General features: G+C 41.5%; 50 protein-coding genes (1 of these 50 running past the window's edge). 39 read left to right on the plus strand and 11 right to left on the minus strand.

All coding sequences use genetic code 11. The features are described 5' to 3' along the window. Positions 1-75: 75 nt before the first annotated feature. The gene (locus EKM93_RS07935) at positions 76-1,374 is read right to left on the minus strand and encodes an N-acetylmuramoyl-L-alanine amidase (protein ID WP_125714735.1); all 1,299 of its coding nucleotides are present in this window, start codon (positions 1,372-1,374) and stop codon (positions 76-78) included. A gap of 461 nt (positions 1,375-1,835) precedes the next feature. Here EKM93_RS07935 and hisS point away from each other — a divergent pair, with 461 nt between their 5' ends. The 6 genes from hisS (at position 1,836) to EKM93_RS07965 (ending at position 8,000) form a co-directional block, all read left to right on the plus strand. Beyond that, positions 1,836-3,134: a histidine--tRNA ligase gene (hisS, locus tag EKM93_RS07940; protein WP_125714737.1), complete on the plus strand. Its 1,299-nt coding sequence runs from the start codon at positions 1,836-1,838 to the stop codon at positions 3,132-3,134. A 2-nt stretch (positions 3,135-3,136) separates the two neighbouring features. Further along, positions 3,137-4,912 carry an aspartate--tRNA ligase gene (gene aspS, locus EKM93_RS07945; protein WP_125714739.1) on the plus strand — a complete coding sequence of 592 codons (1,776 nt, stop codon included), beginning with the start codon at positions 3,137-3,139 and terminating at the stop codon, positions 4,910-4,912. An 80-nt stretch (positions 4,913-4,992) separates the two neighbouring features. After that, positions 4,993-5,433 (plus strand): peptide-methionine (R)-S-oxide reductase MsrB, encoded by a 441-nt coding sequence (gene msrB / locus EKM93_RS07950; RefSeq protein WP_125714740.1) that lies wholly within the window; start codon positions 4,993-4,995, stop codon positions 5,431-5,433. 12 nt (positions 5,434-5,445) lie between these two features. Beyond that, positions 5,446-5,973: a peptide-methionine (S)-S-oxide reductase MsrA gene (msrA, locus tag EKM93_RS07955; RefSeq protein WP_125714742.1), complete on the plus strand. Its 528-nt coding sequence runs from the start codon at positions 5,446-5,448 to the stop codon at positions 5,971-5,973. Between the two features lie 248 nt (positions 5,974-6,221). Then, positions 6,222-7,094, plus strand: coding sequence for a YitT family protein (locus EKM93_RS07960; RefSeq protein WP_125714744.1), 873 nt, complete (start codon positions 6,222-6,224; stop codon positions 7,092-7,094). Positions 7,095-7,103: 9 nt separating this feature from the next. After that, positions 7,104-8,000: a deoxyribonuclease IV gene (locus EKM93_RS07965; protein ID WP_191988492.1), complete on the plus strand. Its 897-nt coding sequence runs from the start codon at positions 7,104-7,106 to the stop codon at positions 7,998-8,000. Positions 8,001-8,003: 3 nt separating this feature from the next. Here EKM93_RS07965 and EKM93_RS07970 read toward each other — a convergent pair whose 3' ends face one another. Then, the gene (locus tag EKM93_RS07970) at positions 8,004-8,840 is read right to left on the minus strand and encodes a pyruvate, water dikinase regulatory protein (RefSeq protein ID WP_125714748.1); all 837 of its coding nucleotides are present in this window, start codon (positions 8,838-8,840) and stop codon (positions 8,004-8,006) included. Between the two features lie 446 nt (positions 8,841-9,286). On the opposite strand from EKM93_RS07970, the gene rpsU reads away from it, so the two are divergent. From rpsU to EKM93_RS08050, 16 genes are all read left to right on the plus strand, one after another. Further along, on the plus strand, positions 9,287-9,463 hold the full coding sequence (rpsU, locus tag EKM93_RS07975; RefSeq protein WP_125714750.1) for a 30S ribosomal protein S21: 177 nt from the start codon (positions 9,287-9,289) through the stop codon (positions 9,461-9,463). Between the two features lie 21 nt (positions 9,464-9,484). After that, positions 9,485-9,934 (plus strand): GatB/YqeY domain-containing protein, encoded by a 450-nt coding sequence (locus tag EKM93_RS07980; RefSeq protein WP_125714752.1) that lies wholly within the window; start codon positions 9,485-9,487, stop codon positions 9,932-9,934. Positions 9,935-10,095: 161 nt separating this feature from the next. Beyond that, positions 10,096-11,067 (plus strand): PhoH family protein, encoded by a 972-nt coding sequence (locus EKM93_RS07985; RefSeq protein ID WP_376923099.1) that lies wholly within the window; start codon positions 10,096-10,098, stop codon positions 11,065-11,067. Positions 11,068-11,082: 15 nt separating this feature from the next. Continuing rightward, positions 11,083-11,550: an rRNA maturation RNase YbeY gene (gene ybeY / locus EKM93_RS07990; RefSeq protein ID WP_125714754.1), complete on the plus strand. Its 468-nt coding sequence runs from the start codon at positions 11,083-11,085 to the stop codon at positions 11,548-11,550. Beyond that, complete coding sequence (locus EKM93_RS07995; RefSeq protein ID WP_125714756.1) at positions 11,534-11,944, plus strand: diacylglycerol kinase family protein; 411 nt, start codon at positions 11,534-11,536, stop codon at positions 11,942-11,944. Before ybeY ends, EKM93_RS07995 begins: the two co-directional genes overlap by 17 nt. A gap of 12 nt (positions 11,945-11,956) precedes the next feature. Further along, positions 11,957-12,871 carry a GTPase Era gene (gene era / locus EKM93_RS08000; protein ID WP_125714758.1) on the plus strand — a complete coding sequence of 305 codons (915 nt, stop codon included), beginning with the start codon at positions 11,957-11,959 and terminating at the stop codon, positions 12,869-12,871. 4 nt (positions 12,872-12,875) lie between these two features. Further along, on the plus strand, positions 12,876-13,658 hold the full coding sequence (gene recO / locus EKM93_RS08005) for a DNA repair protein RecO (RefSeq protein WP_125714760.1): 783 nt from the start codon (positions 12,876-12,878) through the stop codon (positions 13,656-13,658). 282 nt (positions 13,659-13,940) lie between these two features. Continuing rightward, complete coding sequence (gene glyQ, locus EKM93_RS08010; protein ID WP_125714762.1) at positions 13,941-14,852, plus strand: glycine--tRNA ligase subunit alpha; 912 nt, start codon at positions 13,941-13,943, stop codon at positions 14,850-14,852. After that, a complete protein-coding gene (gene glyS / locus EKM93_RS08015) occupies positions 14,848-16,929 on the plus strand; it encodes a glycine--tRNA ligase subunit beta (RefSeq protein ID WP_449224256.1) in 2,082 nt (693 codons plus the stop codon). The genes glyQ and glyS overlap by 5 nt, the downstream gene beginning before the upstream one ends. 126 nt (positions 16,930-17,055) lie before the next feature. Continuing rightward, positions 17,056-18,894 (plus strand): DNA primase, encoded by a 1,839-nt coding sequence (gene dnaG, locus EKM93_RS08020; RefSeq protein WP_225423667.1) that lies wholly within the window; start codon positions 17,056-17,058, stop codon positions 18,892-18,894. A gap of 67 nt (positions 18,895-18,961) precedes the next feature. Next, a complete protein-coding gene (gene rpoD / locus EKM93_RS08025) occupies positions 18,962-20,074 on the plus strand; it encodes an RNA polymerase sigma factor RpoD (protein WP_125714766.1) in 1,113 nt (370 codons plus the stop codon). A gap of 255 nt (positions 20,075-20,329) precedes the next feature. Beyond that, positions 20,330-21,019, plus strand: a complete 690-nt coding sequence (locus EKM93_RS08030) for a tRNA (adenine(22)-N(1))-methyltransferase (protein ID WP_125714768.1) — start codon at positions 20,330-20,332, stop codon at positions 21,017-21,019. Further along, a complete protein-coding gene (locus EKM93_RS08035; RefSeq protein WP_125714770.1) occupies positions 21,016-22,131 on the plus strand; it encodes a Nif3-like dinuclear metal center hexameric protein in 1,116 nt (371 codons plus the stop codon). Before EKM93_RS08030 ends, EKM93_RS08035 begins: the two co-directional genes overlap by 4 nt. Before the next feature lie 22 nt (positions 22,132-22,153). Continuing rightward, on the plus strand, positions 22,154-23,389 hold the full coding sequence (pepT, locus tag EKM93_RS08040) for a peptidase T (protein WP_125714772.1): 1,236 nt from the start codon (positions 22,154-22,156) through the stop codon (positions 23,387-23,389). 28 nt (positions 23,390-23,417) lie between these two features. Further along, entirely contained in the window at positions 23,418-24,419 is a 1,002-nt protein-coding gene (locus tag EKM93_RS08045; protein WP_125714774.1) for a 3-deoxy-7-phosphoheptulonate synthase, read from the plus strand. Positions 24,420-24,447: 28 nt separating this feature from the next. Continuing rightward, entirely contained in the window at positions 24,448-25,029 is a 582-nt protein-coding gene (locus EKM93_RS08050; protein WP_125714776.1) for a tyrosine-type recombinase/integrase, read from the plus strand. On the opposite strand, the gene EKM93_RS08055 is transcribed toward EKM93_RS08050, so the two are convergent. Continuing rightward, positions 25,026-26,444: a C69 family dipeptidase gene (locus tag EKM93_RS08055; protein ID WP_376923102.1), complete on the minus strand. Its 1,419-nt coding sequence runs from the start codon at positions 26,442-26,444 to the stop codon at positions 25,026-25,028. The two genes, EKM93_RS08050 and EKM93_RS08055, sit on opposite strands and share 4 nt — an antisense overlap. Before the next feature lie 93 nt (positions 26,445-26,537). Between EKM93_RS08055 and EKM93_RS08060 the strand changes: the two genes are divergently transcribed. Then, positions 26,538-26,726, plus strand: a complete 189-nt coding sequence (locus tag EKM93_RS08060; protein WP_125714779.1) for a 2-hydroxymuconate tautomerase — start codon at positions 26,538-26,540, stop codon at positions 26,724-26,726. Between the two features lie 8 nt (positions 26,727-26,734). Further along, entirely contained in the window at positions 26,735-28,036 is a 1,302-nt protein-coding gene (lysA, locus tag EKM93_RS08065) for a diaminopimelate decarboxylase (RefSeq protein WP_125714781.1), read from the plus strand. A gap of 231 nt (positions 28,037-28,267) precedes the next feature. Here lysA and EKM93_RS08070 read toward each other — a convergent pair whose 3' ends face one another. Beyond that, the gene (locus EKM93_RS08070; RefSeq protein ID WP_125714783.1) at positions 28,268-28,798 is read right to left on the minus strand and encodes an SLAP domain-containing protein; all 531 of its coding nucleotides are present in this window, start codon (positions 28,796-28,798) and stop codon (positions 28,268-28,270) included. Between the two features lie 222 nt (positions 28,799-29,020). Here EKM93_RS08070 and EKM93_RS08075 point away from each other — a divergent pair, with 222 nt between their 5' ends. Together EKM93_RS08075 and EKM93_RS08080 are read left to right on the plus strand one after the other, a co-directional pair. After that, the gene (locus tag EKM93_RS08075) at positions 29,021-29,392 is read left to right on the plus strand and encodes a metal-sulfur cluster assembly factor (protein WP_125714785.1); all 372 of its coding nucleotides are present in this window, start codon (positions 29,021-29,023) and stop codon (positions 29,390-29,392) included. A 264-nt stretch (positions 29,393-29,656) separates the two neighbouring features. Next, positions 29,657-31,081, plus strand: coding sequence for a C69 family dipeptidase (locus tag EKM93_RS08080; RefSeq protein WP_125714787.1), 1,425 nt, complete (start codon positions 29,657-29,659; stop codon positions 31,079-31,081). Positions 31,082-31,131: 50 nt separating this feature from the next. Here the strand turns inward: EKM93_RS08080 and EKM93_RS08085 are convergent, their stop codons facing one another. Next, complete coding sequence (locus EKM93_RS08085; protein WP_125714789.1) at positions 31,132-31,317, minus strand: LBP_cg2779 family protein; 186 nt, start codon at positions 31,315-31,317, stop codon at positions 31,132-31,134. 103 nt (positions 31,318-31,420) lie between these two features. On the opposite strand from EKM93_RS08085, the gene EKM93_RS08090 reads away from it, so the two are divergent. Then, positions 31,421-31,723, plus strand: coding sequence for a hypothetical protein (locus tag EKM93_RS08090; RefSeq protein WP_125714791.1), 303 nt, complete (start codon positions 31,421-31,423; stop codon positions 31,721-31,723). A gap of 68 nt (positions 31,724-31,791) precedes the next feature. Here the strand turns inward: EKM93_RS08090 and lepB are convergent, their stop codons facing one another. Then, complete coding sequence (gene lepB, locus EKM93_RS08095) at positions 31,792-32,376, minus strand: signal peptidase I (RefSeq protein WP_125714793.1); 585 nt, start codon at positions 32,374-32,376, stop codon at positions 31,792-31,794. 20 nt (positions 32,377-32,396) lie between these two features. Beyond that, entirely contained in the window at positions 32,397-33,881 is a 1,485-nt protein-coding gene (thrC, locus tag EKM93_RS08100) for a threonine synthase (RefSeq protein ID WP_125714795.1), read from the minus strand. Between the two features lie 146 nt (positions 33,882-34,027). Here thrC and rpiA point away from each other — a divergent pair, with 146 nt between their 5' ends. The 4 genes from rpiA to EKM93_RS08120 are packed head-to-tail and all read left to right on the plus strand — an operon-like array spanning position 34,028 to position 37,949. Continuing rightward, on the plus strand, positions 34,028-34,729 hold the full coding sequence (rpiA, locus tag EKM93_RS08105; RefSeq protein WP_125714797.1) for a ribose-5-phosphate isomerase RpiA: 702 nt from the start codon (positions 34,028-34,030) through the stop codon (positions 34,727-34,729). A 6-nt stretch (positions 34,730-34,735) separates the two neighbouring features. Continuing rightward, positions 34,736-35,521, plus strand: a complete 786-nt coding sequence (locus EKM93_RS08110) for an SAM-dependent methyltransferase (RefSeq protein WP_125714799.1) — start codon at positions 34,736-34,738, stop codon at positions 35,519-35,521. A 46-nt stretch (positions 35,522-35,567) separates the two neighbouring features. Then, positions 35,568-36,560, plus strand: a complete 993-nt coding sequence (locus EKM93_RS08115; RefSeq protein ID WP_125714801.1) for a hypothetical protein — start codon at positions 35,568-35,570, stop codon at positions 36,558-36,560. Between the two features lie 3 nt (positions 36,561-36,563). Next, a complete protein-coding gene (locus EKM93_RS08120; protein WP_125714803.1) occupies positions 36,564-37,949 on the plus strand; it encodes an RsmB/NOP family class I SAM-dependent RNA methyltransferase in 1,386 nt (461 codons plus the stop codon). 103 nt (positions 37,950-38,052) lie between these two features. On the opposite strand, the gene fni is transcribed toward EKM93_RS08120, so the two are convergent. From fni to mvk, 3 genes are read right to left on the minus strand one after another with little or no spacing between them, the layout of a single operon-like run. Continuing rightward, positions 38,053-39,102, minus strand: coding sequence for a type 2 isopentenyl-diphosphate Delta-isomerase (gene fni, locus EKM93_RS08125; RefSeq protein WP_125714805.1), 1,050 nt, complete (start codon positions 39,100-39,102; stop codon positions 38,053-38,055). Between the two features lie 26 nt (positions 39,103-39,128). Beyond that, the gene (mvaD, locus tag EKM93_RS08130) at positions 39,129-40,097 is read right to left on the minus strand and encodes a diphosphomevalonate decarboxylase (RefSeq protein WP_125714807.1); all 969 of its coding nucleotides are present in this window, start codon (positions 40,095-40,097) and stop codon (positions 39,129-39,131) included. A 10-nt stretch (positions 40,098-40,107) separates the two neighbouring features. After that, entirely contained in the window at positions 40,108-41,052 is a 945-nt protein-coding gene (gene mvk / locus EKM93_RS08135) for a mevalonate kinase (RefSeq protein WP_125714809.1), read from the minus strand. Positions 41,053-41,150: 98 nt separating this feature from the next. Here mvk and EKM93_RS08140 point away from each other — a divergent pair, with 98 nt between their 5' ends. The 8 genes from EKM93_RS08140 (at position 41,151) to nth (ending at position 55,682) form a co-directional block, all read left to right on the plus strand. Continuing rightward, complete coding sequence (locus tag EKM93_RS08140; protein ID WP_164507033.1) at positions 41,151-44,663, plus strand: PD-(D/E)XK nuclease family protein; 3,513 nt, start codon at positions 41,151-41,153, stop codon at positions 44,661-44,663. A 15-nt stretch (positions 44,664-44,678) separates the two neighbouring features. Then, positions 44,679-48,395, plus strand: coding sequence for a helicase-exonuclease AddAB subunit AddA (addA, locus tag EKM93_RS08145; protein WP_125714813.1), 3,717 nt, complete (start codon positions 44,679-44,681; stop codon positions 48,393-48,395). Between the two features lie 48 nt (positions 48,396-48,443). Further along, positions 48,444-51,212 (plus strand): helicase C-terminal domain-containing protein, encoded by a 2,769-nt coding sequence (locus tag EKM93_RS08150; RefSeq protein ID WP_125714815.1) that lies wholly within the window; start codon positions 48,444-48,446, stop codon positions 51,210-51,212. A 51-nt stretch (positions 51,213-51,263) separates the two neighbouring features. Next, positions 51,264-51,743 carry a cell wall elongation regulator TseB-like domain-containing protein gene (locus tag EKM93_RS08155; RefSeq protein WP_125714817.1) on the plus strand — a complete coding sequence of 160 codons (480 nt, stop codon included), beginning with the start codon at positions 51,264-51,266 and terminating at the stop codon, positions 51,741-51,743. 24 nt (positions 51,744-51,767) lie between these two features. Continuing rightward, positions 51,768-52,958 carry a pyridoxal phosphate-dependent aminotransferase gene (locus tag EKM93_RS08160; RefSeq protein ID WP_125714819.1) on the plus strand — a complete coding sequence of 397 codons (1,191 nt, stop codon included), beginning with the start codon at positions 51,768-51,770 and terminating at the stop codon, positions 52,956-52,958. 23 nt (positions 52,959-52,981) lie between these two features. Then, positions 52,982-54,280 carry an asparagine--tRNA ligase gene (gene asnS, locus EKM93_RS08165; protein ID WP_125714917.1) on the plus strand — a complete coding sequence of 433 codons (1,299 nt, stop codon included), beginning with the start codon at positions 52,982-52,984 and terminating at the stop codon, positions 54,278-54,280. A gap of 97 nt (positions 54,281-54,377) precedes the next feature. Further along, positions 54,378-55,007, plus strand: a complete 630-nt coding sequence (locus EKM93_RS08170) for a DnaD domain protein (protein WP_125714821.1) — start codon at positions 54,378-54,380, stop codon at positions 55,005-55,007. Positions 55,008-55,028: 21 nt separating this feature from the next. Beyond that, positions 55,029-55,682, plus strand: coding sequence for an endonuclease III (nth, locus tag EKM93_RS08175; RefSeq protein ID WP_125714823.1), 654 nt, complete (start codon positions 55,029-55,031; stop codon positions 55,680-55,682). Between the two features lie 204 nt (positions 55,683-55,886). Here nth and EKM93_RS08180 read toward each other — a convergent pair whose 3' ends face one another. Continuing rightward, positions 55,887-57,671, minus strand: the 3' portion of a protein-coding gene (locus tag EKM93_RS08180; RefSeq protein WP_164507034.1) for a transglycosylase domain-containing protein. It continues 552 nt past the right edge of the window; 1,785 of the gene's 2,337 nt are visible here — the last part of the coding sequence; the start codon falls outside the window, past its right edge; it ends in the stop codon at positions 55,887-55,889.

Genomic DNA, 57,671 nt, shown 5'->3' on the forward strand with positions numbered 1-57,671 from the left:
GTGTTTGTTTTGGTTATAAACATTATCTTCCTGAATCCCCGAATTGGCAATCTAGGGGGTCATTTCATATTATCTCTAGCTAAAATACTGGTTTAAGGCTTTATAAACGGCGTCAGCGATGGCTTCTTGATAGCTTGTTGAGGAGATTTTACTGAAGTCTTTTTTAGTATTGATGTAGCCTAATTCTAGTAAAACGGATGGGCGTACGTTGTCTCTTAAGACTTGATAATCGCCGTATTGGGTGCCTTTATTGGTCAAAGGTAGGCTGCTTAACTGTTGTGATAGGTCTTTAGCTAGGGGACTGTCTTTGGATTTACTGTAATAATAAGTGGTAATACCGGAGGCGTCATTAGAAGATTCGGTGGAATCAAAATGGAAACTGATGAACGCATCGGCGTTAGTGTTATTTGAAATCTGCGGCCGTTTGGCTAAACTGACGCTTTGATCACTGCTGCGGGTCATAATCACATTGGCACCGGCTTCTCGCAGTCGACTGGCAACTTGCTGGGCAACGGCTAGGGTGTATTTCTTTTCGTATTGACCGCTGTTAGAAAGGGCACCGGAATCGCTGCCGCCATGACCAGGATCTAAAACAATGGTCGCTTTAGCTAGGCTAGTTGGCTTCACGATTTCAGCGACGGCAGTTTTAGTGACGACCCAGTTGGCCACATAGCCCACTTGGCCGTCGTTAGTTTTAGCCTGGTACCATTGACCAACGGATTTAATGTAAGTCAGCGGGGTATCATTGTCTAACGTTGCCACAATAGCGCCGTTCATGTTGGCAGTTTTACGTAATTTTGTATCCGCTTGTTTTGTTGTTAACCGATAACCTTGAATGGCGGTATTTTGAGTGGCATTGTCATCGGTGGCGTTAGTTGTATTTAAGGTATTACTTTGGACCCAGCCTACAATATTATTATATTTCACTTGGGTCCAGCCGTTGGTCGTGTATAAAATAGTGACGGTTTGGTTGACGGTGGCAGTATCTAAAACGGCCGCGGTCGTACTGGCCTGTTGGTAGATCGAAACGTTTGTTGTATTGATTTTACCAACTTTATTCGAACTATTTAGACCAATTTCGGTACTATTTAACAACCAGCCGGCAACCCAGCCAATTTTAGCCTTATCCAGCCGCACTTGGTACCAGCCATTTTTTTGGCTGATAACGTCTAGTTGGGTGCCGGACTTAACTTTATCCAAAATATCATAAGATAAGCCAGGACCAGTTCTAACGTTAACAACGGTGGCTTTCACTTCAATTTTATTTTGATCCGCTAAGACAACTGCTGAACCTAAAGCTAGAAATAACGCAATCGCAATCAGCAGTAAATTGAAGTATTTTTTTAAATTAATTAAAATACGTTTATTTTCCATATTTATCATTCCTGAGGTTAGATTATAACTACTATAAGCGTATCAAAAAAAACAAAGTAAAGGTATTTTTTTGTTGAAACGCATAAAAATCTTAAAAACTTTTAATAAAAAGTAATTATTTCGCTTGAAAGGGCTTCACTTAGGCGTTATCCTTTGACAAATTATTGACTTTATAGGGTGAGATGTTGTATTCTCATATAGAATTGAATATTAGATCAAGCTGTTGATGAAGCATAATATAACTATTAAAGAGAAGGTACCGACTGCTGAAAGGTAACTTAGTTGAACTGACACTTTTGAAGCTTTGAAGAAACTCCGCTGCGTGCAGCGTTATCAAAGTTAGTGACCAAAACTAGGTGGTACCGCGCGAAAGCGCCCTTGTTAAATAAACAGGGGCGCTTTTTATTGTTTTTGACGTAACTGTGAGTTAGCAGACCTGATTGTAGAAAGAAGGCATTTGTTTGAAGTATCAACGACCTAAGGGCACAGCTGATATTTTACCGGGCGAATCTGAGAAATGGCAATATGTAGAAAGTACCGTCCGTCAAATATTTAATCGTTACCGTTTTGCAGAAATTCGGACACCGATGTTTGAATCTTATGAAGTATTCTCTAGAAGTTCTGGTGAAACTTCAGATATCGTGACCAAAGAAATGTATGATTTTGAAGATAAAGGGCACCGGCATATTGCGTTGAGACCAGAAGGCACTGCCGGGGTTGTCCGGGCCTTTGTTGAAAACAAACTTTATGGCCCAGAACATAATAAACCTTATAAAGTCTATTACATGGGCCCAATGTTTCGTTATGAACGACCGCAATCTGGCCGGCAACGGCAATTCCATCAAATCGGCGTTGAAGCGTTTGGTTCAGATAGTCCGGTGGTGGATGTCGAAGTAATGGCCATGGCCATGGAGATTTTAAAGTCATTTAATATCAAAAATATGAAATTAGCCATCAATACTTTAGGTGATCCAGAGACAAGAAAAGCCTATCATCAAGCATTGGTCGACTTTTTGAAACCGCATTTTGATGAATTGAGCGAAGATTCTAAAGTCCGTTTAGAAAAAAATCCATTGCGGGTGTTAGACAGTAAAGATCCAAAGGATAAAGAAATTGTCAAAGATGCGCCTTCAATTTTGGATTATTTGACAGAGGCGGCACAACAGCATTTTACGACAGTTAAGGCGTTGTTAGATGATTTGGGCATTGCCTATGACGTGGATACGACGATGGTTCGGGGACTGGATTATTATAACCACACTATTTTTGAAGTAATGACGACTGCTGAAGCTTTTGGCAACAAGGAGATCACCGTTATTGCCGGCGGTCGCTATGATGGCCTAGTTCAAGAATTAGGCGGTCCAGAAATGTCTGGGTTTGGTTTTGGCATGGGGGTTGAACGCCTGATCTTATTGCTGGACGAACAAGTTACGAAGCAATTGCAGGATAATTTGGACGTGTACGTGGTGGGCATTGGAGACAAAGCGTCACCTGTAACCTTAAAACTAGTTCAATCTTTGAGAAAACAAGGCTTTTCGGTGGATCGTGATTATTTGGATCGTAAGCCTAAGGCACAGTTTAAGGCCGCTGATCGGAACCACGCGGCAGTTGTATTGACGGTTGGCGACGATGAAATTGCTCAAAGTGTGGCGCAAGTTAAAGATATGGCCACTGGGGTTCAAAAGAGTCTGCCATTTGCGGAAATTACAACAAACTTCAAAAAAATTTACGATGACTTTAGACAAAGTGAGGGCGAATAATTTTGGTAAAACGTACAAATTATGCTGGCTTAATCAATGAAGACTATGTGGGCCAAGAAATTGATTTAGCAGGCTGGGTCCAAAAACGGCGCGATTTAGGGAATTTAATTTTTATTGATTTGCGAGACCGTGAAGGCATTTTACAATTGGTTTTCAGTCAAGAATTCTCTGAAACGGCTTTAGCTTTAGCGGACACGTTACGGGCTGAATATGTGATTAGTGTTCATGGTAAAGTTCAAGCTAGAAGTGAATCTGCGATTAATCCGAAAATGAAGACGGGAAAAGTAGAAGTTGAAGTAACGGCGATTAAGATTTTAAACAAGGCTAAAACACCGCCATTTTATATTGAAGACAATGTTTCGGCTTCTGAAGATTTAAAATTGAAATATCGTTATTTGGATTTAAGACGGCCAGAAATGGCAGCAGGGATCCGGACAAGAGCGCAGATTATGAAATCAGTGCATCATTTCTTAGATCGGGAAGATTTTATTGAAATTGAAACGCCAGATTTGACAAAATCAACGCCAGAAGGGGCTCGGGATTACTTAGTGCCTTCTCGGGTTTATCCGGGTAGCTTCTTTGCTTTACCGCAATCACCGCAATTATTTAAACAATTATTGATGGGCGCCGGTTTTGATCGTTACTATCAATTGGCCCGTTGTTTCCGGGATGAAGATTTACGGGGCGATCGGCAGCCTGAATTTACGCAGATTGACTTGGAAACAAGCTTTTTAGATGCTGAAGAAATTCAAGCTTTAACGGAAGGGCTCATTGCAGAAGTCATGCATGATGAAAAAGGCTTAGATATTCCTAGACCATTCCCACGGATGGATTGGGATGAAGCCATGGCCAGATATGGTTCTGACAAACCGGATACGCGATTTGGCATGGAATTACAAGATTTGTCAGACTTTTTCAAAGACAGCAGTTTTAAAGTTTTCCAAAATGCGATTGCTAATGGCGGTCAAGTGAAGGCGATTGTCTTAAGCGGTGCGGCTGATAAGTATTCTCGTAAAGATATTGAAGGCCAACAAGAACATATTAAACGTTTTGGGGCGAAGGGCTTAGCTTTTGTAAAAGTAACAGAAGATGATTTAACCGGTCCAGCAGCGAAGTTCTTAAAGGAACAACGGACGCCATTACTAGAAAAATTAGGTGCTAAAGCCGGCGATTTACTGTTATTTGTAGCCGATACTAAAAAAGTTGTAGCCGACAGTTTAGGTTATTTGCGGGTTCATTTCGGCCATAAATTAGGTTTAATTGACGAATCAAAATTCAATTTCTTATGGGTCTTGAATTGGCCATTATTTGAATACGATGAAGGCATTCAACGTTGGACAGCAGCCCATCATCCGTTCACTATGCCAAATGAAGCGGACTTGCATTACTTAGATGAAGGCGAAGATCCGCATCAAGCTTATGCGCAAAGTTATGATATTGTGCTCAACGGTTATGAATTGGGCGGTGGCTCAATTCGTATTCACACAAGAGAAATTCAAGAAAAAATGCTGCGGGCATTGGGCTTTACGAAAGAAAAAGCGCAAGCGCAATTTGGCTTCTTGTTAGATGCCTTAGACTACGGTTTTCCACCCCATGGCGGTTTAGCAATTGGTTTAGACCGGTTTGCCATGCTGCTTTCAAATCGGGATAATATTCGGGATGTCATTGCATTTCCTAAGAATTCCAAAGCAACTGAACCAATGACCAATGCGCCAATGCCAGTGGCACCAACGCAATTGGATGAACTGGGGATTGAAGTTGAAAAACCATTAGATTAAAATAAATAAGCGGTCTGGTTAGAATTGATTTTTGACCGAACCGCTTTTTTTAAACGGTATTTTGATAAGGAGGCCTTTAAATGACAGATTCTAAAGCGGACGTTAAAGCAGATTTACAGAAAAAGCTAACACCGCTGCAGTATGCGGTGACTCAAAACGGGGCTACCGAACCGCCTTTTTCCGGGACTTATGATGCTTTTTATGAACCTGGGTTATATGTGGATGTCATCAGTGGTGAACCATTATTTACATCCCTGGATAAATATGATGCCGGCTGTGGTTGGCCGGCATTCACTAAGCCTGTGGCGAAATTGACACAAAAACGGGATCGCAGCTTAATGATGGAACGCACGGAAGTCCGCAGCAAAGTCGCTGATGCCCATTTAGGTCATGTTTTTACAGATGGCCCAACTGATAAAGGCGGTCTGCGCTATTGTATTAATTCCGCGGCTTTAAAGTTTATTCCTAAAGCGCAGCTCCAGGCAGCTGGTTATGGCGCTTATTTAAAATTATTTGATTGAGGTGATCAAGAAATGGCAGCAGAAAAAGCAATTTTTGCTGGGGGCTGTTTTTGGTGTATGGTACAGCCGTTTGATACTTTTCCCGGCGTTTTATCGGTAATTTCCGGGTATACGGGGGGCCACGTGCCCAATCCCACTTATGAACAAGTTTGCAGTCACACAACGGGGCATACGGAAGCGGTTGAGATTACCTTTGACAATACGGTGATGACTTATGAACAGCTGCTGGATATTTATTGGCAAGTTACAGATCCCACCGATGCCATGGGGCAATTTCAAGACCGAGGCGATAATTATCGGCCAGTGATCTTTGTGAACTCCAAAGCCCAAGAAGCCGCCGCCACAGCCTCAAAAGCAAAACTTGAAGCCAGTCAGCGCTTTGATCAGCCGATTGTAACGGCCATTGAAGCCGCACAGCCTTTTTATCCGGCGGAAGTTGAACACCAAGATTTTTATAAAAAGCAGCCCCAACGGTATGCCCTAGAAGAAGCTGGGGGCCGCGCAGCATTCATTAAGAAACATTGGTCTGAAAACAAATAGCCGTTTAATTTTTGATTTTAAGGCGTTGATTCTGTAAACTAAAGGTATCGTGTAATAACGGCGCTACGGTTTTTAAAGTGGCTTACTAAGGAAGTCCTGTTAGCAGCGGGGCTTCTTTTTACTTACCGCCTGTAATAATACAGAGACGGCCTGTAACCGGGATTTGTTTTAAAACTTGTAACATTTCCGACATATGATAAAATCAATAAAGCTTGACAAACTAATTAAGAATTGAGGCTAATGGTTCAATGGAAGAACTAGATCGAATTATTAGAAGGCATCAAAATATCTCCAAAGCAACCAGTGCGTTTTTTTATGCCGTCGCTGTCGCCTTTGCCATGAACTTTTTTTGGGAATCCGGTGGTATTTACGCTTCGGGGATTACCGGTGCCGCTCAATTAATTGCCACTATCACAAAACATACAGCGATTCCCTTATCCACACCACTGATGATCGTTGTTTTAAACGTGCCCTTATTCGTATTGGCCTGGCGTAAAATCGGCCATCATTTTACAATTTTTACAATGCTATGTGTTATTTTGTCCAGTGTGATGATCCGGTTAATGGTTACCCGACATTTAACAACGGATCCGATTATTTGTGCGATTTTTGGGGCGATTTCTAACGGTATTGGGACCGGTTTAGCGCTGCGTAATGGTATTTCCACCGGTGGGATTGATATTATCGGTATTACGTTACGTAAAAAAACAGGTAAAAGTGTGGGGACGATTAACATCGCCTTTAATGCCATGATCCTGCTGGCTGCGGGTTTTATTTACGACTGGCCCCACGCACTCTACAGTGCGCTAGGGATCTTTATTAACGGCCGGGTTATTGATATGATTTATACAAAAGACCGGCGCCTGCAAGTGATGATCGTAACCAGTCATCCTAAAGCGGTTATTACACAAATTCAAAATGAAATGCCCCGGGGTATTACCATTGTTCATGATGCAGAAGGGGCTTATAAACATCAAGAAAAAACCATTTTATTTACCGTCATTTCACAATTTGAGATTTACGATTTAGAAAATGCGATGAAGTTAGCCGATCCTGGCGCTTTTATTAGTATCACCAGTGCCGTTAAAATTATTGGTCGTTTTATTGAACCAAAACAATAGGAGGGTATTATTTTGATTATTGGCTCACACGTTTCAATGAAAGGGCAAGCCATGCTTTTAGGCTCAGCTCAAGATGCCGCTAGTTTTGGGGCAGATACGATGATGGTCTACACTGGTGCGCCGCAGAATACGCGCCGCAAGCCAATTGAGGATTTAAATATTCCTGCGGGCAAAGCGTATATGGCGGCCCATCATATCCAATCAGTCATTGTCCATGCGCCTTATATTATTAATTTAGGGAACACGAAAAAGCCCGAAAACTACGGCTTTGCGGTAGATTTTTTACGGGCGGAGGTGCAGCGGGCTGATGCGTTGGGGGCGACACAAATGACGTTGCATCCCGGTGCCCACGTTGGGGCAGGGGCATCTGCGGCCATTGCACAAATTATTAAAGGTTTAAATGAAGTTATTACCCCAGAACAAAAGGTTCATATTGCCCTAGAAACGATGGCGGGGAAAGGGACTGAAGTTGGGCGGAATTTTGAAGAAATTGCCCAGATGATTGCAGGAATTACCTATAACGAAAAAATTAGTGTGACCTTTGACACGTGTCACACTAATGATGCGGGCTATAATGTTCGAGAAGATTTTGATGGCGTTCTAGCAGAATTTGATCGGATTATCGGCTTGGATAAATTACAGCTGATCCATTTAAATGATTCTAAAAATCCCCAAGGCAGTCATAAAGATCGCCATGCCAATATCGGTTTTGGGACTATCGGCTTTGACGCCTTGAGTAAAATTGCCCATCATCCGGCATTACAAGATCGGCCGATGATTATGGAAACACCTTATGTGGGTCCAGATAAAAAGCATCAGCAGCCCCCTTATAAATATGAAATTGCCATGTTGCGGGCCAATGAATTTGACCCTGACTTACTGACAAAAATTGAAGCACAAGCTTAAGCTTTATTCATAATCTTGTAAATCTAAAGCTTCAATAATAATTGTGGCGGTTTCTTCAATTGACCGATTAGCCACATTAATGACCATGCAGCCTAGTTTTTGGTACAAGTCATTGGCGTAGTCCAATTCTTCTTTAATGCGGGTCATATCTGAATAAGTCGTATCTGGATTTAGGCCGTAAGCAATCATGCGTTCACGGCGAATATTATTCAAAATACCAGGATCATTGGTTAAGCCAATGATCTTTTTTGGATCCACTTTCCAAAGTTCATCGGGAATATGGGCTTGGGGTACCAGGGGTAAATTGGCCACTTTAATATTGCGATTGGCTAAGAATAAGGATAACGGGGTTTTAGAAGTTCTAGAAACGCCTAAAAGCACCACATCGGCCTTCAAAAAGCCATTGGGATCTTTGCCGTCATCATATAAAACGGCAAATTCCATCGCTGAAATACGGTCAAAATAGCGGGCATTTAGATGATGGACCGCCCCAGCTTCATAAGTTTGAACAAGCCCCGTTCGTTTTGAAACTTCGTTGAGCAGCGGTGAAATATAATCATAATGCACTAAACCGTTTTGCTCACAGAAATTAGCGACCATAGAGCTGAGCCCTTTTGTAGCTAGGGTATGAATGACAATGGGCTGCTTATCAGCTTTAGCCTGTTCTAAAACATGGTTTAATTTCTCTTCAGTATTGATAAATGGAAAACGGCAGTAAATAGGTTTGATTTTTGGAAATTGGGACATCACAGCTTGGGCTAAATTAAAGCCGGTTTCACCGACAGAATCGGAAATAATATAAAGCGTAATGCGCTGCAATTCAGGTGTTGTATCAGACATTATACTTCCCTCCAAACGGATATGTTACTAAAATTTTACCATAATTACCGCGAAATCCCTAAGTAAAGTGCGACAAAAGTGCCTATTTTAAAGGTTGATAAATTTGATCAAGTTGGAAAAAGAAGCGCATTTTTGGGTATAAAAGCACTTTTAGGCGGTATAAATGTATAAATTGACCTTAAAATTCCAATTATTTTTGTCACTTAACAGTCATTTTTGAATTATATTTATTACGCAAAAAAGCCTATATATCGCTTTGTAAAGGGGTTTCATGACCCGATAAATAGGACTTGATTTTTGACGAAATATTAAAAAATCAAACTTTATATAAATAATCTAATGATTTGCGTTGACCGTTTAAATGAGTTTCGATATAATAGTTAAGAACGGTTTTGCAATAACCCATTTGTAGAGCGTTACACTGATTTGGAGGGAGGGATTTTCAGATGGCAAAGACAGTCGTTCATAAAAACGAATCTTTAGATGATGCTCTTCGTCGCTTCAAGCGTTCTGTGTCTAAAAGTGGCACACTCCAAGAATACCGCAAGAGGGAATTTTACGAAAAGCCAAGTGTTAAGCGTAAGCTTAAATCAGAAGCTGCTCGTAAACGTAAAAAATTCTAAACTTGTTAAGGAAATGATCCTGTGAGTTTGTTAACGAAGCTAAATGAAGATTTAAAAACTGCCATGAAGGCACGGGACAAAGATCGCTTAACGGTTATTCGCATGTTAAAAACAGGCGTAACTAATGAGCAGATCAAATTAGGCCATGATTTATCCGATCAAGAAGAATTGGCCGTTTTGTCACGTGAATTAAAGCAACGTAAAGAATCTTTAGAAGATTTTACTAAGGCCGGGCGTACCGACTTAGTGGATCACACAAAACAAGAAATCCAAATCGTCTCTGAATACATGCCTCAGCAGATGACTGAAGCTGAAGTACAAGCTTTAGTCGAAGCAACAATTACAAAGGTCGGTGCCAAATCTACAAAGGATTTTGGTAAAGTAATGGGCGCTTTAATGCCACAAGTTAAAGGCAAGGCAGACGGCGGCGTTGTGAATGCAATCGTTAAGAAGGCATTGACAGCATTATAATCTAAAATGCAATGAAGTGTTCGATACAGTTAATCTGGTGTCGGACACTTTTTTTAAACACTTACAAATATTATCATTCTTTTATATAACTATTATGGCATACAAGTTGAGATAATCTTGTGTTATGATACTGTTATAAACTATTGAAGGAGCTTGATGTATTGACAGAAGCGGTGAATACGGAACGCACGTTTGAAGTACTAGATGCTGGTAAAACGGCGGGATTAGTTGGGGCAAATGACCAATATTTAACCTTAATCGAAGAAGGTTTATCAGTGGTTTTAAATCTTTTTGGTACAAATATCAAAATTACTGGTGAACAGCCCAAAGTGGATCAGAGCTATCAAGTACTAGACAACTTATATCAAGTATTGGAAAAAGGCATCAGCATCAGTAACGCTGACGTGATCAGTGCCATTAAAATGGCGACTAAAGGGACTTTAGAATATTTCCAAGACTTTTACGATCAAGAGATTATTAAAGATGCAAGACATCGCGTCATTCGCGTTAAAAACATGGGGCAGCGACGCTATGTGGATTCAATAGATCACAATGATATTACGTTTGGCATTGGACCAGCAGGCACGGGGAAAACTTATATTGCAGTGGCTAAGGCAGTTTTGGCTATGAAAAAAGGCCAAGTTCAGCGCTTGATTTTAACTCGGCCAGCAGTTGAAGCCGGGGAAAATCTGGGCTTTTTGCCAGGGGATTTAAAAGATAAAGTAGATCCTTATTTGCGGCCGGTTTATGATGCGTTATATAACATTATGGGCACCGATCAAACCAATCGGTTAGTAGACCGGGGGTTAATTGAAATCGCTCCGTTGGCTTATATGCGGGGTCGGACGTTAGAAGAAGCTTTTGTGATTTTGGACGAAGCGCAAAATACAACGCCTGCACAAATGAAGATGTTTTTAACACGGCTGGGCTTTGAGTCAAAAATGGTCATTAATGGGGATATCACGCAAATTGATTTACCCCACAATCAAAAAAGTGGTCTAATTGAAGCGCAACAAATTTTGAAAAATATTGATCATATTGGCTTTGTGAATTTTACAGCGAATGATGTGGTACGGCATCCCGTTGTAGCAAGTATTATTGACGCCTATGCGCGGCAGAATAAACAAGCTTAAGTCTTGGAGGCAACTATGAATTTAACGATTTATGATGAAGACAAATTATTAACACCAGATGAAATTAAATTGGTCCAGAATTTAATTGACTTTGCGGCTAAAACACTGACTGTTGCCGCAGAAACTGAAATGTCAATTACGTTTGTAACACCTAAAGGCATTCAAGAAGTGAACCAAAAATACCGCCAAGTTGATCGACCAACAGATGTCATCAGTTTTGCCATTGAAGATGACGATGACGGTATGTCTGAATTAGAAGCTGATTTGGGCATTCCTAGAAATATTGGTGATTTGATTATTGCGCCTGCTGTAGCCAAGACCCATGCTGAAGATTATGGTCATTCCTACCACCGCGAATTAGGCTATACAGTGGTCCATGGCTTTTTACATCTGAACGGCTATGATCATATCAAACCAGAAGATGAGCAAAAAATGATCGGCTTGCAAGAGGAGATTCTGGAAAGCTATGGCCTTAAACGATAAGCCTAATAAGCCGCAAACAGATAAAAACCATTCATTTTTTCAATCTTTTAAACATGCTGCCCGGGGTATCGGTTTTGCCATAAAACACGAAACCAATTTACGCCGGGATATTTTAATCGCCGTTTTAGTGTTACTAGCGGCTTATTTTTTACACTTACCGCAAACTGATTTTTTATGGCTCATTTTGGTGAGCTTTTTAGTTTTCCAAGCGGAATTATGGAATAGCGTTGCCGAATATATCGTGGATTTGACGACCCAGCATGCGTATTATCCATTGGCAAAAGTGATCAAAGATTTATCCGCTGGGATCGTTTTGCTCACGGCATTATTTGCGGTCATTGTCGGCGCTATTATTTTTATACCAGCATTATTAAAACTTTTGAATTTAAGTTAAGGGGATTTTTACGTGACGGAAACAAATAAAGCATTTCATTCAGGTTTTGTAGCGATTTTAGGCCGACCTAATGTGGGTAAATCTACATTGATGAATCGGGTCATTGGTGAAAAAATTGCCATTATGTCTGACAAAGCGCAAACGACACGGAATAAAATTAATGGGATTTACACGGATGACGCGGCACAAATTGTTTTTGTGGACACACCAGGTATTCATAAACCTAAAAATGATTTAGATGAATATATGGATGATGCGGCTATTTCAACGTTAAAAGAAGTAGACGTTGTCTTATTTATGGTGGCTGCTGACGACAAAATCGGCCCTGGTGATAAATATATTATGAATTTATTAAAACAGGCCAACACACCGATCTTACTGTTAGTGAACAAAATTGATTTAGTGCACCCGGATAAATTACCAGAAATTATTAGCGGCTATACCGATATTTTAGACTTTACCGAAGTTTATCCAATTTCGGCAACCCAAGGCAATAACGTTCCGGATTTATTAGCTAAAATTAAAGACTTTTTACCCGTAGGCCCCCAATATTATCCTGAAGATCAATTAACGGATCATCCAGAATACTTTGTTGTCTCTGAATTAATCCGGGAACAAGTTTTACACTTAACCCGTGACGAAATTCCCCATGCGGTGGCAGTTGTCTTGGAATCTATGAATCAGCGGGTGAATGATAAGTTGCAAGTGGACGCGGTGATTTTTGTAGAACGGGATAGCCAAAAAGGGATTGTTATTGGCAAAGGCGGCGCCATGCTGAAGAAAATTGGCATCAATGCCCGCCGTGAAATTGAAGGTTTATTAGGCGAAAAAATTAACTTAAAGCTTTGGGTCCGGGTTCAAAAGAACTGGCGGGATGATCCTTTATTTTTACAACGTTCAGGTTATAATTTAAAAGAATTTAAGTGATGATATGGCACATGAAATTGAAACATTCCAAGGTTTGATTTTATTTCGTCGGGACTATCGGGAACGGGATTTGTTAGTTAAGATGATTACCGATCGCTTTGGAAAAAAAATGTTTTTAGTAAAAGGTGGCAAACGGCCTAAAAATCGACTGGCCTCAGCGATTCTGCCATTTACATATGGGCAATATGTGGGCGATATCCGTGACGGGTTATCTTTTATTAATACAGCAAAAGAAACTCATCATTTTTGGCAGATCAGCCAAGATATTGTTTTAAATGCGTATGCCAGCTATATTTTAGGCTTGATCGACAAAGCTTTTGAAGATGCCGTGCCGTTGGATTATTGGTTTGGCCGAGTTTTTCAAGCCTTAAAGCTCATTGATGAAGGTTTTGATCCCCAAATAATTACCCATATTATGGAAGTACAGCTATTGCAGGTTTTTGGGGTGCAGCCGAATTTAGAAAGCTGTGTTATTTGTCAGCATACGGATCGGCCCTTTGACTATTCTGAAAGCTATGGGGGCCTGTTATGCGCACAGCATTGGCATTTGGATCCCAATCGGTTTTATGCCAGTCAGCGGGCGATTTATTTTCTGCGGCTTTTTGCGGCGGTGGATTTAACGAAGATTAATTCGATTAAGCTCAAAACGGAAACGAAAGCTGAATTAAAACAGATGATTGATCAAATCTATCAAGATACCGTGGGGGTTTATGTCAAAAGTAAACACTTTTTGGATGAAATGGCAGATTGGCCGGACAGTATTTTGAAAAAACCATCAGAAGATTAAAGCAGTGTTTGACAATTCTGATTTTTATTGTATTATTGGATAGTAAATAATCAACGATGATAAAAAGGGTAATCAAAAAGAAAAGATTTAGCGAGTGTGGGATAGTGCAAGCCGCAACTTTATTTTGATTATTGGCATTTTGGAGTTGATCACAAATCAAGTGTAGGCAAGATAATTTGCCTGAAGTAGGGTGGAACCGCGTATAAAACCGTCCCTATACTGTTGTCGCAGTATAGGGATTTTTTAATGCACGGATTTAAAACAAGCCAAAGGAGAAACGTTATGACTGAAAAACTAACCGTTCAAGAAATTGTTTTAAAATTACAGCAGTTTTGGAGCAGTAAAGGCTGTATGTTAATGCAAGCCTACGATACAGAAAAAGGTGCTGGGACGATGAGCCCCTATACATTCTTACGGGCGATTGGCCCTGAACCTTGGAATGCGGCTTATGTGGAACCTTCCCGGCGGCCGGCAGACGGGCGTTATGGGGAAAATCCCAATCGGTTGTACCAACACCATCAATTCCAAGTCGTGATGAAACCTTCTCCTGAAAACATTCAAGAATACTATTTAGACAGTTTGCGGGAATTAGGCATTGAACCATTAGAACATGATATTCGTTTCGTAGAAGATAACTGGGAAAACCCTTCCATGGGCTGCGCCGGTGTGGGTTGGGAAGTTTGGCTGGATGGCATGGAAGTCACTCAATTTACGTATTTCCAAGTCGTTGGCGGCTTAAACGTAAAGCCTGTAACTTCAGAAATCACGTATGGCTTGGAACGCTTGGCCTCTTATATTCAAAACATCAACTCTGTGTTTGATTTAGAATGGGGCGACGGCGTATTATACGGCGATATTTTCAAAGAACCGGAATATGAACACTCAAAATATTCTTTTGAAGAAAGCAATCAAGAAATGTTGTTAAACTTTTTTGACGCCTATGAAAAAGAAGCCAAACGGCTCATCAAATTAGGTTTGGTTCATCCAGCTTATGATTATGTCTTAAAATGCAGCCACACCTTTAATTTATTAGATGCCCGGGGCGCTGTATCCGTTACAGAACGGGCCGGCTATTTAGCCCGTATTCGGAATATGGCCCATTTGATTGCTAGAGCTTTTGTGGAAGAACGGGAGAAACTTGGTTTTCCATTATTGAAACACGCCCAAGACAAAGCAAAAGAGGAGGCCAATTAACGTGAAAGACTTTTTATTAGAAATTGGATTAGAAGAAATGCCCGCTCATGTTGTCACACCAAGTATTGTGCAATTAAATCAACGGGTACAGCAGTTTTTGAAGGACGAAAACTTAGATTATGACAGCATTCAGCCTTTTTCAACCCCAAGACGTTTAACGTTATTGATCAAAGGTTTAGCGGACAAACAAGCTGACAGCCATGAAACTTTAAGAGGCCCAGCCAAACAAATTGCCCAAGACGAGGCTGGTAATTGGTCAAAAGCGGCCCAAGGTTTTGCCCGGGGACAAGGGGCCACTGTCGATGAGTTAACCTTTAAAGAAGTAAAAGGCAAAACCTATGTCTTTTTAGAAAAAAATACCGTTGGTCAGCCGGCTGCTGAAATTTTACCAAAAATTGCGACGGCCATCACAGCGATGAATTTTCCCACTAGAATGCATTGGGGCAATTATGACTTTGAATACATCCGACCAATCCATTGGTTGGTGGCATTATTAGATGATGTCGTGATTCCATTTAATATTTTAAACATTGAAACCGGCCGAGAAACAAGAGGCCATCGTTTCTTAGGCAAAAATATTACGTTACCTAATGCGGACGCTTACGAAGAAGCTTTAAAAGAAGATTATGTCATCGTTGATGCCGCAGAACGTAAAGATGTGATTCGCAAACAAATTCATACATTAGCCGTTGAAAATGATTGGCAAGTGGATTTAGATGAAGATCTTTTGGAAGAAGTTAATAATTTAGTGGAATATCCCACTGCTTTTTATGGGGAATTTGATCCTAAATATTTAGAAATTCCTGAAGAAGTTTTAATCACTTCTATGAAAGACAATCAACGTTATTTCTACGCAAGAAGCCAAGAAGGCCAATTATTGCCAGTCTTTATCGGGGTCCGTAATGGGAACAGCGAACATCTGGATAATGTGGTTTCTGGGAATGAAAAAGTCTTAGTCGCCCGCTTAGAAGATGCCCAGTTCTTCTATGAAGAAGATCAGAAGAAGACAATCCAAGACTATGTCGCCCAATTAAAACAAGTTTCTTTCCATGATAAGATTGGCTCTATGTATGAAAAAATGCAGCGAGTTGGTAAGATCGCTCAATTTTTAGGGCAACGTTTTGGTTTAACCGAAACCGAATTAACCGATTTAAAACGGGCTGCTGAAATTTATAAATTTGATTTAGTCACGGGGATGGTCGGCGAATTCCCAGAATTACAAGGGGTCATGGGTGAAAAATATGCCTTATTAGCGGGTGAAAAACCAGCAGTAGCCACCGCCATTCGGGAACACTATTTGCCAACCGCTTCTAGAGGGGCCTTGCCACAAACTAATGTTGGGGCAGTGTTATCCATTGCGGACAAATTAGACAGCATTTTGAGCTTCTTTGCCGTTGCCTTAATTCCAAATGGCTCCAACGATCCTTATGCCTTACGGCGGCAAAGTTTTGGGATTGTTCGTATTTTACAAGATCGAAAATGGCATTTCCCAATTGATGAACTACAAGAACAAATTAAAAAATTAATTGCCAATGAAGGCAGCGAAGCTCATTTAGATTTAACGGCGCATCAAAAAGAAGTCCGTGAATTTATCATTGATCGGGTGAAACAGTGGTTTAGTATCCAAAAGGAAAATCATGATCTCATTGATGCCGTTGTGGATAATCGGAATAAGGATATTGCGGATATGTTTGCGGCAGCTAAAGTGTTGCAACAACACCGTGAAGATCCAAGCTTTAAGACAACGATTGAAGCCTTGACTCGGGTAATGCGGCTGTCACAAAAAGCAGATTTTGCCGATACAACGCTAACTGTAGACCCAACGTTATTCCAAGACGACACGGAAGCGCAGTTATATACTAAAGTCAGTGAAATTCAAAAGAATTTAGCTGATAAATCTTTAGAAACCGTTTATCAAGAGTTGGAAGGTTTAAAACCAACGATTGAAGCTTATTTTGAAGCCAATATGATTATGGATAAAGATCCAAAAATTCGAGATAACCGCTTAAAACAGTTACTAATCATTAATAATATCGTATTATCTTTAGGTGATTTGACAGAATTAATTGTAAAATAAGTTTCACTTGCATCGGAAATATTTATGTAGTATGATATAAAAGTATTAATATATCAAATTTAAAGTCGCATTCATTTATGTATGCGGCTTTTAGTTGCCATAACAGGAATGAGGGATGATGATAGATTGGCTAAGATTCCTGAAGCCGTTATTGAAGATATTCGCAACCAGGTCGATATTACAGACGTTGTTAGTCAATATGTCCAATTAAAAAAATCTGGTAAAGATTTATTTGGGCTTTGTCCATTTCACGAAGAAAGAACGCCATCATTTTCAGTTTCTGAGGAAAAACAGATTTTCCATTGCTTTAGTTGCGGCCGAGGCGGCAATGTTTTTAAGTTTATCATGGATGTGGACCAGTTGTCCTTTCCAGAAGCGGTCGTAAAAGTTGCAGAAATGAACAACATTCCATTAGATGCCCAATATTTGCAGACTAATGGACCGGCGCGTTCTGATGAAGAACAGCAATTACGAAAATTATATGAACAAAGTCAAAATTTATATCATCACATTTTAGTGAATACCCAGCTGGGGCAAAAGGCCTTAAAGTATTTGCATCAGCGGGGGATGACCGATGAAATGATTGCAACTTTTGGCATTGGTTATGCACCAGAAAAGACAGATTTATTAACACTCTTTTTTAAAGATAAACAAGTGGCACCAGCACTGTTGGAAAAATCTGGTTTATTAACATCAACTCAAAATAACACATTGATCGATCGCTTTGTGGATCGCGTCATGTTTCCCATCCGAGATCAAGGCGGGCAAACGATCGCCTTTTCTGGCCGGGTACTATCTAAAGATCCTAATAAACCAAAATATTTAAACAGTCCAGAAACATCTTTATTTAATAAGCGTAAAATTTTGTTTAATTTTGATTTGGCAAAAGCTGAAATTCGCAAAAACAGCGGCGTTTTACTGTTTGAGGGCTTCATGGATGTGATTGCAGCCTATCAGGCCGGCGTTAAAAACGGCGTTGCGTCCATGGGCACCAGCCTGACGGATGAACAGCTTTATTTATTGCAACGGGTGACCAATCATTTAGTGATTTGTTACGACGGCGATGATCCGGGGCAAAAGGCGACAAATCGGGCGGTAGACATGTTAATGCCGAATCGGCGCTTGGATATTGGCGTTGTGGTTTTACCTGATGCGCAAGATCCGGATGAGTTCATCAAAAGTCATAGTCCGGAAGCATTTAGAAAGTTGTTGACCGATGGGGAGCAGACTAGCGTTCGGTTTAAGCTGGATTATTTGCGGCGGGATGTTAATTTAAATAATGATAAGTTCAAAGTAGATTATTTAAACCAAGCGTTGCAATTATTGCAAAGTGCCGCTACCCCTTCAGAACAAAGTTTATATATGCAGCATTTAGCCACTGAACTAGGCATTGATTTAGCAGCCATTAAGACACAATTTGAACAATTGCCTAGTCGTCGGCAGACCCAACAGGGGTTACAGCCTCAAGGTAAGTATCAAAAACAAGCGGCGGTTGCCATGGGGGCGACACCGGTACCAGAGGCAACAAAAGTTGTTAAATACAGCCGTTTAGAGCAAGCCCAGCGGCTGTTGCTTTATTATGCCATCCATGACCAAAGTATTTGTCGCCGGTTATTGGGGGAAGCAGGGTTTGCTTTTAAACAAGTCACTTACCAAACGATTTTTGAATTATGGTTAACTTTTTCGACAAATTACGAAAGTCAAGATGTTTCAGCGTTCATTGATCAGTTGCCAGCAAATTTGCAAAATGCCGTTGCGGATTTAGAGATGAGCAACTTTCCTGAGCTTACGGAACCCACGGTCATTGATGATTTATTACAAGTTATTGGGACCCAGGATTTACAAGTACAGTTAAATCAGGCGAAACAAGGTTTAAAAATCGCCAAAGAAACGGGTAATCTTGAAGAAGAACTTCATTGGACGATGACCATCATCGAATTATCAAGGCATTTGAAGGGAGCTTGATATTTTTTGACCAAAGTCAGTTTAAATTGGTTTAAAGCACTATAGTTTGATAAGGGGGAGTACATTTATGGCGAATAAAAAAACAACCACAAAAAATACAGCGTATGATAAGGCTGTAAAAGCCGTTATTAAAGACTACAAATCTAAAAAAGAAATTTCTCAAGAGGAATTAACAACTAAGCTTGTACAACCCTTCGAATTAGGCAGTGAAGCCATCGATGATTTATATCAAAAAATTGAGGATCAAGGGATCAGTATCCTTGATAAAAATGGCGAACCAACGGCCATTAGCTTAAAGAAAAATAAAGTCACTAAAAAAGAATTACAAAATATGTCTGCACCAACTGGGGTCAAAATCAATGACCCAGTGCGCATGTATTTGAAAGAAATCGGCCGGGTATCTTTATTGACAGCCGACGAAGAAGTGGCTTTAGCTTTGAAAATCGAACAAGGCGATGAAGAAGCAAAACAGCGCTTGGCAGAAGCTAACTTACGGTTGGTAGTTTCCATTGCCAAACGTTATGTGGGCCGGGGGATGCAGTTCTTAGATTTAATCCAAGAAGGTAATATGGGCTTGATGAAGGCCGTGGAAAAATTTGATTACCGCAAAGGGTTTAAGTTCTCCACTTATGCCACTTGGTGGATCAGACAGGCCATTACCCGTGCCATCGCGGACCAAGCTAGAACCATTAGAATTCCAGTGCACATGGTGGAAACGATCAATAAATTAATCCGGATCCAACGCCAGCTTTTACAAGATTTAGGCCGGGAACCAACGCCTGAAGAAATTGGTGCGGAAATGGATATGCCCACAGATAAAGTTCGGGAAATCTTAAAGATTGCCCAAGAACCTGTTTCATTGGAAACACCAATCGGTGAAGAAGATGACTCTCATTTAGGGGACTTTATTGAAGATGCGGATGCCACAAGTCCAGAAGACCACGCTTCTTACGAATTGTTGAAAGAACAACTGGAAAATGTTTTGGATACATTAACGGATCGTGAAGAAAACGTGTTACGGCTGCGTTTTGGTTTAGATGACGGCCGGACTAGAACTTTAGAAGAAGTTGGGAAAGTGTTCGGGGTAACTCGGGAACGGATTCGGCAGATCGAAGCTAAAGCCTTGCGGAAATTACGCCATCCATCTCGTTCTAAACAATTGAAGGATTTCTTGGAATAGGCACTTAACCTAGATTAATAATAAAAAGATAATTAAAAAAATAAGCTGATTCAAATTCAATTTTTGAACCAGCTTATTTTTTTTGAGCTTGTCTTCAAAATAACGCATTAGTCAAGTATCCAAAGCAACGCCACGGCTTGAATTAACGCATTGATAATATTTCTAAACTTAACACCCAACAAAATAGCCCAACCCTTTTTAAGCATGTCGCGTCTTTGGTATAATAGGAGTTAAGAAAAAAAGATAGGGGTCATCATGAAAATTTCAAAACGTCTACAACAAATTAGTGCTTTAATTCCTAAAGCGAGCCGTATCGCTGATATTGGGTCTGATCATGCTTTTGTACCGATTATGGCCGTAGAAACGGGTTGCAGTTCTTTTGCCATTGCCAGTGAAGTGGCACCAGGACCTTTAGGTATTTCGCAGCAAAATATTCAAGCCGCTGGTTTGAGCGATAAAATTCAAACGCGCTTAGGGGATGGGTTAGCGGCTATTCAAGTTGAGGATCGGATTGATACCTTTATTATTGCTGGCATGGGCGGTGAATTGATCGTGCATATTTTAGCAGCGGCTGATCCCGCTTTACTAAAAGCGACCCACCTCATCTTAGAACCTAATAATAATGAAGCTATGGTTCGGCGGTGGCTAGATCAACACGGTTTTATCATTCAGCAAGAAAAAATTCTTTTAGAAGATCAGCATTTTTATGAAATGATACGCGCTCAACACACAGGGGCAAACCCCAGCTTGACTTCAGAAGAACAGCTTTTTGGACCAAAGTTACAGCAAGCTCAAACAGCAGATTTTAAAGCAAAATGGCAGCACCGCCAAAGGGTTAATCAAAAAATTGTGGCCCAGCTAAAAGCGGCGCCCCAGCCGGATGTGGTAAAAATCACTGAAATGACTGAAATGACAAATTTAATTGAAAGGATGTTACGCAAATGATTCAAGCTCAAACTTTGATCAATCAAATTGAAAATTTAGCGCCTTTAAGTATTAAGGAAAGCAGTGATCCCAGTGGTCTGCAAATTGGTAATCCGGAAAAAATGATTCAAAAAGTTTTAGTGACTTTAGATGTGCGGCCAGAAGTAGTGCAAGAAGCGATTGACCAAAAGGTGGATTTTATTTTTGCCCATCATCCAGTGATGTTTCGACCTGCTAAAAACTTAGATACCCGTGATCCGCAAAATAAGATGTACGCGGATTTATTAAAACACGATATCGTAGTTTATGCGGCCCACACCAATTTGGATAAAGCTGTGGGCGGCATGAATGACTGGATGGCCCAAGGCTTGCGGCTGCAGAATATTCAGCCCTTACCTAGTGGGACACCAATCTATTGTTATAAATTAGTGGTGTTTACCCCCCTAGACAATGCGGCAGCTATGCGATCAGCCTTGGGGAATGCTGGTGCAGGGGAACTTGGGGATTATCAACAAGCCAGCTATACCGTAGCCGGACAAGGTCGCTTTTTGCCAGGGACTGGTGCACATCCGGCCATTGGTGCATCGGGGCAGCTTACCACCACCCAAGAATCGCGCATTGAAGTGATTGTACCAAGTTATCGCTTAAATCAAGTCGTTGAAGCCATGCTGGCGGTCCATCCCTACGAGGAACCCGCTTATGATCTCATCCCGTTAAAAAACACAGAACCTAGCATCAGTTTAGGCCGGATCGGCACATTAAGTCAGCCATTATCTGTTTTAGATTTTGCCCAACAGATTAAAAAAGACTTTAACTTGACTGGCCTGCGGATTGTCAGTCATGATCGGCAGCAGTTGATTCAAAAAGTCGCCGTCATTGCCGGGGACGGTGGTAAATTTTATCCGGATGCCTTAAAAGCCGGGGCGCAAGTGCTAGTGACCGGAGATATTTATTATCATACAGCCCATGACATGCTGGCTAACGGGTTGCAGGCGATTGATCCGGGGCATCACACCGAAAGTATTATTAAAACAAAAATGACCGCTCAAATTCAGCAGTGGGCCCAAGTTAATGATTGGGACCTTGCTGTGCAGCCATCTGAATTATCAACGGAGCCATTTTATTTTATCTAAATTAGAATTGGAGGAATTTTTTATGTCAAACTATGAAAACTTAGTTCCTAGATTTTTGCGTTATGTTCAGGTCAATACACGTTCGGATGAATTCTCAAAGACCATCCCGTCCAGCGCCAACCAGACGGCTTTTTTGAAAACATTGATGGCCGAATTAACGGAAATTGGCCTAGCAGAAGTGAAATATAATGATAAAAATGGCTATGTCACTGCATTACTGCCAAGTAATCTGGATAAAGCCGTACCGACAATTGGCTTTATTGCCCATGTGGATACCGCTGATTTTAATAGTGAGGGTGTGCAGCCGCAAATTCATGAAAATTATGATGGCCAGTCGGTGATTGCCTTAGATGCGGCCGGCGAATATGTCTTGGATCCTGCGGAATTTCCAAACCTTAAAAATTACCGCGGCCAGACTTTGATCACAACTGATGGGACAACGTTATTGGGCGCCGATGATAAAGCGGGGATCGCTGAAATTATGACCGCCATGGCTTATTTGGTTGCCCATCCCCAGCTCAAACACGGTTCTATAAAAGTGGGCTTTGGGCCAGATGAAGAAATTGGCACCGGGGCGGATCATTTTGATGTGGCGGACTTTGCGGCTGATTTTGCCTATACGGTTGACGGGGGGCCATTAGGTGAATTGGAATATGAAACCTTTAATGCGGCGGCAGCCCATATTGAAATTAAAGGTAAAAATGTACATACGAGCAGTGCTAAAGGGGTTTTGGTCAATGCGTTACAATTAGGTATTGATTTCCAAAATGCCTTACCTCAAGCTGAAGTTCCTGAACAAACTGAAGGAAGAGAGGGCTTTTATCATCTGCTGCGGTTTAAAGGGGATGTGGAGCATGCAACTTTGGATTATATTATTCGGGACTTTGAACGGACGGGATTAACGGCTAGAAAACAGAAAATGGTAGCGATTGCAAATCAATTAAATCAACAATACCCTGATCGTGTAGCATTGACCTTAACGGATCAATACTATAACATGATAGATATTATGAAAACCCATATGTCGGTTGTGACTCTTGCAGAACAAGCCATGGCCGCTTTAGATATTGAACCTGATGAAACGCCGGTTCGCGGGGGCACAGATGGTTCTAAAATTTCGTTTATGGGTTTGCCAACACCAAACTTATTTGCCGGCGGTGAAAACATGCATGGCCGCTACGAATATGTTGCTGTTGAAACAATGGCTAAAGCAACGGATGTTATTTTAGAAATTATCCAGCGTAATGCCAAAGTATAATGGTGGCGGCAAGAGGAGATAAGTAATTATGATTATTCAATTTAAACAACCGCTGCAAACAAATATTGTCAAAAATTTAACGCAAAAATTTGCCACAATGGGCATGCATGGCTTTTTAATTGACAACCATTTAACGGTCATCGGTGTCGATCATTATGATTTCAGCCAAGATGAACTCAATGCTATTGAAGTGGTTATTCCAGAACAGCCTTCATTTGTTTTAGCCAGCCGGGATTTTCATCCTGAGGATACGGTGATTAAATTACCAAATTCTGAAGTTGGCGGGGCAAACTTTACGATCGTCGCCGGCCCCAGTGCCGTGGAAGATGAAACAATGATTAGCACCTTAGCACGGATTGCCAAACAAGGTGGCGCCACCATTTTGACAGGACGCAACTTTTTAAATGCGGAAGCCCCTTATGGTTTTGCTGGCTTAGGCGAGGCGGGGTTAAAGTATTTGCGGGCTGCTGCTGATGAGAATCATTTAGATGTTATCAATGAAGTGACGAACGTTACGCAGATTGAGTTGGCCAGTCAATATAGTGATGTTTTAGAGGTGGGTTCTGAGAGCATGCATGATACCCAGCTGTTACGGGCGTTGGGCAAGCAGGAAAAACCGGTGGCAATTCGCCAAAGTTTGGATGCGACGATTGAAGACTGGCTGAATGCGACGGAATTTGTTGCCAGTGAAGGTAATCAAAATATTATTTTAGTGGCGTCTGGTTCTGTGGCGTTTGATCGGGATTTTTCGCAAAAGAATTTAGATATCGCCACGTTGCCGATTGTCCATAGTTTGAGCCATTATCCGTTATTGGTTGATGCCAATGAGGTCAGCGGCACTTCAGAATTAGTTTTGCCGATTAGTCGTGCAGCGGTGGCGGCTGGGGTTCAGGGGTTGAGTTTAACTTTCCATGAATTCCCTAATGATGCGAAATACAAACAGGGCTTAGCGGTTAGTCCTAATGAATATATGGAGATTTCCCGGCAAGTTATCAAATTAAATCAAGTTGTCGGGGCTTGGCAGCAATAAGCGGCCTTTTAATTTAATAAGGTTGGTGATGATTGTGACAACAGGAGGCTATCTCGTACGACCCTTAAAATCAACAAAGGAAATCAATGAATTATTGGCAGCGATTGAGACGATGACTTTTGCCAAACGCAATCAGTTTTTGTTTATTTTAGGGCTAAATACCGGCTTGCAGGCCAGTGACTTAGTGCGGCTGCATGTCAGTGATATTATTTATAGTGCATCGCCAATTATTTTTGAAGAAACTACAAATCGGCCCCGGCAGCTGCATTTAGAGGGGATTCAAGATCAAATTAAGGTCTATACTCAAGGGATGGCGCCCCATTATTGGCTATTTCCATCACGGAAAAAAAATAAAGCCGGTTACGTGGATCACTTGAAAGTTCGGGCTGTTTACCAAATGTTTCAAGTGTTATCCCGGTTAACCGGCCGCGATGATCTGGGTACCCAGACCATGCGTAAAACTTATGGTTATTTCTATTATTTACGGACTAAAGATTTAACGGATTTACAGCGGCAGTTTAATCAGTCTATGCCCAACTATACGTTACAATATATTGATTGGCAGGCAGAAGATGAGGCACGGAGTAAGTCGTTGGATTTAGGGATTTAGAGATTTTTATCAGTTTTGAAATTCAATGGCGACGCATCTGTGGCCTGAATTAATAATTGACTATACAGCTGTTGCATACCAGTCTTGGTTTGCTCAGCGGCAATTCTAGCAGCTCGGGTACAAATAGCCCCTTGAGCTGTTTTTGTTTGCGCCGATTTTAAAGCGGTATCGGTTTGATCAATGAGGGTCAAATGCTGACTAAACAACTGCTTTTGCAAAGCTTGTAATTTCAGCATAAAGGCCGTATAGTGACTGTCCACTAAAACGCTGAGCTGTTTTGCCTGCCAATACGCCGACTGGGGATCAAAGGTCATCTCACCAATTTGATAACTGGCGGGGGTTTGTGTTAGGCCCGCATAAAAAGGCACAAAAATACTTTCAGCCGCGACGCCCATTGCTAACCAATGCAAATCACCAATGCCTTTTGGCTGTTCTGGCCGTAGCTGCAAAACATGGGCTTCTTGAGTTTTGGCCAGGCTAATTGGCCGGAATTTTTGACTGTCCGCCGTTTGGGGTCTAAGCGCCGGATCAAAGGGTGTCTCATTAAAATGCCGGCTTAAAACAGCAATGGCATCTTCTACGAACAGCGGCCGATCCGGGGTTTCAATAAAATTCAGCGTGCTATTTGGGGTAATGGCCAAACTGGGGCTTAAATACCGCTGACCGTCCCAAACCCGAGGAATGTTATAAACCCGGTCAGAAGCATCATTGGTCCCAAAGATTTCACGGAAATTAAAGGGCTGATGGGGCTGCCACAGCCGATTTTTTAAACAAAAGTCTTGTAAAGTAGGGGCAGTTAGAAAATCTGGGGCATCAAAATCAATGGTTTGAATGGCGAGTTGATTGGCCACAACGGCATAGCTGTCATCGGGGATGCGCTGCGCCACCCATTGATGGCCACCGGCAGTTTCTAAATACCAAGCTTCTTGATGATCCGCAAATAAAATACCATTGGATTCGCAGGTCCCGTAGTCACTGATGAGACTGCCCAGTCGTAAAACACCGGCTTTTGCGGTTTTGACAAAGGGCAAAACAATGGTGATCATCGCAGCTTCGCTAATACCACCCGGCACTAAGGGATCTAAACCTAAAATTCGGGCGTTGCTATAGGCACTTTCGGTAGCGCTCATGGCCACGCCGTATTCATTAATACCATCTTCTTCAAAAAGCCCATAACGGTTTGTCCATTCGGGTGTTGCGGTATATTTCGCCCAAGATTGCGGTAAGTCAAGGGTCAGTCCGGTGTCTTTGGCAATGAATTTTTGTGGTTGGGCGTAGTCTTGGTGGGGATGGACGACAAAATGTTTGGGCCAAGCAGCTTGACTGTCTTCGTTACGGCCAATCATAATTGTCCCGTCAGCGCTGGCTTTTTTACCAATTAAAATACTTGTACAGCTAGATCGTTTAAGCAAAATATCAATTCCTTTCAGAAAAAGAGGGAGCCTTGGTAGAGGAAATATTAAAAATAGGTTATAATTATGTAAATAAAATTAAAGGAGTGCATAATCATGCCATTAGTCCATATTGAATTATTAGAAGGTCGCTCTAAAGCCCAATTAAAAGACTTAGTTAAAGATGTTACTGAAGTTATCGCCAAAGATACCGGTGCGCCTGCAGAACATATTCACGTCGTACTTAGTGAAATGGCCCATGACCATTATGCTGTCGGCGGTGTTTTGCACAGCGACGAAAAGTAGGCGGCTCAATGTCATATTATCATTATGGAACCATTCAGACAAATTCAGCGGGACATCTGGCAATTGGCGGTGTAGATACGTTGGCGCTGGCCGAAAAGTATGGCACCCCGTTGTATGTTTATGATGTGGCCCTGATTCGAGAACGGATTCGTGGTTTTAAAAAGGTTTTTGAAGACCGTAAATTAAAGTATCACATTAGCTATGCCAGCAAAGCGTTTTCAGTTAAGGCGATGTATCGGTTGTTAAAAGAAGAAGGCATTGGCGCTGACGTTGTTTCCGGTGGTGAAATTTATACAGCCCAACAAGCCGGTTTTCCGATGGCTCAAACTTCTTTTAACGGTAATAACAAAAGCCGTGCAGAGTTGGAAATGGCCGTTGAAGCTGGTGTCGGCCACATTATTTTAGATAATTTCCACGAAATTGAGCTGTTAGAAGCTATTTTAACAGAAAAACAAGTAAAAATGCCGGTTTTATTACGGGTAACACCGGGGATTTCAGCCCATACCCATGAATATGATATGACCGGCCAAATTGATTCTAAGTTTGGATTTGACATTAAAAGCGGCCAAGCAGATCAAGCCGTTGCGCAAGTAATTGCTTCAGAGAATTTAATTTATGAAGGGATTCATGCCCATGTTGGGTCTCAAATTTTTGAAACAGTTGGTTTTGAAAAAGCAGCCGATGCGTTAGTCAATTTGGCAGCGAATTGGGCCCAAACTTTTGATCTAACAACTAAAATACTTAACGTTGGCGGTGGCTTTGGCGTACGTTATACCGCTGAAGATGAACCCCTCGCCCCACAAACCTATGTTGAAAATATTGTGGATGAAATTATGAAACAAGTGCAAGCTAAAGCGTTGCCGGAACCTGAAATTTGGATTGAACCCGGCCGTTCAATTGTCGCTGAAGCGGGTACAACGCTGTACACCATCGGCTCTCGTAAAGACATCCCTGACGTTCGGCATTATCTTGATGTGGATGGCGGCATGGGGGACAACATTCGGCCGGCATTGTATCAATCTGAATATGATGCCGTTGTTTGTAACCGGCCAGATGACGCACCCGTGGAAACCGTGACGATTGCTGGAAAATATTGCGAATCAGGTGACATGCTGATCCATGATCAACCCTTAGCAGCCACCCAACCAGGGGATATTTTGGCAACCTTCGTCACCGGCGCCTATGGGTACGCCATGGCGAATAATTATAACCGTAACCCACGACCAGCCGTCGTTTTTGTTGAAAATGGCCAAAGCCAGCTGGTCGTTAGACGAGAAACCTATCAAAATTTAACCCAATTAGATATTTAAAAGAGCGCGACAAGCTACGGTTTTGACAATGCGCATAACCTAGACTTACGAGATAAGCCCGAACTTGGCTTGTGAGTAAGTCGTAGTTATGTAAATTGTCAGTAGCTTGGAGCGCGTTTAAGCTAGAGCGAGCACTAACCTAGAATCTCGCAGTGTATCGTCAAACACGTTTTAGGTCACAAAAAAACCAGATCAAAAATTAACTTTTGATCTGGTTTTTAGTTTTTAAAATTAATTAACGCCAATTAGATTTGTGCTAGCTGCTGGAATCCATTGATTCACACCCACATTATACCAAGTAGTACCATCATGAATCGTTGTAACTTGAATGGTTTGCCAATCGGTATTGGTTGGTAAAATTTCAGTTGTTGGATAACCGCCAGGAATCATATAAACTTGTGTAGCAGCTGTTGTTCTAACGACTGCTGTATATTCTAAAGCAACCCCATTATCGTAAACAAGTGTGCTTTTATTAACCATAAAATCTGCATTCACCCATTGGCTGTCACCGATTTTGAACCAAGTCCCAACCTTTGGATCGTAAGAAGTATCTTGAATCGTCCACTCAGTACCAGTCAGTAGTGTTTCACCAGTAGGGCCACCATTAGGGGCAGTAAATACTGGAATACCTTCACCTGGGATATAGTTGACGTAACCTTGAGTTGCGGCTTGAACAGAGTTAGTTGGTACTGTTGTAAAGCCCAGCATTCCTAGGCTTAAAACACCCATTATAATTAATTTTGTTAGTTTAGTCGTTTTCATGATATATCCCTCCTAATGCCTTAAATACAAAATTATATTTCCTTTTGTAACCTTATTGTAACATTAATGACTTTTATTTGTAATTATTTTTAGAAATTCCCAGTAATGTTTAAACTTTCTTAAGAATTACCGATTTGATATTTTGAGGAAAATTACGTTTGTTTATTGTGCTTTAAGTAGATAAAAGTTATACTTAATGAAAGAAGTAAAGGAGGGGTTTATATGGCAGAAGAAGAAAAGAATAACACTTCTACCCCCGAGGAATCTAAAGATAGTCAAAGTACAATTACAGATGATATTAAGGATCGTGTCTTAAGCGCCTTAGAGACAGTAATTGACCCTGAGTTAGGGTTAGATATTGTAAACTTAGGTTTGATCTACGATGTCAATTTAGATAAAGATGGTTTTTGTACAATTAATATGACGTTAACGACAATGGGTTGCCCATTATCTGACTTATTAACGGAACAAATCCATCAAGCGTTGGAACCAATTCCTGAAATCAAGGATGTAGACGTACAACTTGTTTGGTATCCACAATGGACAACTGAACGTATGAGCCGCTATGCACGGATTGCATTAGGTATCCGTTAATCATAGGTTCAAAATTTATAATTTTGATACCGCTATCATCTTGCGAAGCTAGACCAGAAATGGTCTGGCTTTTTTTTGTAGAGGCACAAACCGGTTAAAGGATAACACCGCTTTCAAAAAGAATTCACGGTTATGAATGTAAATTTTTAAAAATAATAACGTTTTCAATGAAAACACGTCATTTTTGGGCTAGTTTCTGAGCCATGGTTAGTGTTATAGTTTGAACTAGACCTAATATTTTTAAAAATTAAGGAGCGGTTTTTTTTGAAAAAAGCAGCCTGTACATCTATATTAATTGGTAGAAAAGCAAGTCTAACCGGGGCCACTTTGATTGCCCGCAACGACGATACCTTTTCGCCAATTGCCCCTCAACGCTTTTACATGCATCCTGCTGTAGAAAACGAACCTGGTCGAGTTTTAAAATCTTATTTAAATGAATTTGAAGCAACTTTACCAGAGAATGCTTATCGTTATAATGCAGTACCTAACGTTAACTATAAAGTCGAAGGTTATTATGAAGAAAGTGGCATCAATGAAAAAAATGTCGCCATGAGCTGTACAGAAAGTACCTATGGCAACGAACGGACATTGGCGTTTGACCCACTAAATACCCAAAGCGGCTTAGATGAAGACTGTATGCAGACGATGGTTTTGCCCTATGTGGCTTCTGCCCAAGAAGCAGTGACTTATTTAGGCCAATTAATTGAAAAATACGGCTCTGCAGCTGGCAATAGCGTCTTATTCAGCGATGTTTCAGAAGTGTGGTATATGGAAATTGTTACCGGCCATCATTGGTTAGCTCAACGGATTCCGGAAGATTGCTATGCGGTGGCCGCCAATCAAGTTGCCATTCAATGGGTTGATTTTGCAGATACAGCCAACTTTAAATTTTCAACGGGGATTGAGGCTTTTGTTGAAAAACACCATTTAAATCCAGACTTGGCCGGCTTTAATTTTAGGCATATTTTTGGGACGGATACACAAAAAGATCGACATTATAATACACCTCGGGTTTGGTATGCCCATCATTTATTTGATCCAGAATTTCCAGAAATGCCAGAATCCAGCGAATTACCATTTATTGTCAAGCCAAAACGTAAGCTAGGGTTAGAAGATATTGAACAATTATTAGGCTCTCATTATAATGAAACCCGCTTTGATCCGCTAGGCAACGGGGATTTGGCAGACAAATTACGTTATCGGCCAATTGGCTTAAATCGGACGCAAAACAGTCATATTCTAGAACTGCGGCAAAACCAAGCTGTAGATACGACGGGGATTATCTGGTTAAACTTAGGTATGCCGGCTTTTAGTCCGTACGTGCCATTTTATACAAATGCCAATGATACAGCGCCAAGTTATCGGCAAACACCGATGCAATGGGATATGAACAGCGCTTATTGGTTGTTCCGGACATTATCCATGTTGGTGGAAGCCCATCATCAACAGTTTATTCAAGAAGATCTGGATTATCTAAAAGCAGTTAGACAACAATGCCGGACACGGCTCTTTGAAGTTGATCAGCAAGCTGCTGATTTTGAAGGAGCCGCCTTAACGACATTTTTGACGGAACAAAATTATGAAACTGTCAAAATTGTGTCTGCGATGACGCAGGAATTAATTGGCCGCTTCATTACGCAAGGTTTGGAATTGTCGCAGTTAACATTTAATATGGACAAAAATCTGTAAAAAAAACTAGTGCTTTTAAACACTAGTTTTAAAACAGTTATAATATAAAATTAATTTTGATTAATAAAAGCCATCAATTTTTCAGTTTCCTCAGGTGTAGCGGCTTTTTCGCCAGCCTTCAAATCATGAATGCGTTCAACCGAAAAATGACTTGAAAACGCCAACTGCGCATCACTCATTGATGTTTTTTCCTGATATTGAATAATGGCTTTTGATAATTCATTTAAATCTGACAAATTGGGTCCACTCCATTCTTTAATGCATTGTTTAACTGCTTTAAGCATAGCATTAAACGAAAGCTGTGGCAAAGATGATGATTATTTTACGGAGGGTTTAATAATGGCAATGAAGACAGATGCATTAAATGATTTTCCCAGTGAACAATTTCATGCATTTTCAATGACGAAGATGGCAAAATTTTTGCCTTATACCGGTGACACGACAATTGCCCAATTAAAAGATTTTTTCGGCGAAGATTTTAATCGCGCTGTACAATTTCGGGCAGACCAGTTGATTATTTATGATCGCAGAAATGCGATTCCAGTTGAAACTAATAAAATTATTGTGCGATTCGCTAATGGTCATTATAAGGTGATTGATAGCGATTATTATCACCGTAATTTTAATGAACCACTGGTTTAATTTCGTTTTATAAATCATAAAAAAATACACCGCTGAGTTTAGATTCAGCGGTGTATTTTTAATTGCGGTTAAAAAGTTCTGAGATCACTTATTGGCCAGTAGCGCAGCTTAACAACGCCAACGACGCTATCTTTAGGGATGTAGCCAATCATCCGGCTGTCTTTGGAGACATCGCGATGATCCCCCATGACAAAGTATTCACCTTTAGGGACTTTATTACCCATGCCTAAAGATTTCAAGGTGAAATTAGTCGTATATAATGTGCCAGGGGTGAGTTTCTTTTTATAAGCCGTCAAGTAAGGTTCACTATACTTTTTACCATTAATATAGGTGGTATCATTTTTTGAAGAAACTGTGTCGCCAGGCATCCCAATGACCCGTTTGATATAATACGCACCAGGTTCATCAGGGGCTTTTAAGACGATGACATCGCCTCGTTCGACTTTGCCATGACGATAAGCAATAATCCGATCACCAGTCTCAAATGTTGGCTGCATTGAAGGGCCTTGGACTTCTTCATTCGCTAACACATAAGTTTTTAGAAATTGGCCAATCCCGAAGAAAACCAATGCTAAAATAATAAATTCTAGAATAAGTCGACCGGTTGAAGTCTCCTTATCATCCTTTTTCTTCGTACCCTTATCTTTACTCAAAAGTGGTCACGTCCTTACTATTATTTGATCGCATCTAAAACGGTTTGTGGCATGTCAGTTACTGAAATAGTCTTAGTGTGTAATACTTCAGCCCGTTTTAAGCGGTTGATATTTCGTGGAATTTTTAAATCAATGACATTAGCTACGGCTTGTAATGCTTCAAAGCCTTGTTCTAATGGCTGATGATTTGTTAAAGCATGAAGGACCGTTTCTGGGAATTTATACGGATTAGCCGTTGATAAAACAATGATTGGTGCGGTTTCTTTTGTTTCAGCTAAATAAGCATCTGCCCCAAAAGCGGCTACGGCCGTGTGGGGGTCAATGGTATACAAATCTTGTGTCTGGACTTTACGAATTTCAGTTAAGGTTTCGTCCGTATTAGCACAATAAGCGACAAAATCACTGAGCCGGTTAAAGCTTGCATCATCTAATTGGGCTTTGCCGGTGGTTTCAAAAGTGGTCATAAATTCAGTTAACGCTTTAGGATCTTCCCCTAAAACCGCAAATAAGAGCCGTTCCAAGTTACTGGACACTAAAATATCCATGGATGGGGAAGTTGTCACGTGAAAATCCCGTTGCCGATCATAACAGCCGGTATGGAAAAAGTCAGTTAAGACATTATTTTCATTAGAAGCGCAGATTAACCGTTTGATGGGCAAGCCGAGTCGTTTGGCATACCAGCCAGCTAAAATATCCCCAAAGTTGCCGGTTGGGACACTGAAGACAACTTCATCATTTAACGCAATTTTATGTTGTTGCACCAATTGGCCATAAGCTTTAAAATAATAAACAATTTGTGGGACTAAACGGCCGATATTGATGGAGTTTGCAGAAGAAAAGCGCCGTTTCTTATCCGTTAAAGCAGCTTGAATTTCAGGATTATTTAAAATCTGCTTTACGTTAGTTTGGGCATCATCAAAGTTACCGTCAATACCCACAACAGTCACGTTATCACCGACTTGGGTGATCATTTGCTGCCGTTGAATGGCACTGACGCCATCTTTTGGATAGAATACAATAATTTGAGTATCCGCCACGTCCGCAAAGCCAGCCATAGCGGCCTTACCCGTGTCACCGGAAGTGGCTGTCAAAATAACGACTTTACCAGGATAATTATTTTTTTGCATGGCCGTGGTCATCAAATGGGGTAATAGCTGTAAAGCAATATCTTTAAAAGCGGCAGTTGGGCCGTGGAATAATTCCAAATAGTTCAAATTACCGGCTGAAGTCAGCGGGGTGATGTCGGTTGTATCAAATTGGCTGCCATAAGCCTGCTGGATACAATTTTGCAGTTCCTCTGTAGAGTAGTCGCTTAAGAAGATTTTTAAAATTTCTAAAGCTAAATCTTGATAGTTTAAAGCTGTCAATTCTGACAAAGGTTTGTCCAGCTTTGGAAATTCAACTGGAACGTATAAACCGCTATCGGGGGCTAAGCCTTGTAAAATAGCTTGGGATGCGGTTAAAGATGCTGTTGCGTCGCCACGTGTACTGCGATATTGTGTCATGTTTAAGACCCACCTTAATTTCATTCTAATAATACGGGCTAAAATGCCTCTTTCTAATTCTACAACACTTTAGTTTATTTTGATATTTTTTGAAGGTATCTTTATAATATAAATTACAATACATATGCGCTTAATGGAGGAAAACAATGCAAGTTGAAGAAAAAAAACAAATTGCAGCAATGTCTGCACTACATGAAATTCAAGATGGCATGATTATTGGCCTAGGTACTGGGACGACGGTTCAATATTTTTTAGAAGGTTTAGCAACGCGGATTAAAAATGAAGGTTTAGAAATTATTGGTGTTTCCACATCCGATCGAACAACTCGGGCGGCTAATGCGCTGAATATTCCGATTGAAGATTTAGATAATGTGGATCATATTGACATTACCGTCGATGGTGCTGGGGAAATTGATAAATATTTCCAAGGAATTAAAGATGGTGGTGCGGCCCATGAGTATGAGAAGATGGTGGCCATTTCTTCTAATAAAAATATTTGGATTGTGGACGATTCAAAAATGGTTGAGACATTAGGCCATAATTTACCATTGCCGGTGGAAGTTGTCCCTTATGGCAGTACGAAAGTGTTGCGCCGTTTAGACAACGAAGGGCTAAATCCTAAGTTTCGGATGGTGGATGAGACTAATTATTACTTCACCCATGAACATAATTATGTGATTGATTTACATCTTGAAAGTATTGACCATCCCCATTATTTGGCGGCTTGGCTGTCCCGGCAGGTGGGCGTTTTAGAGCATGGTTTATTCTTAGATATCGTAGATGAAGTTTTTGTGGGCACGGATGACGGTGTTCAGCATTTGATTGCAAAGCGGGAAAAACGGCGTTAAACGCGGATGACCATTTTAGAAACTGACTATTTAAAACAGCTTCGGGCATTGCGGCCGTTATTTCAAACTGTTCCGGCCATTACGGATCAAATTGATATGATTACGAGCATCTGTTTAGATTTGGCACAAAAACGGCTGCCGCAGCATAGTTTGCATCCCTTGGGCTTAGAGGAAACAACTTATTTGGCCGCCATGGTCGCTTTAGGGCAGCAACAAGGCTTTCGTGATTTTAAAACACAAACGACAACTTTGCATCGATTAGATCAGCTATTGCGTAATTTCCGTAGCTTTGTGGCCCAGCGTTTTGGAATTTGGGCGTTGTTGAATCAAACTTTTTTAAAGCGGTGGGTTCAAGTATTTCCTAAGCTCAACTATTTAGAAATCATGGCCGGCAATGGCTTATTTTCGTATGGCCTAACCCAATTAGGACAGTCGAGTATCGCCACAGATGACCTTAGTTGGGGCAAAAGCAGTCCCACAGCTCGGGATTTTTGGTTGCCGGTACAATCTTTAAATGCGATTGAGGCAATTAAACGTTACGGCGGACAAGTGGATGCCGTGGTGATGATTTGGAGTCAAGATAAAAATCCCATTGATTATCAAGTCTTAAAAACCTTTAGGCAAGTGATGCCCACCAAATATTTTTTTGTAATTGGTGAAAAATTTGGGGCGACCAACAGCCAGCAATTTTGGCAGCAAGCCCATTTCTTAGATTCAAAAGCTTTAGCACGGCTGAATAAATTATATCCCCGGTTTGATTTAATTCAGGATCAAGTATATTTAGTACAGTAAGCGATAATTTGTTTTGAAATTAGACCGCGGGGTGGAGGTAAGTTTTTTGTTTAAACGTAAGCTGCTTATTGATATCATGACGGCGCTAATTTTCTTTTTAACCATTTGGTTAGTGGGCCAGCATGACCGTAATACCTATCAAATTCAATTGGATCACGGTGGTCTGTCCCAAGAAGCCCTAGTTTTTAAGGCGAAAAGTTCAGCCGATATTCAAACAACTTTAAAAAAGCTGCAAGCCAAAAACTGGGATAATTATCAAGTCCAGTTTATAGATCCGGCGCATAAAAAAGTCAGTTATATTTATGCCCAGCATTCTAAAAATAGTTTGTCCATTATTAATGGCCGTAATTTTACGGCTTCAGATTTTGATTCTGCGTTGCCCTTTGCCATTGTGGGCCAAGATTATGCAGATCAGTTGTATAAGCCCCAGTCCCAAGCTTATTTGGTCAATTATGATCGCTATATTCCCGTAATTGGACAAGTGGGGACTTCGGGGAACTCACCTTTAAATAAGCATCGATTTATTACGGTATCGCCGAAACAATCGGTGAATAAAATGGCGTTAAAAAACCTACAAGTCATTGCGGATGGTAGTTTGGTCAAACAGCACAAACAAGCTTTTAGTCAACTGGTACGCTCTAAGTCCGCTAAAACTTATGTGCCGCAGACGCAAAATGAAGTTTATCATCGGCGGTGGGGCAGTAATGTGATGTTGTGGCTAATTTATGGCCTCACCTTTGTCGTGTTAACCGTTATAACTTGGATTTTTTATATGACTTTCCGGCGCTTTTTACAGGAAAATCATTTGGATTTGAATTTAAGTCTAAAAATGAAATTAGGCTTTTTACGGCAATTTGTGACCCATTTTGTGGTCAGCGCCTTAATTGGGTATCTTTTAGGTATTTGGCAAACGTATTTAATCAGTTATGATCTCACAACTTATTATTTGTTAGGCGTGACAATTTATAGTATTATCTTAATGGCAATTTTTATTTTAAAAACAAAATCCAAAAAGAATCTAGATAAAACGGGAGCGTAGTTTGTGAACTTACCTAAAGATTTTATTAATAAATACCAAGCTTTATTAGGTCAACCAGAAGCCGCACAATTTTTGGCAAGCTTTGATCAGCCAGTTGAAAAAGGGTTTCGGATTAATCCGATGAAAGCCGATTTGGTCACGCCGCTTGTACCGACCGCTGAGCCAATTGCCTATGTCAAAGGCGGCTATTTTGGCACAGTGAAGGGCAACAGTATTGCCCATACCAGCGGTGGTGTTTATTCTCAAGAACCCAGTGCGATGTATGTCGGTGCGGTGGTGGATCCCCAGCCAGGGGAGGTAATTTTAGACCTATGTGCCGCGCCGGGTGGTAAATCCACGTATATCGGCAGTCAAATGGCGGGACAAGGGGTGTTGGTTGCCAATGAAATCAATGCCAAGCGGGCAAAAGTCTTGGCTGAAAATGTGGAACGCTTTGGCCTGAAAAATGCAATTGTGACTAATGAAACCCCTGATCGTTTAGCGGCAGCTTGGCCCCAGCAGTTTGATAAAATTTTAGTGGATGCCCCTTGTTCTGGGGAAGGGATGTTTCGTAAAGATCCTGAAGCGATGACTTATTGGCAGTTGGCTTATCCTGAAACTTGTGCGGCTCGGCAAAAAGAAATTTTAACTGCAGCTTTAAAAATGTTAAAACCCGGTGGTCAGTTGATTTATTCTACGTGTACTTTTGCGCCTGAAGAAGATGAACAAGTTATGGCTTGGGTTTTGGCGCAGTATCCAGCGTTAAGTTTAAAACCGATTCAAAAATATGCGGGGATGAGCGCCGGGCGGCCAGAATGGGCGGATGGTACCGCAAGTTTAGCGAATGCAGTGCGCTTGTGGCCACATTTGATGCGGGGAGAAGGCCATTTCATTGCTTGCCTGCAATCTAACGCTAGTCCAGAAAAAACGTCAACACGTGCTAAAAAAGGCCATTCAAAGCATACTGCTAAAACAAGTGGCACACTTACGAAAGCACAACAAACTTTAGTTGAAGCTTGCTTAGCACAGACGTTTAAGCAACCGGTACTAGATTTTCAATATTTAAGACTACAAGGGGATCACTTGCATTTAGTGCCCCAGTCAACGCTGCCGTTAACGCAGTTAAAAATTCTGCGGAATGGGTTGAATGTTGGGGTTTTTAAGAAAAATCGCTTTGAATTGGATCATGATTTAGCTTTGAGCCTCCCGGCAGCGGCTTATCAAGTCGTTTATGAAGTGGACGAAACGGCCTATCAGCATTATCGGCATGGTGAAAGTTTGACCTTGGCCCAACCGTTAGCGGCTAAAAAGACATTTGGCTTGTTGACGTATCAGCATTTAGGCTTTGCCATTGGTAATTTTGTAGGCACACAAGTTAAAAATTTTTATCCAAAAGGTTTACGAAATTAATAAGTAGATATTATAAAAAGCTGGTTCATGAAAACGTTGAAGGTTTTCATGGACCAGCTTTTTGATTGTGTGCATTGTCAAACCGTAAGCTCTCGCGCTCTTTTTAAATAAAACTGATTTTCAATTCTCGTTGTTGGATGTAGCTTTGTAATTTAGGGCTGAGGACGAGGTCACTTTCCCTTAATTCTGTCAGGTTTTTGGCGCCTAATAGGGTCATGATCAGTGGTAGTTGGTCGAGCCAGGTTTGTAAAATACGGATGACTTCTTCGACGGGGTTTTGGCGTAATAGGTTTAAGATGGTACCGCTCATGCCCACCATTTCAGCGCCTAGACGCCAGGCTTTGACGATGTCTAATGGCTGGCGGACGCCGCCGGAAGCAAAGAAGTGTGTCTTTTTGAATTCATTGGCTTCTAATAAGGATTCCACGGTACTTAGGCCCATGTTATCCAAATAAGGCAAGTCATGCTGCGGCCGACGGGCATTTTCGATTTTAGCAAAATTAGTGCCACCTTTGCCAGAAACGTCGATGTATTTAATACCGGCATTGACTAATTTGGAGATGGTCAATTGGTCCATGCCAAAGCCAACTTCTTTAGCAATAATTGGTACGTCCAAATTTTCGCGATAAGTTTTTAAATTCTTTAACCAATAAAACTGGCGTTGGCCTTCTGGCATAATCGCTTCTTGAATCGGATTTAAGTGGATTTGTAAGGCATTGGCCTGTACGAGGTCAATAGCTGTTTGCAATTGGTCTAAGGTTTTGTCAGCGCTCATATTGGCAAAAACTAACCCGTCAGGATTGTACTGCCGGACAATGCTAAAAGAAGCTTGGCTGTCTGCTTCGGTTAAGGCGATGGACTCTGAACCTACCGCCATGGGAATTCTTAAAGCGGCCGCAATTTGTGCCAGTTGGCCATTTATTTTTTTAGTGCGTTCAGAGCCGCCGGTCATGGCATTGATATAAATTGGTGCGGCAATTGTTTGACCGAATAATTGCGTTTCTAGATGTACATCTGAAACGGCCATTTCCGGCAGACTTTGGTGCAACAAACGAATTTCATCAAAATCATTCGTTTGTTCCGGTTGATAGAAGTGCTGTGCTAAGGCAACGTGTTCATCTTTACGATGGGCGTGGCTTGATTCATTTGACATAACAATCGCTCCCTTGAAATTTAAAATTAAATTAATTTGGCACCAGGTCCGGGCTTAGCAATCACCATGGCTACTTTTGGCAGTAACTTTTTAAGCGCCTGGGCAATTCGTTGGCTCTGACTGGCCGCACAAATAATCTTGATGTTTGGGCCGGCATCCATTGTGAAATAACAAAGGTAGCCTTGGGTTCTTAACTGCTGGATTGCGGCAATCGCCTGTAACGTTTCTGGTAAAAAATAACTGAAGGGCGGGGTTGCCGCTAACATGGTGGCATGCATTTTTAAGGCATTGGCCTCGGCAATTTCGCCGACCTGCTGTAAATCTTTTGCAGCAATCGCTGCTTTAATCGCTGTTAAATCCGCTTCGCAGCGTTGGACAAAGGCCGGATAAAACGGTGAAGTCGCCACCGTATTGGCCATCCCTTGCCGGCTGGAAACGGTTTTAGCAGTATCGGAAATCACTAAAGCAATCATGGCAATGTCTAAGTCAGTGGTTTCTGCTGGATTTAAAGGCACGCCATAAGAATCTTCATCTGTTTGACCTTTTTGCCATTCCACAAAGCCACCATAAATAGAGCGGCAGGCGGATCCAGAACCCCGTCTGGCTAAGCGAGATAAGGTCTGCTTTGGTAAATTAAGGCCTAAGGCAGCCGTGGCAGCTACGGTTAAAGCGGCTAAACCAGAAGCCGAAGAGGCCAAACCTGCGGCGGTGGGTACGTGATTCGTGGAGGTCACGGCTAATTTCTGATCGGTTTTAGCGTAGGCTCTTAAAATATCTAAAAAAGCCGTCATTTTAGTTAAACCAGGACCGGTTATTGGCTGCGCATCTAAAGTAAATTGATCCGTTGTTGCCGGTGTTACCGTCGTTTTTGTATAAAATTGATCTAAAGTTAAAGATAACGAGCTGTTATATGGAATGATAAGCTGGGGGTCTTTTTTACCCCAATATTTAATTAATGCAATATTAGTATGTGCCACTGCAGTGTACGTTGACATAACGATCTCCCTAAGTATGATTGATTTCAGCTAACGGCTGCCGCCAAGTATCAATGGCACCAGCGGCACTTAACGCCTGCTGTAAATTTTCAGCGGTTGCTAAATCCGGTGCTAAGGCCAATAAACAGCCCCCTTGACCGCCCCCCGTTAATTTGGCTCCTAGTGCGCCGTGGGTTAGCGCCACTTGAATTAAGCGGTCTAAAGCTTTAGAACTAACCCCTAAGTCTTTGAGCTGCTGCTGGGCTAACGTTAAATTTTGACCCAGCGCCTTTAAATCTCCTTGGGCCAAATTGGCTTTTACCGCGGTTGTCAATTGGCCTAGTTTGGCAATTTTAGGTTTAAAAATAATAGGGGCATCGGTCAGTTCTTGTCGCACTAACGCAACCGCCGTGCTGGTTCGACCTTTAATACCGCTGTCGGCGATCACCAAATAGCCTTTTGTTTTAAATTGCAGTTCGTAGGGCATTTGGCCTTTAACGAACCAAATTGGCGTTTTAGCACTGGCGGTGGCCGCATCTAAGCCGCTGGGTTTGCCGTGAATAATTTTTTCTGAAAAATCAGCCCAGTTTAACAACGTTTGTGTAGGCAGCTTTGTTTTAAAATAGTCGTAAAAACAGCGGATAATGCCAATGGCGGTAGCTGCTGAAGAGCCCATGCCCCGTTCGGCCGGCAGATCACTTTCAATGGTGAGTTCAAAACTTTCATTGGGCTGCTGAAAATGGCGCAGTAACGCTTGAATTAATTTTTGAATCCCAGTTAATTGGGCCATTGCCCGGTCTAAGGGGCCATCATAATAGCGGGAATGCAGTAATTGCGCTTGTTGCGTCGTTTGCTGCATCGTCACCGTCAGTTTCACCGATGGCAGTGGTAAGGCAATGGCAGGCTGGCCATAAACCACCGCATGTTCCCCGATTAAAATTATTTTTGCATGACTAAAACCATAACCTTGTCGCAAGGCAGACTTCCTTTCTGATCGCCTTAATTTATTATCGCATGCCGCTGTTTCCCAATGAAATAGATTATGATAAACTTAATAAAAAAAGGAGTGCGAACATGAGTTTAGAATTTTTATACGGTACTGCTGATAAGGACCATCAAAAGGCAATCATTGACTGCTTAAAAGCCGACAAAAAGGCCGCCTCAGCAGATCAGTTCTTTTTGATTGTTCCCAACCATATTAAATTTGAATCTGAAGTTAATTTAATGACACAATTACAAAAAAGTCAAAAGACGGCGGATTATTATGCCACTGAAAAAGTGCAAGTTTTTTCATTCAGCCGTTTGGCTTGGTTTTTTCTTAAAGACACTCAATTTTACCAGAAAAGCCGATTAGATTCAGCCGCCCAGAGTATGATTTTAACAAAGATCTTTCAAGAAGTTAAAACCCAGTTAAAAGTATTCCGGGGCGAGTTGACCCAGCCGGGGTTTACCCAAGCTTTGGGCAAACAGCTTACTGAATTGCAAAACGAAAAAATTACACCAGCACAATTAAGTCAAAGCGTGGCAGCGTTAGCGACAAATTCAGATACCTATTTAAAGGCGCAAGATTTAAGTTTAATTTATGACCGCTATTTGACCGCCGTGACCCAGCAGTTTATGAGCAATGATGAATTATTGCAACAGCTTAAAACGGCGCTGGCGGCGGCTGATTTAAGTCAATTTCATTTTTATTTTCAAGGCTTCACCCAACTCACGGCTATCGAATTAGAAATCGTCTTAACTTTAGTCCAAAACGCAAAAGGCGTCCATTTCAGTTTAATTTTAGATCAGCCTTGCTTAACGCAAACACTGGTGGCTACGGATTTATTTTTCCGGTCTAAAAAATTACAGCAGCAGCTTGTTGCTGGGTTACAGTCACTGGGCCTCACTTATCATAATACACTGATTCCAGTATCCCGGATAAAACCGGCCTTAAAAACAGTGGGGGATTATTGGTTAAAACCGGATACAAAAATCACTTGTGCCCCAGCCTTGACCTTAACGGTGGCAGATAATCCCTATCAAGAATTGGAACAAGTGGCGTTAACGATCCATCAATTAGTGACGGATCAAGGCTATCATTATCAAGACTTTTTAATTTTAACCAAACATTTAGCGGATTATGAAACAGTGTTAAAACCAATTTTTGAGCAGTTTGAGCTGCCTTACTTTAACGATCTGCAAATTCCAATGCAAGATCATCCGCTGCTGGCTTTTTTGACCAGTCTATTTGCAGTTGATCAAAATAATTTTCGCTATACCGATATTATGCGGCTGTTAAAAACGGAATTATTGGTTAAAGTTGATTCGGAAGTTTTCACAAAAGCGGCGTTTCGGCAGATGTTGGATATTACCGACAATTATTTGTTGGCCCATAATTTATACCGCAAAGATTGGCTGTCTGAAACACCTTGGCAATATGTAATCAAAAATTTTGATGCAACGGCAACGGAAGTGCAAGTGGATAGCGTTAAAACCCAGGCGATTGAGACCATTCATCAGCTGGTGCGCACACAGTTAGCTCCGTTTTATCAGCAGCTGGCACAAGTTCAAACTGCTGAAGCTGGCGCCACGTTAGTGTATCAATTTTTAAAGACAGCTGGTGTGTTAGATCAGCTGGTCATTTGGCAGAATGAAACGGCCCAAACTGCAGCAACGGTGGGGATTGTGGATAAAAACACCCAAGGCTTTAATGTCTTTATTCAGCTTTTGGAACAGTACGTGGCGATTTTAGGCACCGCACCTTTTGATGCTAAAGTATTCATTGAATTGATTACCGCCGCTTTTACCAATACCGCTTACGCCCAAATTCCGGCCACGTTAGACGCGGTCAATGTGTCTGAAGTGGGGATGGTGCAGATGAATAATCGCAAAATAACTTTTTTCATCGGCTTAACGGATCAGAATTTACCAGAAGTAACGACGGCACCAACTATTTTAAATGATGAAGACCGCACACAGCTGCAGGCGGTGGATCCAGCTTTTGAACCGTTACAAACCGCTGCTGCCGTGATGGCCAATGAACGCTTTTTGGCCTATACCGCCTTTTTAAATCCTACAGAACATTTATATTTGAGCTATGCCAAAACGAACAGCGACGGGCAGAACAAACAAGTTTCGCCTTATTTTGCCCAACTACAAAAACACTTTAAATTGTCACCAAAAGTAGTTTCTAGCCGGTTACCAATCACGGAAGACATCGCTGAATTGCGCCCATTAATTGGCACAAGACGGCAGATGATCCGCCAGCTAGTACCGGTATTGCGGCAGGCAAAAGATACCGCAACGCCTATGGGTACGCCATTGACGTTTATTTATGAAAAACTGCTAAACGAGCCGCCTTTTGCTAATTTGGCCCAAAAAGTTTTTGCCAGTTTGCAGTATCATAATCAGCCCCAGCAGTTAAAGCCAAAAGTGGTGGATTTATTATTTGGCCAGACACTGCGGGCGTCGGTTTCACAGCTGGAAACGTATTATGAAAATCCCTATGCTTATTTTTTGACTTATGGCTTACATTTAAAAGAACGGGAAATTTACGACTTAACACCGGCCAGTCGGGGGTCTTTTTACCATGAAGTAATGGACGCCTTTATTAAATATGTCGTGACACAAAAGCTGGATTTGGCCAAGCTATCCTCTGAGCAAATGGATCAAATTTTGGATCAGGTGCTCACCGAAGTTTATCAACTGCCGCAATATGATATTTTTTCCAGTACGGGCCGGATGCACTTCATTCGTTATCGCTTAAAAGAAGTGCTTAAGCTGTCCATTAAAAATAATATTATCCAAGGGACAAAAATGGCTTTTCGGCCTTATCGGACAGAAATTCCGTTTGGGACCGGAAAAAATGGGCTAAAGGGCTTGCATTATCAAATTGACTCGCAACATGATATTCAGCTGCGGGGCAAAATTGATCGGATTGATGTGGCAGATTTGGCCACCACGCGGCTGTTTAATATTATTGATTATAAGTCCAGTGAACGAGATTTTGATTATCAACAGATTTATCACGGGCTATCGTTACAGATGCTGACCTACTTGCAAAGTGTTTTGGATAATTTGGCGCCCTTGGGGTTAAGTGATGCCCAATTTGCCGGGGCTTATTATTATCATCTACAAAACCCAAGCGTGCCCCTTGAAGCGCTAAAAGGGGCAATCAATGATGAAAATATTGAGGCTCAAGTGTTAAAAGCCTTCAGATATCAAGGCATCAGTCGCAATGATGAGACAGTTTTAGAGCAGCTGAATACAGATGTCGTCCAGTTAAGACGTAACAAAAATGGGGCCGTCAATGCGTCAGATTTGGCCAAAGTCCCTAATCAAGGCCAATTGGCCCAGCTCAGTGCTTATAATACGTACAAAATTAAAGCGGCGGCGCAAGCCATTTTTGCCGGTGCGCTGCCTTTAAAACCGGTTCAGTTCAACAAACAGCGGACAGCGTTAGATTACAGTCCGTATCAAGCAATTTTTGAATTTGATCCAATGTTGCCAGAAAATAATTACCAGCTTTTACAGCCCGCACCAAAGGATAAATTAACCGGCTGGCTGGCGATGATGGCTGCAGTTTTGCAACAATCCAATTTGTAGAGGAGTTTCTAAAAAATGGTTCAATATACAGAAAATCAAACTAAAGCAATTACCCATCGGGGCCATAATATTTTAGTTTCGGCCTCTGCTGGTTCTGGGAAGACGGCGGTTCTAGTCCAACGGGTGATTGAAGCCATTGCCACCATTGATGTGGATCAGCTGCTGATTGTAACTTTTACCGAGTTAGCGGCTAAAGAAATGAAGGATCGGATTCGGGCGGCAGTTGAGACTAAAATTAGCGATTTACAAAACGATGCGGCCCAAAGCGAACAGCTCAATCATTACCGGCGGCAGCTGAATCGGTTAAACTTAGCCAATATCAGTACGATTCACGCCTTTTGCCAAAATATTATTCATAAGTTTTATTATTTAATTAATATTGATCCAGAATTTACGATTTTGGCCGATGCGGCCCAAGCCATGCTGTTAAAGCAAAGCGCCTTTGCGGACTTGCGGGAAGCTTATTACAATCAAGATGATTTAACTTTTTTCCAGCTGACTGAAAATTTTTCTAACGACCGTGATGATGCCGGTTTAGAAGCAGCGGTCTTTAAAATTTATGAGTATATGCAAGCTTTTCCAGACCCAACTGCTTGGCTAAATCAGTTAACTGAAAACTATCAAAACCAACCAGAATTATTAAATATGCCGGTTTATCAAACAACGGTGCTGCCGGAACTGCAACGTGAATTGACGCAATTAGAAAATGATGTGGTGGTATTACAGCAAGATTTTCAAGATCAGCAACTGGAACGTCATGCAGAAGCGGTCGCCACTATACTGCCTAAAATTAAACAGACAGAAGCGGCGTTACAGCTAGGTTATACGGCTTTGCGGACCAATTTAATTGATGTGCCATTAGATGCGCCATTAAAAGTAGGTCAGTGGCCGAGGTTAAAAAAGCCGGAAAAAGAAGCTGGGCATACGACAGCTGAAGTTAATGCTTTAAAGGAAACCGTTGTGGCCGATTTAGATGAAATTGAGGCTTTAAAAGAGGCGTATTTTGGACTGCCTGAGCAAACGTTGCGGATCGTCAATGATCAGTGTCAGACGTTAATTACGAAATTAATCGAAGTGGTCCAAAAATTTGCCACGGCGTATCAGCAGCTTAAACAAGACCGGGGGCTGTTGGATTTTAGTGATCTGGAACATGATGCCCATGCCATTTTGACGACAAAAGACGCAACGGGTCAGTTGCTGGCACAAAATTTTTATCAGCAGAAGTTTAATGAGGTTTTGATTGATGAATATCAAGATATTAATCCGCTGCAAGAGGCTTTATTGCAGTTGGTGGCCAAAACAAAACCAGGCAATCGGTTTATGGTGGGGGATATTAAACAGTCTATTTATGGCTTTAGAATGGCGGAACCAAAGCTGTTTGCTCAAAAATATGTCCAGTATGCGGATCAGCCCGGTTCAGCGGCAGCAGATGAGCGAATTATTTTATCGGATAACTTTCGCTCAAAACAAGCGATTACGAACTTTGTAAACTTTATTTTTGCCCAGATTATGGATACACAACTGGGGGATATTGACTACGATAAAAAGGCTTATTTAAATTTTGGTGCTAAATATTATACCGATGGCGACAATCCGGTGGAAGTGCTGATGGCTCAAGCACCAGAGGATGATTCGGCGGCAGAAAATCAACCGTCAGTGGCACCGATGATTTTAGCGGCTGCCCAACGGATTCAGCAGCTGATTGCGGCCAAGACGTTGATTTATGACGGGGATGCCCCGAATCAGCAGCGGTTATTAACTTATCAAGATATTGCAATTTTAGTCCGGAGTCGCACGTTAAATACGGATATCGTGGATACGTTCAAGCGGGCGGCCATTCCAGTATTGGTTAGTGATACTGAAAATTATTTTAAAACAACTGAATTACAAATCATGCTGTCCTTATTGCAATTAGTGGATAATTTAGATCAAGATATCCCCTTGGTGGCCGTGTTGCGTTCACCAATGTATGCTTTTGATGAAAATGAATTGGGTTTTATTAGAGGCCAGCAGACAGAAAAAAATAAGAGCTTTTATGACTGCCTACAGCTGGTGACCGCCGAAAAATTGACGGATCCTGAAATTTGCCGTGGAGACTTCAGCCAGCGGCTTGTGGCTTTTGACCAAGATATGACCCTTTACCGCGATATTGCCCGGAGTAATCAAATTGCGACGTTGATCTGGACGATTTATGATCGGACGGGATTTTTAGATTATGTAGGCGGTATGCCTTCTGGGCCCCAGCGACAGGCCAATTTAAATGCCTTGTATGATCGGGCCAAACAGTATGAGGAAACCGGCTTTAAAGGCGTGTTTCAATTTGTCCGCTTTATTCAGCAAATGCAAAAGAATAATAAAGATTTAGCACAGCCGAATCTAGCCAGCGAACGGACCAATGCGGTGCAAGTGATAACGATTCATGGCAGTAAAGGCTTAGAATTTCCAGTGGTGATTGGCTTAGGGTTAGAACATGGGTTTAATAAAAAAGATATTTCTAGAAGTTATATTTTAGATCAGAAATTAGGTTTAGGGTTGACTTATTTAACATCAAAGCGCGTTAAAATTCCGACGATTCAAAAAAGCGCCATTGCCCAAGAAGCCACTAAAAAATTACTGTCTGAAGAGTTGCGTCTATTGTATGTCGCTTTAACGCGGGCCAAACAGCGGCTTATTTTAGTGGCCACCTGTCCTAAAAGCGGGGCTGATTCAGAAACTGAGTTATTGGATCAATGGGCTAAAGCTGCCGGGAACCAGTTGGCATTGCCATTAAATACTAAATTAAAAGCCAAAAGTTTTTTGGATTTTGTTGGGCCTGCCTTAGTCCGCGGGGTGAAAAATGGGGCGCTTAAGCCTTATTATCAGCCGGGTTTATTTACGGCGCTGCCCCATGAGGTGGTGGTGACTTTTAAACAACCGACGCCTACATTTACGGCGGCAACAACAGTGACCCAAAATTTACCGAAAACCGTCATTCAAGTTGATCAAGCGTTCACCGACTTAGTCCAGCAGCGCTTTGATTTAGCATATGATAATCTAGCTGCGACTAAAACCACGGCTTATCAAGCTGTTTCAGATATTAAACGGCAATTTGATGATCCAGATCTTGATATATTAATGCCTTTAGCCACGACACCGCCGGAATTAGCTGCGACAACACCGGCGTTAACGACCGCAAATTTACGGGAACCAGAATTTCTAAAGGCCACCAATGCCGTTTCGGCGGCACAAATTGGGACGGCGACCCATTTGGTTTTACAACGACTGCCGTTAGATCAGCCCGTTACAGCCGCCGTGATCACTCAGACGATTGCCGATTTAGAGGCAAAACAACTGCTGACGCCAACGCTGGCTTCAAAAATTAAACCCGCCCAAATTTTAGCTTTTTTCACAGGGTCCGCACTAGGCACAAAAATCAGTGCGCAACCAAAAAATTATCATCGTGAAGTGACCTTTTCCATGGTTTACCCTGCAACTAAATTATTTCCTAAAATTAATTCAAATCACACTAGAAATGTCTTGATTCATGGTATGATTGATGGGTATTATCAAAGCAAGGATGAATTGATTTTAGTGGATTATAAAACCGACCATAAAACAAATCAGGAAATTTTAGAGAACTATCAAGGTCAATTAAACCTTTACGCTTTGGCTTTAACGAAGATGTGCGGCCAAGCCGTTTCAGCAAAATATTTATATTCACTTCAAAATAAAACCTTAATTTTAGTGCCGTAGTTGAATTAAGGCCAATGAAGATTTTTTTAGAATGGTGTCGATTTTTAGATGTCTGACAAACAACCTATATTTTCAGTTGTAGATTTAGAAACAACTGGAACTAAGCGCACAGAAAATCGAATTATCCAATTCGGTTGTGCCCTAATTGAAAAAAATAAAATTGTAAATACGATCGCCCAAGATATTAATCCGCAACAGGCCATTCCTAGAGCAATTACGGATTTGACGGGGATTGATGGTCAGCAGGTCGCTGATGCGCCAACTTTTGCAGAGATTGGCCCGGCGCTGCATGGCATGTTGATGGATACGATTTTTGTCGCCCATAATGTTAATTTTGACTTTCCGTTTTTAAATCAAGCGTTTCAAGATATTGGTTTAGCACCATTAGAAATCAAAGCGATTGATACGGTGGAATTAGCTCAAATTTTATTACCTACAGCTGTGAGCTATAAGCTGCAGGATTTGGCGGCTTTATTATCGATTCAACATGACAATCCCCATCACGCGGACAGCGATGCCTTAGTGACAGCAAAACTCTTTTTAGCATTAAAAAAACGCTTGGAGATGCTGCCTACTTTGACGTTGCAGCATTTAAGCCGGCTCAGCGACTTATTATCCCGGGATACGGGGACGTTTATTCAAGACCTGGCGGTTAAGGTGCCTAAGCAGCCGCTGCCAGATTATTTGCATCGCAATCACGGCTTAGTTTTGCGGTACAAACCCCAAATTCAAGCCCAACCGATCCACCAGCTGCAAAAGTATCCAAAGTCCCCGCAAGCTAAAAAACGTATTCTTCAGCCGGCGTTGACTTATCGCAGTGCCCAGGCTAAGATGATGAATCTCGTTTATGAAAATCTAGGACAAACGAGCAGTCAGCCTTTACTGATTGAAGCAGCAACCGGCAGTGGTAAGACGTTAGGTTATTTACTGCCCAGTTATTATCGGGCGACTAAAGAACACAAAATTGTGATTAGTACGGCCACGACGTTATTGCAAAATCAGCTGTTAGATCAGACGTTACCTTTGTTAGAACAGCTTTTGGATGCTAAAATTCCCGTGGCTTTAGTTAAAAGCAACCAGCATTACTTGAATTTAGAAGTGTATTACCAGTCTTTACAGATGCCATCTTTAAATCGGCCTACCCGTATTTTACAAATGCGCTTATTAGTCTGGCTGACAATGACGAAGACGGGCGATTTGTCGGAGTTACAGTTGACAAATTATGAAAACAGCTATTTACAGCGGGTTAGCCATCATGAGCATGTGCGGCAGTCGGCTTTTGGGATGGATGAATTTGTCCGCCACAATGAACGCCAAGTGGCTCAGGCCAGTATTATTTTGACCAACCATAGTTATTTGTTAAAACATACAAATGATGGGACTTTTGGAACGGCGCCCAGTCTAATTTTAGATGAGGCCGAAGACTTCAGTCATTTCGCCCGTCGAATTAATGGGCATACGAGTCAATTTGAGGCTTTGCAGGAACTGTGCCGCCATTTTGAACATCGAAGGGATGATTTATTAACCGCTGCCAAAGATATTTATCCGGCGTCCGCCCAAATTACAAGGGGCTTTAGTCAGCTGACGGAAATCACCCAAGCCATTGACCAACTGCAGACGGTGTTTTTTGAAAGTTATATTCAAAATAATATTTCAAAATCAAAACGTTCTGAGGCGATTCATGAAATTATTGATTTAACGAATCTGGATTTAGCCACCTATGTTTTTCCTAAAATGACGTTGATTGAAAAATGGCTGCAAAAGGTGGATGTGAACTTTTTACAAGCCATTAATCAACTGGCTAATATGGCCACACATTTTGATCGGCAGACACAAATTTTATTTAATCAAATTTATAGTTTGCTGAATCAGTTAGAAAGCATTTCCACCCAGTTCAGTCAATTTTCAGAGCAGTTTTTAAAACAAGAAAATGTGGGCGTTATTTTAAAGATGCACCAGTATGGTGATTTAAATTCACTGGATTTAAATATTGATATTTTGGACACGGGGCCTATTGCCAGTCGGGTGTTTGATAAATTTCAACATGTGATTTTAACCGGGGCAACTTTAACCTTTAAGCATCGGTTTGATTATTTCATGGCCCATTTGAATCTTAATAAGGCCGAAGTTCAGACCTTTAAATTACCTAGTCCGTTTGATTATGCCAAACAATCCCGGTTAATTACAGTGGCCAATGCCCCAGATGTTCGGGTGACCACACCGGAGTATTTTGCGGATTATATCAGTGGGGTAATTGATCAAATTGCCCAGACAAATCCGGGACAAATTTTAGTGCTGTTTAATTCTTTAGAGATGATTAAATTGGTGTATTATGCGCTAAAAGATTCTGCCAGCGGCCATCAAAAAGAAGTTTTAGCCCAAGGCATCACCGGCAGTAATGAAAAAATCTTAAAGCGTTTTTCTTTGAGCCAGCAGGCCATTTTATTAGGGTCCAATAGCTTTTTAACCGGGGTAGACTTACCGGGCGAGCAGTTAAGACTGTTGATTTTAACCCGGCTACCTTTTGAATCCCCCAGCCAGCCAGAAGTGCGATTACGCTATAATTGGCTGGAAGCTCAAGGCAAGCGGCCGTTTAAGAGTGAAGCTTTGCCAAAAGCCGCTTTTAAATTAAAACAAGGGTTTGGCCGATTGATTCGAAACGAAACCGATCAAGGGGTGATGTTAGTCTTAGATACCCGCTTGACCAACACCAGCTATGGCCGGCAGATTTTACAAACTTTACCAAAACAAGTTGAAAATCAAAGCCTGCCTTTAAATGAAGCCATGAGGATAATTGAGAATTTCTTGAAAAAATAAGGGCGTTATTTGGTATAATAAGATGTTATGTTTTAAAGGAGAAATTTGTTCATGGGCGAAAGAGTCAAACATTGGTTGTATGCGGGCATTGTCGTGGTTTTATTGAGCACGATTTACATTATTTATCATGTCGGTGTCGCGCCTTATAAAGACAATCAGGCACAGGCGATCAAAATTGCCAAGCAGCACGCAGATTTAAAGACCCCCCAAACCTTTTATTTGTATAACCGTAACGGCCAAAACTGGACGGTGGGGGGGCTAGACAAAAAGAACCATAAAATTTTTGTGATTATTAATTCGAATAATAAGAATATTGTGATTTTAGATCAAAGTGCGGGGATTTCACAGCAAAAAGCGGTGAATAAAGTCATCGCCCGCTATGATCCAAAGCAGATTCATAATGTTGCTTTGGGACTTTATCACAAAAAACCGGTTTGGGAAGTGACTTTTCAAAACAAAAATCATACAATTGGATATGAAACCATTGATTTCAAAACCGGACATGTTGTTCAAAATATTAATAATTTATAATGGATCATTTTAGGAGGAATCGATATGCGTTTTTCAAAGAATGTGACCAAAGTACAACCTTCAGCAACGTTAGCTTTAAATGCCAAGGCATCAGAAATGAAAACTTTAGGCTTGGATGTTGTCGATTTATCTGCTGGGCAACCAGATTTTGAAACACCAGAAAATATTGAAGCAGCGGCTATTAAAGCCATTAAGGCAGGAAAAGTCAGCGGTTATACGGCCGCAACGGGCTTACCTGAATTAAAAAAAGCAATTATTGACCGGGTTAAAGTAGACTACGGCGTCACGTATAAGCCTTCTGAAGTTGTTGTAACGACGGGGGCAAAATTTGCGCTTTACACGGCACTACAAGTTTTGTTAAACCAAGGCGACGAAGTTTTAATCCCCATCCCAGGTTGGGTTAGCTATACGGAACAAGTGCGTTTAGCAGGTGGTGTACCGGTTTCTGTGGCTAGTTTAGCCGGTGATTACAAAGTAACGGTGGATGAATTAGAAGCGGCTCGGACAGATAAAACAAAGCTGATTATTTTAAATTCACCACAAAATCCAACTGGGGTTATTTACAGCCGAGAAGACTTAACCCAAATTGGAAACTGGGCAGTTAAAAACGATATCATCATTATTTCTGATGACATTTACAATCACCTTGTTTATAACGGACATCAATTCCATGCTTTGATTGATATTTCTGAAGCGATCCGCAAGCAAACAATTTTAATCCATGGGTTATCTAAGAGTTATTCTATGACCGGCTGGCGGGTTGGTTATGCTTTAGGGGATGAACGCATTACAAAAGTTATGGGGATTTTGATTGGACATGCCACGGGTAATCCAACGGCCGTGAGTCAATATGCGGCGATTGAAGCGTTAACTGGGCCACAGGAATCTGTTGAAGTTATGCGACGATCTTTTGAAGAACGGTTAAATACCGTTTATCCATTACTTAAAAATATCCCTGGCTTTGAACTTAAAGAAAAACCAGCAGGGGCATTTTACTTATTTATTAACGTTAAAAATGCGGTCTTGAATTCAGGCTTTACAACGACTGAAGCGTTTTGTGAAGCGTTATTAGAACAAAAATATGTTGCCGTTGTGCCGGGTCGATCTTTTGGCATGCCGGATTATATTCGGATTAGCTATGCGGCAAGTATGGCACAATTAAAAGAAGGTATTATCCGAATCCAAGACTTTGTTAACGGCAAAGCAAACGATTAATTTTAAATTTGAGGAGTTTTATGATGGCCACACAGATCAATATTATCGATGCAAAAAACTATGTAGATCAAGAAGTCAAGATTGGGGTATGGCTCACCGACAAACGTTCCAGCGGTAAGATTGCCTTCTTGCAGTTACGAGATGGAACGGCCTTTTTCCAAGGAGTCGTTGTTAAAAGTAATGTTTCTGAAGACACATTTGCGATGGCAAAACATTTACGCCAAGAAAGTAGTTTCTGGATTACTGGGGTGATTCATGAAGACAGCCGGTCTCACTTTGGCTATGAAATTGAAGTCAGTGACATTGAACTTGTGGGTGAAAGTGAAGATTACCCAATTACGCCTAAAGATCATGGGATTGAATTTTTATTAGATAATCGGCATATTTGGCTGCGTTCCCGTCGCCCTTATGCGATCATGCAGATTCGTAATGAAATGATCCAAGCCACTTATCGTTTCTTTGGTCAAGAAGGTTTCTTGAAATTTGATCCGCCAATTTTAACAGGGAGTGCACCAGAAGGGACAACAGAATTATTCCATATTGAGTATTTTGATACGGATGCTTACTTATCCCAAAGTGGTCAGCTCTATGAAGAAGCCGGCGCTTTAGCGTTTGATAAAGTCTTTTCATTTGGCCCAACATTTAGAGCTGAAAAGTCTAAAACAAGACGGCATTTAACTGAATTTTGGATGATTGAACCAGAAATGGCTTTCATGCATCAAGAAGAAAGCTTAAAAATCCAAGAACGTTATATTGCCTATTTAGTCCAGTCTGTTTTAGATCATTGTGACTATGCTTTGAAACTATTGGATCGGGATCCGGAAGTTTTGAAGAAATATACAAAGACTCCTTATCCTCGAATTTCTTATGATGAAGCGGTTAAAATGTTGCAAGAGGCGGACTTTGATGTGAAATGGGGGGATGATTTTGGTTCTCCTGAAGAAACTTACATTTCAGACCAATTTGAACAACCGGTCTTTATTTTAAATTATCCAAAGGCCATCAAACCTTTTTATATGAAACCACATCCAACAAGAGATGATGTTTATATTTGTGCAGATTTATTAGCACCAGAAGGTTACGGTGAAATCATCGGCGGTTCTGAAAGAGAAACGGACTATGATCAACTTAAAGCAAGTATTGAAAATGCCGGCTTAGACGTAAATGCTTATGAATGGTACTTAGATTTACGTAAATATGGCTCTGTACCCCATTCTGGGTTTGGTCTTGGTTTGGAACGGGCAATTACTTGGATTTGTCATTTGGATCATTTACGTGAAGCGATTCCATTCCCACGGATGATCAACCGGATTCAACCATAGGTAGCAAGTAGATTATTAGAATTAATGACGGGCTGGGGCAAAACGTTTTGTTTTGTACCAGCTTTGTTTTTTGCAGCCAGTTAAGGGGGGTGACAAGATGGATGATTTTTCTGAACAGTTGGTTAATGGTGGTTATACCACTTTACCAAATCTGTTGCTCCAGCATTTTAAAGATTTAAATATGACCGGGGATGAGTTTACTTTATATTTAGCTTTGACGAGTTTTAAGCAGCAAGGCATTGATTTCCCCAGTGCCCAGCAATTAGGGACGATGTTAGGCTTATCTGAAGAACAGGTTTTTCAAGAACTCCATCAGTTAATTGAAAAAAAACTAATTGCGATTCAGACAACGGCAGCCACAGCCCAGCAACGGCAGCAGGATCGGTATGATTTACAGCCGGTGTACAGTCGCTTGCAACTAATTTTAAAGCAGGCAGCGGCCGAGGATAAACAAAATCAGCGCCAGGCGGCCCAACAAGATTTATTTAAACAAATTGAAGTGGAATTTGGGCGGATGCTGTCGCCAATTGAGATTGAAACAGTGAATGCTTGGCTGAAACAAGATCATTATAATACCGAATTAATTGAACTCGCTTTACGGGAAGCGGTTTTGAATCAAGTTTATTCGTTAAAATATATGGATCGGATTTTGTTGTCTTGGGAAAAGAAAAATATTACGTCTAAAGCACAAGTTCAGCGGGAAAAAGATTTACGGAATCAATATTAATTTAAACGAGGGGGTACGTTTATGCTTTCAAAAGAAAAAACGATCTGGGCGGTGCATCAGATGATGTTGGAATTTCCAGAAGCCATGGGGGCGTTGCATTCAGATACACCGTTTCATTTATTGATCGCGGTGATGTTAAGTGCTCAAGCAACCGATGTTTCTGTTAATAAGGTGACACCTAAGTTATTTGCTCGTTTTCCAGAGCCTAAAGATTTAGCGGCCGCTGAGATTCCCGAAATTGAAGCTTATATTCGTTCTATTGGGCTTTACCACAATAAAGCCAAACATTTAAAAGCCTGTGCCCAAAAGATTTTGAGTGATTTTGACGGGGTGGTACCGAATAACCGGGCGGGGTTGGTCTCATTACCTGGGGTTGGCCGTAAGACGGCGAATGTGGTTTTAGGGGATGCCTTTAATGTTCCGGCTTTTGCGGTGGACACCCATGTTCAACGTATTGCCAAACGGCTGCAGATTGTGAAGCAGTCTGCTTCGGTCGTTGAAGTGGAACAAGTAATGACCAAGCGGCTGCCTGAAAACGAATGGGTTAAAAGTCATCATACGTTAATCTTTTTTGGCCGTTATCAATGTATGGCCCGTAATCCTAAATGCCCAACGTGTCCTTTATTAGAAATTTGTGCGGAAGGGCAAAAGCGGACGAAAAAGACCGCTGAATAAATTGATCGAGTTAACATAACATTTCGTTGTGGCAGCTCTTTTAACAATTAAGCCGCTTAAGTCAGAGGCTACTTTTAAGTAAGTGACCTAGGACTTAGGGGGCTATTTGTATTCAAAAATTTTAAGCCAATAAAAAATAGCCCTATGTCAAGTAAAAAGTGACCTAGGACTATGAATAAGCAGGTTAAACCGTTAGTTTAGCCCTTACGGTGATTGGGCTTGGTTCTGATTGGTATTTGGCGTACCTGTTGTATTACCGCCAGTGGTGTTATTGGACGGCTGATTTTGTGAGGTGCTGCCATCGGTGGTGCCACTATTATTGCCGCCGGTAGTATTGTCAGACGTATTTTGATTATTTTGTTCTGACTGACCAGGGGTGGTGGTGCTGGCAGAAGAACTAGATGCGGCACTATTTTCATCGGTGGTGCCATTTACAGAACTTGTATCCGCTTCTTCGTCTGTTTCATCATAAGTTGTGGTATGGTGTTGCCGGGTACTGCTGCTTGAACTGCTGGTCGCTGCCCGAGCGGTAGGTTGGTGGCCTTTAACAAATAGTTCTAAAGTAGAGTTGGTTGTAGCTGTGGTAATCGTCGCCGGATTAGAACCGGTGAGAATTCTTTCGGAAACAACACTGCTAGGTTTTGACCAGTCGCTACTATTGCTGGAATTGGCAATTTGCGACATGATCTTTTGATACAAGTAAACCGGAATTTGCTGTTCACTGTAAGACAAACCGCTCTTTTGCGGCTGATCATAACCAACCCAAACGGCCATACTGTATTGTTTCGTGTAACCAGCAAACCAAGCATCTTTAGCTGTTCCAGAAAGGGCGGTATTACTGGCAATTTCATCACTGGAATATTGGACAGTCCCGGTTTTACCGGCTTGCGCAATCCCTGAAATCTTAGCATTTTTACCAGTACCGTCTGTAATCACGTCTTTTAAAACATCGGTGATCATATAAGCAGTGGATTTTTTCATGGCCTGATTGGCTTCGCTTTGATAATTATGTTCCATACCGTCAGCGGTTTTAATTTGGGTGACATAAATCGGCTTTTGATAAGTACCGCTGTTGGCAAAGGCGCCGTAAGCACTGGCAATTTGCAGCGTAGACACATCTGCGCCAATCCCAATACTTAAGCCGGCATCATTAGGGACGGTGATGCCTAAATTTTTAGCAAAGGTACTGGATTTGGTTAAGCCCACAGTACTGAGTGTTCGCACCGCCGGGATGTTTCGAGAATTCGCCAAGGCTTTGCGTAATGTAATGGTACCTTGGTATTTATTATCCCAATCCATTAAAGCAATATCCGTCCCTGGATAAGTGTAGGCGGTATCTTCCAGCAAGTGATAAGTGGACCAATTTAAATAATCAATCGCTGGGCCATAATCTAAAACTGGTTTAATGGTAGAACCGCTGCTTCGAGTGGTTTGAGTCGCCCGATTCAAGCCTAAAAGGACTTTGCCTTGTTTACGGCCCCCGACCATGGCGATGATATTACCGGTTTTTGGTTCAACAATGGTAGCGGCAGCTTGCATCTCGTCATCAGGGAATAGGCTGTTGCTGTCCCCGTTTAAAGTGTCATAAAGTTCTTTTTGTACATCTAAATGTAACGTTGTTTTGATTTTTAGATTGTCTCGGTAAGGATCATAGCCTTGCGCTTTGACCTCATTGATCACTTCTTTAATGAAGTTATCGGCCACATAGCGGTTATTATTTTCTTGGTTTAAATCGCGTTTAGAGACTAAACCATCAGAGATCGGTGTATTAATCGCTGCAGTCGCTTCACTTTGACTGATTTTGTCATTGGCTAACATGGCATTAATGACTTGATCCCGCCGTTGTTTGGCGGCTTCTGGGTGAGCGTAAGGGTCATAAGTGTTTGGTGCTTGCGGCAAGCCGGCAATTAAAGCCGCCTGGGCTAAGGTCAGCTGCTTAGGCTTTTTATTAAAGTAATAGTCACTGGCAGTGCCCATGCCATAAACCCC

It is taken from the genome of Agrilactobacillus yilanensis (assembly GCF_003946725.1).
GTDB lineage: Bacteria > Bacillota > Bacilli > Lactobacillales > Lactobacillaceae > Agrilactobacillus > Agrilactobacillus yilanensis.

What these genes read in the sequence shown, in the direction of transcription:
- EKM93_RS07935 (WP_125714735.1), bottom strand. Translation starts at nt 1,374, where the DNA reads ATGGAAAATAAACGTATTTTAATTAATTTAAAAAAATACTTCAATTTA.
- msrB (WP_125714740.1), top strand. Translation starts at nt 4,993, where the DNA reads ATGACAGATTCTAAAGCGGACGTTAAAGCAGATTTACAGAAAAAGCTA.
- msrA (WP_125714742.1), top strand. Translation starts at nt 5,446, where the DNA reads ATGGCAGCAGAAAAAGCAATTTTTGCTGGGGGCTGTTTTTGGTGTATG.
- EKM93_RS07960 (WP_125714744.1), top strand. Translation starts at nt 6,222, where the DNA reads ATGGAAGAACTAGATCGAATTATTAGAAGGCATCAAAATATCTCCAAA.
- EKM93_RS07970 (WP_125714748.1), bottom strand. Translation starts at nt 8,840, where the DNA reads ATGTCTGATACAACACCTGAATTGCAGCGCATTACGCTTTATATTATT.
- rpsU (WP_125714750.1), top strand. Translation starts at nt 9,287, where the DNA reads ATGGCAAAGACAGTCGTTCATAAAAACGAATCTTTAGATGATGCTCTT.
- ybeY (WP_125714754.1), top strand. Translation starts at nt 11,083, where the DNA reads ATGAATTTAACGATTTATGATGAAGACAAATTATTAACACCAGATGAA.
- EKM93_RS07995 (WP_125714756.1), top strand. Translation starts at nt 11,534, where the DNA reads ATGGCCTTAAACGATAAGCCTAATAAGCCGCAAACAGATAAAAACCAT.
- recO (WP_125714760.1), top strand. Translation starts at nt 12,876, where the DNA reads ATGGCACATGAAATTGAAACATTCCAAGGTTTGATTTTATTTCGTCGG.
- glyQ (WP_125714762.1), top strand. Translation starts at nt 13,941, where the DNA reads ATGACTGAAAAACTAACCGTTCAAGAAATTGTTTTAAAATTACAGCAG.
- rpoD (WP_125714766.1), top strand. Translation starts at nt 18,962, where the DNA reads ATGGCGAATAAAAAAACAACCACAAAAAATACAGCGTATGATAAGGCT.
- EKM93_RS08030 (WP_125714768.1), top strand. Translation starts at nt 20,330, where the DNA reads ATGAAAATTTCAAAACGTCTACAACAAATTAGTGCTTTAATTCCTAAA.
- EKM93_RS08035 (WP_125714770.1), top strand. Translation starts at nt 21,016, where the DNA reads ATGATTCAAGCTCAAACTTTGATCAATCAAATTGAAAATTTAGCGCCT.
- pepT (WP_125714772.1), top strand. Translation starts at nt 22,154, where the DNA reads ATGTCAAACTATGAAAACTTAGTTCCTAGATTTTTGCGTTATGTTCAG.
- EKM93_RS08045 (WP_125714774.1), top strand. Translation starts at nt 23,418, where the DNA reads ATGATTATTCAATTTAAACAACCGCTGCAAACAAATATTGTCAAAAAT.
- EKM93_RS08050 (WP_125714776.1), top strand. Translation starts at nt 24,448, where the DNA reads ATGATTGTGACAACAGGAGGCTATCTCGTACGACCCTTAAAATCAACA.
- EKM93_RS08060 (WP_125714779.1), top strand. Translation starts at nt 26,538, where the DNA reads ATGCCATTAGTCCATATTGAATTATTAGAAGGTCGCTCTAAAGCCCAA.
- lysA (WP_125714781.1), top strand. Translation starts at nt 26,735, where the DNA reads ATGTCATATTATCATTATGGAACCATTCAGACAAATTCAGCGGGACAT.
- EKM93_RS08070 (WP_125714783.1), bottom strand. Translation starts at nt 28,798, where the DNA reads ATGAAAACGACTAAACTAACAAAATTAATTATAATGGGTGTTTTAAGC.
- EKM93_RS08075 (WP_125714785.1), top strand. Translation starts at nt 29,021, where the DNA reads ATGGCAGAAGAAGAAAAGAATAACACTTCTACCCCCGAGGAATCTAAA.
- EKM93_RS08090 (WP_125714791.1), top strand. Translation starts at nt 31,421, where the DNA reads ATGGCAATGAAGACAGATGCATTAAATGATTTTCCCAGTGAACAATTT.
- thrC (WP_125714795.1), bottom strand. Translation starts at nt 33,881, where the DNA reads ATGACACAATATCGCAGTACACGTGGCGACGCAACAGCATCTTTAACC.
- rpiA (WP_125714797.1), top strand. Translation starts at nt 34,028, where the DNA reads ATGCAAGTTGAAGAAAAAAAACAAATTGCAGCAATGTCTGCACTACAT.
- EKM93_RS08110 (WP_125714799.1), top strand. Translation starts at nt 34,736, where the DNA reads ATGACCATTTTAGAAACTGACTATTTAAAACAGCTTCGGGCATTGCGG.
- fni (WP_125714805.1), bottom strand. Translation starts at nt 39,102, where the DNA reads ATGTCAAATGAATCAAGCCACGCCCATCGTAAAGATGAACACGTTGCC.
- mvaD (WP_125714807.1), bottom strand. Translation starts at nt 40,097, where the DNA reads ATGTCAACGTACACTGCAGTGGCACATACTAATATTGCATTAATTAAA.
- EKM93_RS08140 (WP_164507033.1), top strand. Translation starts at nt 41,151, where the DNA reads ATGAGTTTAGAATTTTTATACGGTACTGCTGATAAGGACCATCAAAAG.
- addA (WP_125714813.1), top strand. Translation starts at nt 44,679, where the DNA reads ATGGTTCAATATACAGAAAATCAAACTAAAGCAATTACCCATCGGGGC.
- EKM93_RS08150 (WP_125714815.1), top strand. Translation starts at nt 48,444, where the DNA reads ATGTCTGACAAACAACCTATATTTTCAGTTGTAGATTTAGAAACAACT.
- EKM93_RS08155 (WP_125714817.1), top strand. Translation starts at nt 51,264, where the DNA reads ATGGGCGAAAGAGTCAAACATTGGTTGTATGCGGGCATTGTCGTGGTT.
- EKM93_RS08160 (WP_125714819.1), top strand. Translation starts at nt 51,768, where the DNA reads ATGCGTTTTTCAAAGAATGTGACCAAAGTACAACCTTCAGCAACGTTA.
- asnS (WP_125714917.1), top strand. Translation starts at nt 52,982, where the DNA reads ATGGCCACACAGATCAATATTATCGATGCAAAAAACTATGTAGATCAA.
- EKM93_RS08170 (WP_125714821.1), top strand. Translation starts at nt 54,378, where the DNA reads ATGGATGATTTTTCTGAACAGTTGGTTAATGGTGGTTATACCACTTTA.
- nth (WP_125714823.1), top strand. Translation starts at nt 55,029, where the DNA reads ATGCTTTCAAAAGAAAAAACGATCTGGGCGGTGCATCAGATGATGTTG.